Below are 54240 nucleotides of genomic sequence, written 5' to 3'. Positions count from 1 at the left end.
GCACAGCAGCAGGGCGACGCCGACGCCCACGAGCTTGGGCACGAAGGCCAGCGTGAACTCCTGGATCTGGGTCAGCGACTGGAAGAGCGAGATGGCGAAGCCGATCACCAGCGAGGTGACCAGGATCGGCGCGGAGAGCTTGAGCGCGACCAGCATCGTCTGGAGCGCGAGGTGGATGACGGTGGTGTCAGACATGGCGGCCCTAGGTTCCGTAGCTGGCGACGAGGGACTTGATGACGAGGGCCCAGCCGTCGACCATCACGAAGAGCAGGAGCTTGAAGGGGAGCGACACCATCACCGGGGGCATCATCATCATGCCGAGCGCCATCAGCGCACCGCTGACGACCAGGTCGATGACCAGGAACGGGATGAAGATGACGAAGCCGATGATGAAGGCCTGCTTCAGCTCGGTGAGGATGAAGGCGGGGATGAGCGTCGTGGTCGAGACCTCGTCCGGGTTCGCGGGGAGCTCGCGGTCGGCGACGTTGGTGAGCAGCTCCAGCTCGCCGTCGTCGGTGTTGCTGAGCATGAAGTCCCGCAGCGGCTGCATGCCGGCGTCGAAGGCGACCGAGGCGCTCATCTGGCCGTCCATGTAGGGCTGCAGCGCGAGGTCGTTGATCTCGCTCAGCACCGGCCCCATCACGAAGAGGCTGAGGAAGAGCGCGAGACCGGCGAGCACCTGGTTGGGCGGGGTCTGCTGGAGACCCAGCGCGTTGCGGGTCAGCCCGAGGACGATGAAGATCTTGGTGAACGCCGTGCAGCTGAGCAGGATCGCCGGGAGCAGCGAGATCAGCGTCAGACCGATGAGCACCGTCACCGAGGTGCTGGGGCTGTCGGTCAGGCCGTCCAGCCCGATCGTGACGTCGGACCCACCTGCGCCCCCGCGCGGTCCGGCGGGCCCCTCCGGCCCGGTCGGCGCCGCGTTGGCGACGGCCGGCACGAGGACAAGGGTGACCAGCACGCCGAGGAGGATCCCGGCGCGCCGCAGCAGCGCGGTCACGACGTCCGCCGGGTGGCGGCGGCGAGCGCCTGGCGCCAGGTGTCGACGCTGAGGACCGAGCCCGACAGCGCGCCGGCGTCCGGGGTGGGCACCCACGCGGGGCGGTGGGTCGGCTCGGCCGCGTCGGTCGGCTCCGCGGTGTCGGTTGGCTCGGCGGTGTCGGCGGGCGCCGCCGGGTCGTCGGTGGCCGGCACGAGGCTCAGCACCTCGCCGGGAAGGGTGTCCTCGGGGAGGTGGTCGGCGACCTCGAGGGGGTCGAGCTCGGTCAGGACGCGGACCTGGTGCTCCGTGGTGCCGAGGACCAGCACGCGGCCGCCGACAGTGACCACCGTGACGGCGGTGCCGCGCGAGATGTTCTGCCGGTGCACCACCTGCACCAGGGCGTCCTTGCCGCCCTTGAAGCGGCGGGCGCCGAACTTCGCCAGCAGGGCCAGCAGGCCCAGGACGACGGCCAGCGAGAAGACCAGCCGGATGGTGAGCTCGAGCATCGTCGGGATCAGCTCGCCGCCGCGTCGACCGCGATCTCGGTGATGCGGAGACCGAAGTCCTCGTCGATCACGACCACTTCGCCGCGGGCGATCAGGCGGCCGTTGACGAGCAGGTCGGCGGGGCTCCCGGCGGCGCGGTCGAGCTCGAGGACGGCACCGGGGGTGAGGTCCAGGAGGTCGCGTACGGTCATCCGGGTGCGGCCGATCTCGACCGTCACCTCCATGTCGACCCCGTGCAGCATCTCGATGCCGGGGCGAGCGGTCCGGTGCTCGAGCCCACCGATGGAGCTGAGCACGGCGCCGGAGGCGCCGGGCGCGGTGCCGGCGCCGGGGATGGCGGGCTCGGCGCCCGAGGCGGCCGCGGCGATCACGGCGTTCTGGGCGCCGGCGAGGACGTCGTCGGGGAGCAGCAGGACGGCGGCGACGTCGCCGCTCTTCAGGTAGACCGCCGTGAACGGCGTCGAGAGGTCGCGGGTGACCAGCCCGGTCGCCGACTCGCGGGCCGCGCCGACGCGGCCCTGCAGGGCACCGGCCACCGCGTCCAGCGTCGGCTGGAGGGCGGCGGCGAGGTCGAGGCCACCGAGCGGGCTGCTCGCCAGCGCGTCGACCAGCTCCTGGCCGACGAGCAGCGCGACCCGGCCCGGGACGGCACCCTCGAGGTCGGCGACGACGGCGCCGGCGAACGCAGCGGCGACCTGCGCGTCACCCACCGTGACCGCGCCGACGCTCAGCTGCTCGACGGCCGGCATCACGGCGGCGCCGGCGGCGGCGGCGGCCGTGGCGATCTCGGCGTACATGGTCTCGTTGCTCACTGGTTCTCCTTGGGGGTGCCCACGATCAGGGCGGCGAGGCGGAACCCGCTGGTTCCGGCGGTGGCGTGCGCGAAGTTGATGCCGTCCACGACCACCTCGAGGGGGGCGGACGCGGGGTGGTTCAGACGGATGGCGTCGCCCGGCTGGAGGGCGGCGAGGTCGCCGGGGCTGAGCGTGGTCGGGCGCAGCCGGACGGCGACGTCGACGGGCACGAGCTGGAACTGGCTCTGCAGCTCGGCGGCCGAGCGGGCGCGCTTGGCGCGCTCGCGGTCGGAGACCGGCGCGGGGGCCGCGGCGCGGATCATGTGCGGGAGGAGTCCGGAGAACGGCATGCACAGCGTCATCCGAAAGGTGCGCTCGTTGATCTTGAGCTCGAAGCGCGTCGCGACCATGACGTCGGCGGCACCGGCGACCTGGGCGAACTGGGGGCTGTACTCGACGCCGGTGACGACGGGCTCGCACGTCACGATGGACGCCAGGGAGTAGCGGAGCTCGGCGAGCAGCCGCTCGATGAGTCCCCGCGAGACGCTGGACTCGATCTCCGAGAGCGGGCGCTCGGGCTGGTCCTCCCGGCCGGGGCCGCCGAGCATGAAGTCGACGGACGTCATCACGGCGGGGACCGGGATCTCGAGCACGCACTTCCCGAGCAGGGGCTCGGCCGAGAAGATCGTGAGGTACGTCGTCGCGTCCAGCGAGTCGACGTACTCGGCGTACGTGCTCTGCTCGATGCCGGCGAGCGTGACCGAGCACACCGTGCGCAGCGACGACGTCAGCACCGTCGTCGCCTGTCGGCAGAACCCGTCCATCGCGACCTGGAGCATGCGGGAGTGCTCGCGGGACAGCTGGATGGGTCGGCGGAAGTCGTAGAGGACCGGCTCTGCTGGCCGGCGAGCAGGCCCGGCCGCCGCGGGGGCGGTGGGGGCTGCGACTGAAGTGTCCGAGGGCGCCACGAAAGCAGGGATCGGCGCCGGCTCCGACGACCTGAGGAATTGCGTCGAAGTGTTGTGGATCACCCGCCGGGCCCGTGCCCGGCGTGACTCGGTGTTGTCGTGAGGGCTACTGCGTGACGAACTCCGTGAAGTACACGTCCATCACGTCACCGTGGTAGAGGTGCTCGAGCTCCTTGTTGAGCTTCTCCTTGAGCGCCTCGCGCTTGTGCCCCTCGAGCTGCTCGAGGCTCTTCCCGCTGAAGATCTCGATCGCCGCGTCGAGGGCCTTGCTGCCGTCCGCCTCGTGCGCGCTGGTGGTGAGCTGGAGGGCGAGGCCCAGGCGCAGGTAGTGACCGTCGGCGAGGTTGATCTGGGTGGCGTCCATCGGGACGATCTCGCCCGGCTCGGGGGCCGGCTCGGGACCCTTCGGCTTGAGGAAGAACCAGTACGCCGCGCCGGCGATCAGCAGCACGGCGACCGCGATGACGATCAGCTTCTTCTTGCCGCCCTTCTTCCCCTCCTCCGCCTCGGTCAACTCCTGGGCCTTCTCGGCCGTGGCGCTCATCAGTGGTCTCCCTCGGGTCCGTGGTCGGCGCTCGCGGCTTCGTCGCCGTGGTCGCCGTCCGTGGTGTGGGTCTCGGTGGTGGTCTGGGTCGTGGTCTCGGTGGTGGTCTCGGTGCTGGTCCCGGGGTCGGTGCCGGGGTCGGTGCCGGGGCCCCTGCCGACGGAGTCCGCGGCCTCGTCGAGGAGCTCCTTCGAGCTCGCCCCGACCGCGGGCAGGACGACGATGTCGACGCGCTTGTTGACGGCCTGCGAGCCGGGGGCCTCCGGGTCCAGCAGCGGACGCTCGTGCCCGAACGCCTCCAGGGACAGGCGGGCACCGGCGATGCCGGCGACCTCGTTGAGCCGGCGCAGGACCTCGACGGCGCGGGCGGCCGAGAGGTCCCAGTCGGTCGTGTAGTACTTCGGCCGGCCCGGAGCCTGGTTGGTGTGGCCGTCGACGCGCAGGTCGTTGTCCAGGTTCCTGAGCACCGGCGCGATCGTGTCGACGACCCGGCGCCCGCGCGGGCTGAGCGTGGCGATGTTCGGCTGGAACGTGACGTGCCGGGAGACCAGGCTGACGACCAGGCCCCGGTCGTCGATGGTCGTGGACACGTCCTGGGCGAGGCCGCGCTTCCTCAGGGCCGCCATGATCTTGCGCTGGGCGTCGCGGAGCCGGCGCGCCTCGCTCGTGGCTGCGGCGTACGCCCGCTGCCGCTGCTGCTGCTCGACCGCGCGGGTCACCAGGGCCTGGTGGCCCGGCGAGAGCTGCTCGAACATCTGCGTCGCGTCCATCTGCGGATTCGTCGCGTCGTCCGTCAGGTGGCCCTCGAGGATCGAGTCCGAGCCCTTCATGAACGAGCTGGTCGCGCCGAAGCCGTCGCTCAGCCCGTTCTTCAGGGCGTTGTACTTCTTCTCGTCGACCTGGCTCATCGCGAACATGACGATGAAGAGCACCATCAGGAGCGTGAGCATGTCGGCGTAGGTGACCATCCACCGCTCGTGGTTCTCGTGCTCCTCCGGCTCCTCGTGCTTGGTGCGCCGTCCCCTGTTGGCAGCCATCAGGCCGCCTCCGGTTCGCGCTCGTCGTCGGGGAGCAGGGATTGGAGCCGCTGCGCGACGACGCGCGGGTTGGACCCGGCCTGCAGCCCGGCGACGCCCTCGACCACGACCTCCATCCGGATGATCTCGAGCTCGCCGAGGCGGTTGATCCGCGCGCCGACCGGCAGGAAGAACACGTTGGCCGACATGACGCCCCACAGCGTGGCGACGAACGCGCCGGCGATGAGGTGGCCGAGCTTCTCCGGCTCGGCCAGGTTCTCGAGCACGTGCACGAGGCCCATGACCGTGCCGACGATGCCGATGGTCGGGGCGTAGGCGCCCGCGGAGTTGAAGAACTTCGCCGCCTGCTTGGTCCGGGACTTCGTCGCCTGGATCTGGGCTTCGAGGATGTCACGGACCTCGTCGGGGTCGGTGCCGTCGATCGCGAGCGTGAGCCCCTTGGTCAGGAACGGGTCGTCGATGTCGCCGAGGGCGTCCTCGAGAGCGAGCAGGCCCTCGCGGCGCGCCTTGTCGGAGAGCGCGACCAGCGTGGGGACGGCGGCGGCGGCGTCGGGCGCCTTGCCGGTGAACGCCTTGACCATGCCCTGGACCGCGGCCTTGCCGTCGGCGAGCGTGCCGCCGGCGAGCGTGATCATGATGGTGCCGCCGACGACGAGGAGGATGGGCGGGATGAGCAGCAGGCTCATCGGGTTGCCGCCCTCCATCACGTTGGCGACGATGATGAAGACCAGGGCGCCGATGACGCCGATCAGGGTTGCCGGATCCATCAGGACTCCGTCTCGATCGCAGCGAGGCGGGCCGTCGGGTGCTCCGAGACCGTGCCCAGCTTCGACTCTCCGTGGTCGGTGTGCCATGCGGCGACGTCGATCGCGGTGCTCAGCGCGAGCACCTCGCCCCGGTGCACGCGCACTTCCCGCAGGACCTCCTCGAGGGACTCCGTGACGACGTACTTCTTGCCGTCCACGAGCGTGATGACGGTGTCCGGGGTGGCGTCAACGCGCTCGATGAGGTCGCAGTTGAGCGCGAACACCGTTCCCGAGAGTCGCGTGAGCGTGATCATGTGCACCGTCCTTGGGCCTTGCGAGAGCCTGCCGTCCGTGGCGGCTCGTGAAGTGGTGATCGGCGGGCTGCCCGCCGACTTGAGTGCCCCGGGACGCTGACCCGCCAGAAAGTTTCCGACGGGTCAGCGACGCGGTCAGCGCTTGATGTTGACGAGGTCCTCGAGGACCTGGTCGGAGGTGGTGATGACGCGCGAGCTGGCCTGGAAGCCGCGCTGCGCGAGGATCAGGTTGGTGAACTCGGCGGCCAGGTCGACGTTGGACATCTCGAGCGAGCCGGTGACGATCTCCCCCCGGCCGGCCTCGCCGGCGACGCCGAGCTGCACGGCGCCCGAGTTCGAGGTCTCGCGGAAGCTGGTGCCGCCGACCTTCGCGAGGCCCATCGGGTTGTCGAAGTTCGCGACCGCCACCTGGGCGATCACCGTCTTGGTGTCGTCGTCCCAGGTGGCGGTGATCTTGCCGTCGCCGCCGATCTCGTAGGACTTCAACGCTTGCGGGGTGGGGAGGGCGCCGTCGTTCCTGGGCAGGGTGATGGTGCCGGGCGCGGCCGAACGCGTGCCGTCGGCGGCGAAGGTGTAGCCCTGCACCAGACCGCCGCCCGGGGCGGTCAGGTTGCGGTCGGGATCCCAGGAGAACGCACCTGCCCGCGTGTAGACGGTCTGGTTGCCCTCACGGACCACGAACATGCCGTCGCCCTGGAGCATCATGTCGGTGAGGCCGCCGGTGCTCTGGTTGGAGCCCTGGAGGAAGTTCGTGTTGGTCGCGGCGACCTGGACGCCGAGGCCGACCTGGATCGGGTTGCTGCCGCCGCGACCATTGGCGGCGTCGGGCGCCGAGCTCGCGGTGAGCATCTGGGACAGGGTGTCGGAGAAGACCGTGCGGCTGGACTTGAAGCCGATGGTGTTGGCGTTGGCGATGTTGTTGCCGGTGACGTCGAGGTTGACCTGGTTGACGCGCAGGCCGCTGATGCCGGCGAAGAGCGAGCGAAGCATGTGGAATGACTCCTCAGGAGAGCTGGGTGCTGGTCAGCCGGCGGTCGCCGTGCTGGTGGATGGCGCCGGCGCCGGTTCGGCGGCGGCGGAGATGGACGAGATCTGGCCGAGCGTGACGCTCTGGTCGCCGATCTGGAGGAGCGGACCGCTGGCGTCGTACGTCACCGAGCCGACCACGCCGGACGCCGTGTCGCCGTCCTCGGTCAGGTAGGTGACGTTCTTGCCGACCATGCCTGCCGCGCCGAAGGAGACCTGCGCCGAGAGCAGGGCGGCCGTCTGGTCGGCGACGTCCTGCATCTTCTCCAGGGCCGTGAACTGCGCGTTCTGGGCCAGGAACTGGCCCGAGTCCGTCGGGTTCAGCGGGTCCTGGTAGCGCAACTGGGCGACCATCAGGTTGAGGAACATCTCCTTGTCGTCGGAGCTCGAACCTGTCGCGGCCGTCGGCGACTGGTACATCCCAGTCGGTGTCACGGCCTCGGTGGCGGGAATGGACATGGCTTCCTCCTAGATGGACACGTCCAGGCCGCCGGAGCGGCCGGACGTGTCCGTCGTGCTGGAACGCGACAGGATCGTCGCGTCCGGGATGCCATCCGTGGCGTTGTTGCTTCCTGAGGTGCGGAACCGGGTGGTCTCCCGCTCCGCTGCCGGCTCGCCGCCAGGGCGTCCGGCTCCCGACCAGGCGTTGCCGCTCAGGTCGGTCGAGACATCGGTGCGCGCCGCTGATCCGTCCTGGACCACGGTCTGCGCTGGGGTGGTGGCGGTGGGGAGGTCGCGGATCACGATCCGCGAGTCGGCACGGCCGACGGCCTCCAGCAGGCGCCGCAGCTCCGGGGCGCCCTCGGTCAGGGCGCGACGGGCGTCCTCGCCGCCGGCGAGGCTCACCTCGAGCTCGCCCCGGCGGTGGGTGAGGACCACGCGGACCTCGCCGAGCGCCTCGGGGTTCAGCTTCACCGTCACGCGCTGGGTGCTGCCCTCGACGCCGGTGGTGGCGACCCGGACGACCTCGGGGAAGACCTGTCCGGCGACGCGGTGCACGTCACCGGCCGGTGCGTTCGGCGCGACGGTCGAGGTGGTCGGTGCGGCCGGGGTGGCCGCCGCGACCGGGGTGGTCGCACCGGTCGGCGCGGCGGTCGCGGCCTCCGTGCGGGCGGCCTGGTGGGTAGCGGTCGAGCGGGCATCGGTCGGTGAATCGGCCGCCGCCGCGGAACCCTGAGCGGTCTCGAGGAAGGGCACGCCCGGCGTCGCGGACGGGTCGCCGGACGCGCCGTCCTGCGGACCGCCGCCCTGGGAACCCGCGGTCGCGGCCGTCGGCGCGGTGACCACGGATCCGACGGCACCGACACCACCCGCACCGCCCTCGGCCGGTGCGGCGGAGGTCGCGGGCTGTGCGCCGGCCTGGGCGCCGGCCTGGGCGACGACCTGGGCGACGACCTGGGCGACGACCGGGGCGACGACGGCCCCGGCGAGCGCGGCGAGCCCGGTCACGTCGGCCGAGGCCTCCTCGGTGCCCGTGGTCTCCTCGCCGGAGGCGGGGTCGTCGCCGACCGCGGCCGCCTCGCCCTGGGCCGCACCGGCCGCCGCGGGGTTGGCGGCGCCGTCGAGCAGCCCGGCGACCAGGGCCATGAAGAGGTCGCCCGTGCCGGGAGTGGCCGAACGGCCCGCGGCTCCGGCCCCACCGAGCGCGGGCTCGGCGGTGATCGCAGCGCCGAGGCCGCTCAGGAGGGAGGTGGGGTTCATGCTGCCTCCAGCGTCGACATGACGGAGCGGACGTAGTTCTGGGTCTCGGCGTACGGCGGCACGCCGTTGTACTTGAGCACCGCGCCCGGACCGGCGTTGTACGCCGCGAGCGCGAGGTCGGTGCTGCCGAAGCGGGCGAGCAGGCCCTTGAGCAGGCGCGCGGCGCCGTCGACGGCCTGGGCCGGGTCGTAGGAGTTCGTCACGCCGAGACCGTCCGCGGTCCCGGGCATCAGCTGCATCAGGCCCTGGGCGCCGGCCGGACTCGTCGCGCGCGGGTTGTATCCCGACTCCTGCCTGGCGACCGCGGAGAGCAGGTCGGCGCTGACGCCGTACTTGGCGGCGGCGCTCTCGAAGAGGTTCGCGTACGGCGTGCCCGCGGCGACCCGGCCGGCCACCGCGCCGACGGTCCCGACAGTCCCGATGGTCCCGGCGGCGCTCGCCGTGGCGCCGGCGTCGGGGACGACGCGGCGGATCGCCGTCGGTGTCTCGTAGACCGAGGAGACCTCGACGTCCTTGCCCGGGCGGGGGGCGTGGATCATCTGGTTGTCGCCGATGTAGATGCCGACGTGGTGGACCGGGGATCCGAAGGCCAGGATGTCCCCGGGCTGGGCCTGCGCGAGGTTCGCGACCGGGCGACCGGCCGTGGCCTGCTGGTAGGACACGCGCGGCAGGTCGTAGCCGAGCTCGTCGTACACCTTCTGCACCAGTCCCGAGCAGTCCAGGCCGGTGGCCGGGTTGGTGCCGCCCCACACGTAGGGGACACCGAGGTACTTGCGGGCGTGCGCCACGACCTCGCTGCCCTGGCCCGACCCGGTGCCGGCGGCGTACCTCGACGTCGCGGACGCCGTCGCGGTCGCTTGGTCGAGTGCGCCGGTGAACGCGGTCGAGCCGGCGGACGTCGGCTGCGGCGCCAGCGTCGCGAGCTGGGCCTGGATCTGGCCGATCCGGCTGGTGACCTCGGAGATGCTCATTCGGCGCCCCTGCCGCCCGGGCCGGCGTCGACGAGCGCGCCACGGCGCCACATCTCCTCGGCGACCTCGTCGAGCTCGATCCGCTCGCGGCGCTCGCGCTCGGCGCGGATCGCGGCGACCCGACGCTCGGCGAGGGACTCGACCGCCTTCAGGCGGGTGCGGTCGGCCATCCAACGGTCACGCGCGGCCGCACTGACGACGCGGGCGCTCTCGAGGTCCGCGCGAGCGGTGGTCAGCGCGGTGCGGATCAGGTCGAGGGTCTGCTGCCGTCCCTGGAACGCCGTGAGGTCGGAGGTCGTCGGAGCCGGCAGCGTGGAGAGCATCAGCTCGAGGTCGGAGATCGCGGCCTCGGCGTGGCGCTCCTCGGCGAGTGCCGTGGCCAGCCCGGTGCGGCTGTCCCGCTCGCGCACGGTGCGCAGGCGGACCAGGCCGCGGAGGTTCCCCTTGCGGGAGGACGCGGGGGTGGTCATGTGGTCACCAGCTCGTGGAGGGCGGCCCAGGTGTCGGCCGCGGGTGTGACGTCGTCCATGTCCTGGCGCAGGAAGGCCTCGATCTCGGGCATCAGCGCGAGCGCGAGGTCGGCGTCCGGGTCGGTGCCGTGGACGTAGGCGCCGATCTCGACGAGCTCCTTGACGTTGCGGTGCGCGGCCAGCAGGCGGCGCAGGCGCTGCGCGTCCTGCTTGCCGGTCGGGGTCAGGATGGCCGAGACGCGGGAGATCGACTCGAGCACGTCGATGCTGGGGAAGTGTCCCGACGTGGCGAGCTCGCGGGTCAGCACGATGTGGCCGTCGAGGATCGACCGGGCGGAGTCGCCGATCGGGTCCTGGAGGTCGTCGCCCTCGACGAGCACGGTGTAGAGGCCCGTGATGCTGCCGGAGGGCGAGGTGCCCGCGCGCTCGAGCAGTTTGGGGAGCATCGCGAAGACGCTGGGGGGGAAGCCACGGGTCGCCGGGGGCTCGCCCGCCGACAGGCCGATCTCGCGCTGGGCGAGGGCGACCCGTGTGAGGCTGTCCATCATCAGCACGACGTGGCGTCCGGAGTCGCGGAACCACTCCGCGATCCGGGTGGCGACGAACGCGGCGCGCATCCGCACGACCGGCGGCTCGTCCGACGTCGCGACGACGACGATCGAGCGGGCCAACCCCTCGGGACCGAGGTCGTTCTCGAGGAACTCGCGGACCTCGCGGCCGCGCTCGCCGACCAGTGCGATCACGGAGATCTCGGCCTCGGTGCCGCGCGCGACCATCGACAGCAGGCTGGACTTGCCGACGCCGGAGCCGGCCATGATGCCGAGGCGCTGGCCGCGACCGCACGCGGTGAGCGCGTCCATCGCGCGCACGCCGAGACTCAGCTGCTGGTCGATGCGCGGCCGCAGCAGCGCGTGCGGGGTCTCGTTGTCGACGACGACCTGCGGCAGGTGCGTCAGCGACGGGCCGCCGTCGATCGGGCGGCCGAGGCCGTCGAGCACGCGGCCGCGGAGCTCCTCGCCGACGGCGATGCGCAGTCCGAGGCCGCTGGCCTCGACGTGGTCGCCGACCCGCAGGCCGGTGGTGTCGGCCAGCGGCAGGCAGGTGAGGACGCCGTGCTCGCTCGCGACGACCTCGACGGGGACCGGCCCCGCGGCACCGCGGACCTCGAGCAGGTCGCCCATGGCTGCGGGTACGCCGGCGACGGTGACCCGGAGGCCGAGCAGGCCGGCGACCCGACCCAGGCGGGTGGGTACTACGGCCGCGCGGGCGGCGCGCACGTGGTCGAGCGTCAGCGCGCTCACGAGAGCACCTCGCGGAGGCGGTCCATGGCCGCGGAGAGGCGCAGGTCGACGGCGGTGGTGTCGGTCTCGACGACCGCGTCGTGCAGGCCGAGGGTGGGGTCGGCGACGACGTCGACACCGGTCTCCCCGAGGCCCGCGGCGGCCACGGAGCGGGCGCTCTGCGGGTGCAGCCGGACGGTGGCGGCCGCGCTGGTGGGCAGCGCGGAGATCGCCCGCGCCACGGCTCCGGCGCCCGGGTCGGTCGCCAGGGAGAGCTCGTGGCCGAGCAGCGCCGCGGTGACCTCGAAGGCGAGGTCGGTGGCCTGCTCGCCGATGTGCGCCGCGATCTGGGCAGCGGCCTCGTCGAGTGCGGCGGCCGCGGAGCGCAGGCCCTCGACGGCGGCGGCGTGCTCGCGTGCGCGCACCGCCTCGAGGCGCTCGGCCGTGGCGGCCGCCACGGCCGAGTCCTCGGCCTGGCGCCGGAGCGCGGCCTGCTGGCCCGCGGACCAGCCGACGGCGTACCCCTGCGCCTGGGCGGCGCTGCGGGCCCGCTCGGCCAGGCGGCCGAGCACCGACTCGGTGGCGGCGTCGCCGAGGACACGCTCGTCGCCGAGCCGCGTCCAGACCCCTTGACGGAGGTCCGGGCGCTCGTCGCTGTGCCACGGGGCGGCGCGCAGCTCGGACGCGCCGAGGTCTTCGTGGGTGAGTGCCTCAGACAACGAGGGCCTCCTCGCTGCCGCCGCGGTGGACCATGATCTGGCCCTGCTCCTCGAGCTGGCGGATCTTGCGGATCACGCCCTGCTGCGCCTCCTCGACCTGCGTCAGGCGCACCGCGCCGAGCAGCTCGACCTCCTCGATGAGGGTCTCCGCGGCACGCGAGGACAGGTTCGAGGTGATCTTGTCGCGGACCGACTCGCTGACGCCCTTGAGCGCGAGCGCGAGCTCGGCCTCGTTGACCTGGCGCAGCACCAGCTGCACGGAGCGGTCCTCGAGGTGGACGATGTCCTCGAACATGAACATCCGGCTGCGGACCTCGTCGGCGAGCTCGGCGTCGAGCGCCTCGAGGCCCTCGACGATCTGGCGCTCGGTGACGCGGTCGGAGCGGTTGATGATGTTGACCAGCGGGTCGACGCCGCCCACGCGGGACAGCTCCGCCGGCTGGAGCACCGAGGACAGCTTGCGCTCGAGGTTGGCCTCGACCTCGCGGATGATCTCCGGCGAGGTGCGGTCCATCACGGCGATGCGGTGCGCGATCTCCGCCTGCAGGTGCGAGGGGAGGCCGGCCATCACGATCGACGCCTTGTCGGCGGTCATGTGCGCCAGCACGAGCGCGATCACCTGCGGGTGCTCGTCGGCGATGAACGTGCGGAGCTGGGCCGGGTCGGCACGGTGCAGGAACTGGAACGGCATCTTGACCGCCGCGGCCTGGAGCCGCTCCATGATCTCGCCCGCGCGGTCCTCGCCGAGCGACTGCTCGAGCATCATGCGGGCGAACGCGAGGCCGCCGTGCTTGATGTTGGCCTGGGCGGTCGCCATCTCGGAGAACTCGGCCAGCACGGCCGCGCTCTCGGAGGCGTCGACCATCTCGAGCGAGGCGATCTCGGCGGAGATCGCCTCGACCTCCGCGTCACCGAGCAGGCTGAGGACGTCGGCGGCCTTCTCGCGCCCGAGCTGGATGAGGATGATGGCGGCCTTGCGGACGCCGAGGGCAGCGATGTTCATCAGTGGCGCTCCACCAGCCAGCCGCGGAGCAGCGTGGCGATCTCGTCGGGCTCCCGCTCGGCGAGCGCGGCGATCTCACGCTTGAGCTCGTCGTCGGCCTGCTGCTCGGCGGCGTCCAGCGCCGCGACGGCGGGCGCCGGCTCGAGGGCGGCGGCGGCCGCGACGCGGTCGGACGCGTCCTGGCGCAGCTGCTCGACGAGGTACGCCGTACGCTCCTCGCGCTGCTTGCGGCCGCGGCGGCCGCGGAGCCAGGCGAGCAGGAGCATCGCGAGCACGGCGACGGCGATGCCGGCGTTGCGGATCAGCTTCCAGCGCTGGGCCTCCGCCTTGGCCTTGTCGGCCGCGGCGATCTCGGCCGCGGCGGTCTCGTCGACCGTCCGGTCGAAGGCCATGCTCGAGACCTCGACCGTGTCGCCACGATCGGGGTCGATGCCGACGGTCGCGGCGATCAGGTCCTGCACGTCGGCGGGGTCGACGCCGGCTGCCGCGGTGGAGTCGAGGACGACGCCCACGTGCAGCGACCGGATCGCGCCCGGAGCGGTCTCGCGGTGCTCTTTGACGGTCTCGACCGCGTTGTCGCGGGTGACCGACTCCTTCGAGTACGTGCCGTTCTCACCGGTCGTGCCCGTCGCCCCGGCGCCGGAGTCCATCTGGCCGTCGGGGCCGACGACGCCGGTGCTGCCGCCGGCGCCGGAGACGCCGTTGTAGGCCTCCTTGCTCGACGACTCGGAGAGCGGCTGCGCGTTCTTCTTGTTGTTGTAGGTGACGGACTCCTGCACGGTCTTGTCGAAGTCGAGGTCGGCGGAGACCTGGACCGTGGAGTTGCCAGGTCCGAGGACGCGGTCGAGCATCCCCTGGATCTGCTGGGTCTTGCGGGTCTGGAAGTCCGCGACCGCCTGGGACTGCGTCCCGGTCCCGGCGCCCCCGGCGCCGTTCTCCGTCGAGAGGACCTTGCCGGTGGAGTCGGCGACCGTGACGTTGGCCGGGTCGAGCCCGTCGATGCTGGACGCGACCAGGTTGATGATCGCCTGCACCTTCCCGGCGTCGATGGTCGTGCCGGCGGAGGTGTCGACGAGCACCGACGCGGTCGTCGGGTCCTGCTCGTCGGAGAACACCTTCTTCTCCGGCATCGCGAGGTGCACGACGGCGGTGTTCACGCCGTCGATCGCCTCGATCGTCTTGGTGAGCTCCCCCTCCATCGCGCGCTTGAAGTCGGTCTGCTCCTGGAAGTCGGACGTGGAGATGTCCTGGCCGTCGAGGATCGAGTAGCCGCCGTCGGAGCTGTTGGCCGGGAGGCCCTGGCCGGACAGGTCGATGCGGGTCGAGTAGACCTGGTCGCGGGGCACCATGACCGTGCTGCCGCCGTCGCTGAGCTCGTAGGGGACTCCGGTCGCCTCCAGCTCGTCGATGACGGCCGAGGCGTCCTCGGACGCCATGTTGCTGAAGAGGGGGGCGTAGTTGGGCGTCGACACCCAGCGGAACACCATGAACGCCGCGAGCAGCAGCGCGCCCGTGCCGACCACGGCGACGAGCCGCTGGCCGAGCGTGAGGGACAGGAAGGTGGTCCGCAGGCGGGTGAGCGAGCGGGTGACGTTCTGCTTCATCCGATGGGCATCCGCATGATCTCGGTGAACGCCTCGAGCGCACGGTTGCGCACGGCGACGGTCAGCTGGGTCGTCACCGACGCCTCGGTGGCGGCGACGGTGTAGTCGTGGACGTCGTCGAGGTCACCGGTGGCGGCCTGGACGGCGAGCCGGTCCGACTTGTCCTGGACGGCCTCGAGCCGGTCCAGGCCGTCGACGAGCAGGTCGCCGAACGCGGCGCCGGTGCCGGACGTCTTCGACGTGGCGGTCGCGGCGGACGCGGGCAGCGTCGGCGCGACGTACGGCTGGAAGCCGATGGCCTCGATCCCGGAGACGCTCATCGGGACCCCCGCGACGTCGTTCGGGGGAGCGAACCGGAGGAGAAGGGCTTCGTGAGGTCGTTCATCAGCGGCGGCCGATCTCGAGGGCGCTGCGGTAGGTGTCCTGGGCGTCCTTGGTGACCTGGACGGACGCCTGGAAGCCGCGCTGGGCCATCACGAGCTGGGTCATCTGGGTCGCGAGGTCGTCCTCGGGGGCGCGGACGTTGCCGTCGGCGTCGGCCAGCGGGCTGTTCGGGTCGGAGACCACGCGCCCCTCGGCGTCGCTCTGCGCGAAGCCCGCGATCTCGACGCCGCCTCCCGCGGAGGAGCGGACGATGGGCATCTGGGCCTGGAAGGCGTCCTCGCTGGTCCGCTTGACCGTGTTGACGTTCGCGATGTTGTTGGCGAGCGCGTCGAGCCAGGTCTGGTGCACACCCAGCGAGGAGCTGGCGATGCGCAGCGTGTCGAAGGCGCCCATCAGGAGGCCGCCACGGTCTTGATGAGGTCGAAGCGGTCGCTCGTGGCGCGCGTGATCATCTGGTACTGGAACTGCGACTGGACCGCGGCCAGGGTCTCCTTGCGGAGGTCGACGTTGTTGTCGTTGGCGCCGACGGGCGTGTCCGTGGCGGCGAGCGTCGGGGCGAGGGTGAGCTCGCCGGCCGAGGTCGCGCCGGAGCCGATGGCGGAGCGCAGGTTGGTCTCGAAGTCGACGCTGCTGGCGCGGTAGTGCGGGGTGTCGACGTTGGCGATGTTGTCAGCGATCACGCGCTGGCGCAGGGAGATCCCGTCGAGGGCGGATCCGAGGATCGCGCCGACGGGGTCGGACAGGAACGACACGCCTGGCCTCCGGGCTGGACGAGGGGTGATGCCGTTCCTTCGGCAGGGGGTGAGCGATCCTTGCTCGGAGAGGTGATCGGCGGCGGACCGCCGGGCTTGAGGAAATCCGGGCCGAAAAGGTCCGGAGTTTCAGGCCGTCACGTCGAGGTAGACGGCCGGCCGCGTCGGGCGGGTGGCCCGGTCGACGCGGTTGGCGAACTCGTGCTGACGGCCGATCGCCCCGAGCTCGGACGCGATCGCCGCCTGGACGGCGCGCTGGCGCTCGCGGAGCGTGATCGCCCGATCGCGCAGGTCGGCGGGGATCGGGCCGGTCAGGAGCGGCTCGTCCCAGGGCTCCGGCGCCGGACGCGACGGGTCGTCGAGCATCCGCTCGGCGCGGATCACGTCGAGCTCGAGCCGGTCCAGGGCGGTCGCCCAGTGCAGGTGGTGACGCTCCGCGTCAGCGGCCTCCGTGGCGCGCGTGGTGGTCATGGGGTGCTCAGGCGGTCTCGGCGAGGAGCGAACCGGCGGCCTCGCGCCAGGTGTCGCGCAGCACGGTGACGGTGTGCAGGCAGAACTCGGCGACCTTGAGGTCCTTCGCCATGTTGGCCTTCACCAGCTCGCTGTGGAGGTAGTCGTACAGCGAGGCCAGGCCCTTGGCGCCCTCCCAGGCGTCGACGTCGAGGCTCGCGTTGAGCTCGAGGACGATCTCCTGCGCATGCAGCAGCGGCTGGTGGGCCTGGCTGGGCTCGCCCCGACGCAGCGCGTCGACCGCCCGCTCGACGTCGAGGACCAGGCGCTCGTAGAGCATCACGAGCAGCTGCGAGGGCGAGGCCGTCGAGACGGAGGCCGCGAGGTAGGTCTCACGCGGGTTGAGGTTCGTCATCGTCGTCCTTCCGTGGTCACGATGAGGTGGCGGGTGGTGCGGGTCAGGCGTACGTCGGGAGGCTGGAGATCTGGCTGGCCAGCCAGCTGCTCTGGCTCTGGAGGTTGGAGAGGGCGGTCTCGAGGGCGGTGTACTGCCGCTCGAGGGAGGTGCGCCGCAGCTCGAGGCGGTTGTCCCAGTCGTCGATGCTCTTGGTGAGCCGGTCGACGGTGCTGGTGTGCCCGGTGATGGCGTTGGTGATGGTGCCGTCGTAGGAGTCGGTGGCCGACTTGGTGACCGCCTCCACCCGAGCCGCCCAGCCGTTGGTCTCGGGGGTCGCGCCGGTGGCGAACTTCGCGGCCACACCCGCCGGGTCCTCGGCGTACGCCTTGGCGAACTTGTCCTTGTCGAAGACGAGCTTGCCGTAGCGGTCGGTCTGGATGCCGTACTGCGCCATGGACGTCGTCGAGTCGCCGAAGATGGTGTTGAGCAGCTGGCCGCGCAGGCTGCGGGCCGTGGGGTCGCCGGAGAGCACGCCCGCGCTGGTGGTCTCGGTCTTGGGCGCGGTCAGGGAGTCGATGCTGGTCAGCAGCGAGTTGAGCTGGTCGACCAGGTCGGAGACCGACGAGGAGATCGAGGAGGAGTTCTGGGCGACGGTGACGGTGGCGGTGTCGCCGACCTTCGCGTTCGCGCCGAGGGTGAGCGTGATGCCGGGCGCCAGGTCGGTGAAGGTGTTGGTCGCCGAGGTGGCGGTGATGCCGAGGCCGAGGCTGATCTGGGCGTCGCTGCCGGCGCGGGTCGCGGACCCGCCGAGCAGGTCGGTCCCGTCCCCGTCGGTGAGCGTGAAGGCCGAGGCCGCACCGGTCTCGGTGGACTCGACCAGCAGTCGGTAGCTGCCGTCGGCGACCTTGATCGCCGTGGCCGCGACCCCGGTGTCCGCGGTCGAGCCGTTGATGCCGGCGACCAGCTCCTCGAGCGTCCCGCCGCCCACGGCGATGTCGTGCACGACGCCGTCGCTGCCCGTGAGCTTGACGGTGGATCCCGAGACCACGTCGGTGAGGTTCGCCGCGTCGGTGAAGCCGAGCTGGTGGCTGGTGGCCAGGCGGTCGACGGTGACCGAGAAGGAGGCCGCGCTCGCCGTGGCGCCGACCGCGACCGACACCGAGCCGCTGCTCGAGGTGCCCTTGAGGGTCTGCCAGGTCTCGGCCTTGGCGAGCTTGCCGGCGTTGCCGGCCAGCAGCGTCGTGTCGGTGTTGAGCTGCCGCAGCGCCTTGATGACGTCGTTCTCGGTGTCCTTCTGCGAGGAGAGCTTGGTCTGCGGGACCGCCTCCAGCTGCATGAGCTGGTCGATGATGGTCGCGGTGTCGAGGCCGCTGGCGAGACCGCTGATGCTGCTGGTGGCCACGGTGAACCTCCTGCTCGGACGTGGCGGGCGACGGAGCTGTCGCCCAGAAAGCCCCGGGGGAGTGCGAGCACTCCCCCGGGGATCTGTGGTTTCGACGGCAGGTCAGCCTCCGGCCGACCCGCCGACGAGATCAGCGCAGCAGGGAGAGAACGCCCTGCGGGGCCTGGTTGGCCTGGGCCAGCATCGCGGTGCCGGCCTGGGAGAGGATCTGCGAACGGGTGAAGTTCATCATCTCGCTGGCCATGTCCGTGTCGCGGATCCGGCTCTCGGAGGCCGAGAGGTTCTCCTGCGTCACGTTCAGGTTGTTGATGGTGTGCTCGAAGCGGTTCTGCAGCGCACCGAGGTTCGCCCGGGACGTGGAGACCGCCTTGATCGCGGAGTCGATCGACGTGATCGCCGCGTTCGCGCCGGTCTGCGTCTTCAGGTCGACACCGTTGACACCCAGCGCGATCGCGCCGAAGCCGCCGCCGCTGGCGCCGGCGGCGTCGTTGGTGCCCGCCGCGTTGAGGCCGCCACCGGCGGTGATGGCACCGGCGAGACCGGTCTTGGACTCGACGACCAGGCCGCCGTCGTCGCCGACCCGCGCCGTGAACGCCGCCTTGAAGTTGGTGTCGTTGTTCAGCTGGTCGGCGATGTCGTTGGCGTCGGTGCTCGCGGTGAGCGCCGCGGTGGTGACCGTCACGCCGTTCTGGGTGAACGTGGCAGCAGCAGCGGTGGCCGCGGCCGCACCGTTCGCCCACGTCGACTTCGCAGCGGACGCGCCGGCCGACTGGATGTCGATCTCGATCGTGTCGTTGGCGGCGTAGCCGACCTGGAACAGCTTGTCGGTGAAGCTGCCGTCGAGCAGCTTGATGTTGTTGAAGGTGGTCTTGTCCGCGATCCGGTTGAGCTCGTCCTTGAGCGCCGTGGTCTCGGCGTCGATCGCCTTGCGCGAGTCGACGTCGTTGCTGTCGTTCGCCGACTGCACGGCCAGGTCGCGCATCCGCTGCAGGATCGAGTGGGTCTCGGTGAGCGCACCTTCAGCGGTCTGCACGACGCTGACGCCGTCCTGGGCGTTGCGGACGGCGACCTTGATGCCACCGACCTGCGAGCGCAGGCCCTCGGAGATGGCGAGACCGGCGGCGTCGTCGGCGGCCCGGTTGATGCGGTAACCGCTCGACAGCTTCTCGAGCGACTTCGACATCTGGCCCTGGGTGACCGACAGGTTGCGGTACGAGTTGAGGGCGTCGATGTTCTGGTTGATGCGGAGACTCATGATGGTTCCTTCCTGGATCTGTGAGTCGGTTTGGAGCCCGTCCGTGGGCTCCGTCAGGGTGTCATTCGGCCGGCCCCGGGAAGGCCTGAGGGGATCGGCGCAGAAATCTCGGAATTTCTTCTGCGGCGATCCCCTCGGGGCGTTCGTCGGTGTGGAGTTGTGGGCGAGTGGCGGTGGGTGGTGCCGCTCGTCAGCTGGCGTTGACCGCCCCGGACGGGGAGGCGTAGCCGCGGATCCCGTGGGCGTGCCGCGCGGCGACCGCCGCGAAGTACGCCTCCCTCCGCCGCGCCGCGGCCCCGCCCGGACGGGTGGCCTCGGGCACGAGGTCGGGCTCGAGCTCGTGGTTGAGAGCGTCGCGCAGGAGCACCAGGGCCTCGGCGCGTAGCTGGGAGACGCGGGACTCGGTCACGCCGAGGGTCGCGGCGATCTCGGCCATCGGGCGCTCCGCGAGGAAGTACTGCTCCACGACGTGGCGGAGCCGCTCGGGGAGCTCGGCGATGGCCTCGGTCAGGTAGGTCAGCCGCTCCCGGTGCTCGAAGCTGGCCTCGGGGGTGGGGCTGCCGGAGACCAGGCTGTTGCCGAGCCCCTCGTCCTCCGAGGCGTGGAGGGAGAGGACCTGGGCGCGGGCGACGTCGTCGTCGTTCGCCTGGATCTCGTCGGTGCTCAGGCCGGAGGCCTGGGCCACCTCGGCGGTCGTCGCCGGCCGGCCGAGGGCGGTCGCGAGCTGCGACCGGGTGGCGTCGAGCTCGCGGGCCCGACGTCGGACCGAGCGGGAGGCCCAGTCGATGCTCCGCAGCTCATCGAGGATCGCGCCACGGATGCGGGTCGTGGCGTACCGGTTGAACGGCACGCCTCGGTCGGGGTCGTAGGAGTGGGCCGCCTGCACGAGTGCAGCCAGTCCGGCCGAGCTGAGGTCGTCTCGATCGACGTACGACGGGACCCTGGCCATCGTCTCGCGGACGATGTGGCCGACCAGGGGCACGTGTACCAAGATCAACGCCTCGGAGCCCGGCGGGACGTCGTTGTAAGGGGTCACGGACGTAATTAAGCATTTCAGAGACATGGGTGTCCGGTTTTCTTTCAGAATCCTTGAACTCTTTACCTCTGGTGGTCCGGTCGACCTATCCGCCCTGGCCCGAACGGTCTATGCGCCCCGGACGTTCGTCCTCATCCCATCAGGTGACGGGCGTGCGACCTGAGCCACTGTTTCTTGCTCGTTTCCCTCAAGAGGGCCGTCCGGACGGCCGATCAGCACCTCAACGCCGGCCAGGTCCCACTGCCTGTCTGGACCATCGACACCACTGGGGAGTGACGTGGAGAAGCTGACCTGGGTCCTGTGGCAGGAGCGCGAGCTCCTCGAGACCCTGCTCTACCGACTCGAGGTCGAGGAGCTGGTGATGTCCACCGGCCGGACCCGCTGGTTGGGCAACGCCGCCCGCGACGTCGACGAGGCCGCCGCAGCGGTACGCGAGTTCGAGGTGCTGCGGGCCGTGGCGGCGAGCGCCGCCGCCGAGGCAGCCGGGCTCGAGTCGAACGCCGGCCTCGGCGAGTTGATCGCCGTCGCCGCCGAGCCGTGGCGCGGGATCCTCACCGAGCACCGCGACAACTTCCTCTCGCTCACCGACGAGATCGCCCGGGTCGCCCAGACGAACCGCGCGCTGATCGTCTCGGGGCTCCGGGCGACCCAGGACACGCTCCTGGGCGTCGATCGCAGCGCGGCCACCTACACCGCCGCCGGCGCTGTCGACCACGGGGAGACCCGCAGCGCGGTGCTCGATCGGAGCCTGTGAGATGTCCAGCCCCTTCTCGTCCCTCAACACCGCGCTCTCGGCGCTGCGCTACCAGCAGGCGGCGTTGGATATCGCGAGCACGAACGTCGCCAACGCCTCCACGGAGGGCTACGTGCGCCGGCGCGTCGTCGGCGAGACCGTCGGTGCGGCCGCCGCGCCGGCGGTGTGGTCGCGCTCGAACGAGATCGGCAGTGGCGTGCAGCCCAGCGGCGTGCAGCGCCTCGTGGACCCGCTGCTCGACATGCGCGTCCGTCGCGAGCACGGCCGGCAGAGCTACCTCGACCTCAAGGGAACCGCGATGTCGCGGGTCGAGACGGGCATCGCCGAGCCTTCGGACAAGGGCGTCGCCAAGGCGATCGAGACGTTCAAGAACAGCATCGCGGACCTCGAGAACGCGCCGAACACCGACGCCGCGCGTGCCCAGGTGCTCGCCAACGGCGCCGTCGTCGCCGACGCGTTCGCGATCCAGGCCCGCAACGTCCAGGACGAGCTCGGCGACCAGCGGGCGCGCGTCGTGGCGACCGTCCAGGAGGTCAACGACCTCGCCCAGCAGCTCGCCTCGACCAACAAGACCATCGCCGGCTCGACCGGCGGGGGCGACACCGCGACGCTGATGGACACCCGTGACCAGCTGGCCCTGCGGCTCGCCGAGCTCACCGGCGCCACCGCGACCGTGCGCTCGGACGGCGGCATGGACGTCAAGCTCGGAGGCCAGGCGCTGGTCCAGGGTGGAGACGCCTCGACGCTGACCGTCACGCCGGGCAAGATGGCCGACGGCGTCACCGACGACCCGGACAAGGTCGGCTTCGCGCTCACCTCTCCCGCGGGTGTGACCGCGGTCGTCGCTCCCGCCGACGGCGAGCTCGCCGCGAGCGCCGAGCTGATCAACAGCGTGCTGCCCGACTACGTCGCCGAGCTCAACGCCCTGGTGACGGACTTCGCCGACGCGTTCAACGCCGCCCACGACGACGGCTACGACGCCGGCGGCCTGCAAGGGGGCCAGTTCTTCGCGTACGACGCGAGCAACCCGGCCGGCACGCTCGAGGTGCTGATCACCGACACGTCGAAGATCGCGCTCTCCGCGGTGCCGCCCCCGCCGCCGCCCGCGGTCCCGGTCGGCAACACCGACACCGGCAACGCCGCCAACCTGGCCGACTCGATCACGATCCAGGACGGCTACCAGCGCCTCGTCAACGGCTTCGGCACCGACGTCGCCTCGGTCAAGCGACTGGCGGACAACCAGAGCGTGATGTCCAGCCAGGTCGACGCCGCCCGCGAGCAGCTCGCCGGGGTGAGCATCGACGAGGAGTCGGTGAACATGGTGATGGCGCAGCGCTCCTACGAGGCCGCCGCACGCGTCATGACGACGGTCGACTCGATCCTCGACACCCTGATCAACCGCACCGGACTCGTGGGCCGATGACCGACCCCACGAAGCTCCTCCGCCTCACGACATCGAGGGGACCCCGGAAATGACACTCGTACGCGTCACCCAGAACATGCTCAGCCGGCAGTCGTTCAACGGCATGCAGACGGCGATGAGCCGGGTCGCCACGGCCCAGGAGCAGCTGACCACCGGTCGGCTGATCAACCGGCCGTCCGACGACCCCACCGGCGCCACGACCGCGATGCGCCTGCGCTCCTCGCTGGCCAGCCAGCAGCAGTACATCCGCAACGCGGACAGCGCGGTCGGCTGGCTCGACCAGACCGACGGGACGCTGTCGACGATCGGCGACCAGATCACGCGGGCGCGCGACATCGCGCTCCAGGGCGCCAACACCGGCGCGATGGGCCCGGAGGCGCGGCTGGCGCTCGCCACCGAGGTCGACCAGATCCGCGAGGGCCTGATCAGCTCGGCCAACACGCAGTACCTGGACCGGCCGATCTTCGGCGGCATCACCGGCGGCGCCAAGGCCTACGACGCCAACGGCGTGCTCGCCGACCCGACCGCCGTGAACCCGCCGGTGGGCGGTGGCGTGCACCGCACGATCGCCGACGACGTACGGGTGCGGATCGACGTCACCGGGCCCGAGGTCTTCGGGGACTCTCCCGACTCGACCTTCGACCACCTGGCCGCGCTGTCGACCGCGCTGAAGGCAGGCGACGAGGCCGGGATCACCACGGCCATCACCAACCTCAAGGCCGACGCGGACCGGATCACCAACATCCAGTCCGAGATCGGCGCCCGCACCGTGCGGGTCGAGCGGGCGCGCGACGTCGCGACCGACGCGACCCTCACCCTGACCAACGCCCTGTCCGAGGTCGAGAACGTCGACCTCGCCAAGGCGACCGTGGACCTCGGTCTCCAGGAGGTCGCCTACCAGGCGGCCCTCGGTGCGACCGCCCGGGTCCTCCAGCCGAGCCTCCTGGACTTCTTGCGATGACTCTGACCCACGCTCTTGACATGATGGCCGCACCCGAACCCGCCGAGGGAGGTGCCGTGGCCGACCACCCTGCCATCCAGATCCCCGTGATCGAGATGGTGCTCCCCATGCCGGGCTTCCCCGACCACCGGCGCTGGGCCCTGGTCCAGCTCGACGGGGCCAGCGACCTGTGCAGCCTCGGCTCGCTCGACGAGCCCGGCCTGCGCTTCCTGGTGGTCCCGCCGACGCCGTTCTTCCCCGACTACGCACCGGAGGTGGGCGACGACGTCGTCGCCGCCCTCGGGATCGAGTCGGCCGCCGACGTCCTGGTGCTGGTCGTGCTCAATGCCGGCCAGGGACTCCACGACACGACCGCCAACCTCGCCGCGCCGCTGCTCGTCAACCCGTCGGCGCTGCGGGCCGGGCAGATCCTGCTGGACGAGCCCGGGCTGCCGGTCGCGGCGCCGCTGCTCGGCGCCTGAGCCCGGTCGACCACCCGGTCGAGAACCGTCCCGTCGGGCGGTCCGGCGCCGCTGATCGCCATCCGCGGGCTACGGTGGAGTCATGCTGGTTCTGAGTCGCCGGGCGGGGGAGAGCGTCGTCCTGGGCGAGGACATCACCGTCACGATCCTCGAGGTCCGTGGCGACGTCGTCAGGGTCGGCATCGACGCGCCCCGCTCCCTGAAGGTCCACCGGGCCGAGCTGCTCGCGCAGCTCGAGGAGAGCAACCGCCAGTCGGCGTCCCCCAGCGACGACCTCGTCGCCCAGCTCTCGCAGGCCCTCGGCCGCGACCAGGACCGCGACCAGGACCGCGACGCCGACTGAGGCCTCGTGGCGGGATAGTCCCTGACGTGTTCGGGGTCCCGACGCACTCTGGACCCCGAAAGCGTCAGGGAGTATCGCCCACGACCTGTGGCCCAGCGCACCTCGAATTTGGTTGTTGAGAGCAACCAGTCGGGAATATGGTTGCCGTCGGCAACCTTCTACCGATCGTGAATCGAGCTCTCGTGACCCAGGCCCCCGGCGGCCCCTCCGCGCCTCCTGCACCTCCCGCCTCCGCCGAGGAGTCCGGAGAGATGACCCACCGGCAGATCCTCGAGGCCCTCAGCGGCCTGCTGCTGGCGATGTTCGTGGCGATGCTCTCCAGCACCGTCGTCTCCAACGCACTTCCGCGGATCGTAGCCGACCTCCACGGCAGCCAGACCGGCTACACGTGGGTCGTCGTGGCGACGATGCTCGCGATGACGGCGACCACGCCGATCTGGGGCAAGCTCGCCGACCTCTTCAGCAAGAAGCTGCTGGTGCAGCTCGCGCTGGTCATCTACATCGTGGGCTCGGTGGTCGCGGCGATGGCGCCCAACATGGAGGTGCTGATCGGGTCCCGGGTCGTCCAGGGCCTCGGCGTCGGCGGCCTCACCGCGCTGGTGCAGGTCGTGATCGCGACCATGATCTCCCCGCGCGAGCGCGGCCGCTACTCCGGCTACCTCGGTGCGGTCTTCGCGCTCGCGACGGTCAGCGGCCCGCTGATCGGCGGGCTGATCGTCGACTCCGCCCTCGGCTGGCGCGGCTGCTTCTTCGTGAGCCTGCCGTTCGCGGCGCTCGCCTTCTTCCTGCTGCAGAAGACCCTGCACCTGCCGGTCGTGAAGCGTCCGGTCCGCATCGACTACCTCGGTGCCACCCTGATCGTGGGCGGCGTCTCGATCCTGCTGGTCTGGGTCAGCCTGGCCGGCAACCAGTTCGCCTGGGGCTCGACGTACACCGTCGCGCTCGTCGCCGCCGGCGTCCTGCTGCTCGCCGCCGCCGGGTACGTCGAGTCGCGGGTCGCGGCCGAGCCGATCATCCCGCTCCACCTCTTCAAGGACCGCACCATCACGCTGGCCACGATCGCCTCCGTGATGGTCGGCCTCGCGATGTTCGGCTCGACGGTCTACCTGAGCCAGTACTTCCAGACCGCCCGCGGCATGAGCCCGACCGAGGCGGGCCTGATGTCCATCGCCATGGTCGGCGGTCTTTTCGTCTCGAGCATCGTCAGCGGCCGGATCATCACCGCGACCGGGCGCTGGAAGCGCTGGCTGGTCGGCGGCATGGCGCTCGTCGTCCTCGGCCTCGCGCTGCTCGGCACCATCGACGAGACCACGAGCCTGGTCGTCATCGGGCTCTTCATGGCGCTCCTCGGCATCGGCATGGGCGCCACGATGCAGAACCTCGTGCTCGCGGTGCAGAACAACGTGGCGATGTCCGAGATGGGCGCCGCCAGCGCCGTCGTGGCGTTCTTCCGCTCGATGGGCGGCTCGATCGGCGTCTCGGCCCTCGGCGCCCTGCTCAGCCACCAGGTGGCGACCAAGGTGACCGACGGCCTGCACTCCCTCGGCATCTCGACCAGCAGCCACGACAGCCACTCGATCCCCGACCTGGCCGCGCTGCCGGCGCCGGTGCGTGACGTGTTCGAGAGTGCCTTCGGGCAGTCGTTCGGCGAGATCTTCCTGATCGCCGCCCCCTTCGCGGTGGTCGCCCTGGTCTGCGTCTCCCTGATCAAGGAGGTGCCGTTGCGGACCTCGAACCTCGAGGAGTACGCCGAGGCCTCGCCCGAGGTCGCCGCCGAGCTGCACCATGGTGTCGTGGAGGAGAGCAAGCGATGACCAGCGCGGCCGACGTCGCGGTCGAGACCCCGATCGACCGGGCCGAGCTCCTCGGTGAGCTCGAGCGCGAGGTCGGGGTGATGGTCCGCCGGATCCGCCGCCTGCTGGGCGAGCGGGCCCGGTCGGTGCACCCCGAGCTGCAGTCCTCGACGTACCTGATGCTCTCCTGGCTCGAGTCGCGCGGCCCGATGCGGGCGTCGGCGATCTCGGATCACTTCGGCATCGACAAGGGTGCGATCAGCCGCCAGGCCCAGCACCTCATCGACCTCGGCCTGGTCGACCGCACGCCCGATCCCGACGACGGCCGCGCCACGCTGCTCTCGGCGAGCAAGGCGGCGCGGGAGCGGCTCGCGGCCGTCACGGAGGCCAGCCGGGAGTCGCTCGACGAGAAGCTCGGCGACCTGCCGGACGGCGACCTCGCCCAGTTCGTCGGGCTGCTCGGCCGCTACAACGCCGCGCTCGACGCCTGAGCCAGGTTCAGCGCAGCCACGCTGCCGTGTCGGGCGGCAGGGTGTCGCCGACCGGTCCGCTGGCCAGGAACACGCTGCCGGCGGGCAGCGCGACCGGCTCCGTGCCGCAGTTCAGCACCGCGGTCACGGGACCACGCCGGAACGCGACCACGTCGGCACCGAGCTCGAGCAGCTCCACGTCGTCTCCGGCGCTCGTCGCGAACGTACGCCGCGCGGCGAGCGCGGCCCGGTAGAACTCCAGCGTCGAGTCGGCGTCGCCCGTCTCGGCCTCGACCGTGACCGGCGCCCAGTCGTCGGGCTGCGGGATCCACGGCTGCTCGCCGCCCGGGCCGAATCCGTACGGCGCGGCCGCGCCGCTCCACGGGATCGGCACCCGGCAGCCGTCGCGGCCGCCCTCGCCGGTGCGGATGAAGAGCGGGTCCTGCTTGTGCTCGGCGGCGACGTCGACCTCGGGGAGTCCGAGCTCCTCGCCCTGGTAGAGGTAGGCCGAGCCGGGCAGGGCGAGCATCGTCAGCGTGGCCGCCTTCGCGCGGGCCAGGCCGAGCGCGCCGCCGCCGTACCGGGTCACGTGCCGCACCACGTCGTGGTTGCTCAGCACCCAGGTCGGTGAGCCGCCGACCAGGCCGACGGCCTCCATCGTGCCGCGCACGACCTCGGCGAACTCCTCGGCCGACCACGAGGCCAGCAGCCAGGCGAAGTTGAAGGCCTGGCTGAACTCGTCGGGCCGGACGTAGGCGGCCATCGACTCGGGCGTCTGGGTCCAGGCCTCGGCGACGAACATCCGGTCGCCGTCGTACTTCGCGAGCACCTCGTGCCAGCGGCGGTAGACGTCGTGGACCTCGGGCTGGTCCCACATCGGCTCGTCGCGCAGCGTGCGCTCGACCATCGGCACGTCGGCGGCGTCGCGCGCGTCGCTGCTCGCGGTCCGGCCCGCCTCGACGACCTGGTCGCGCAGGCCCTCCTCCTTGAACAGCCCGTGGGCGACGTCGACCCGGAAGCCGTCGACCCCGCGGTCGAGCCAGAAGCGCAGCACCTCGACGAACATGTCGCCGACCTCGGGGTTGCGCCAGTTGAGGTCCGGCTGGCTGCTGTCGAAGAGGTGCAGGTAGTACTGCTCCTTCTCTCCGGGGCCGGCCGGCGCCTGGGTCCATGCGGGTCCGCCGAAGACCGACATCCAGTTGTTGGGCAGCGAGCCGTCGGGCCCGGCGTCGCGGAAGACGTACCGGTCACGCTCGGGACTGCCGGGTCCGGCGGCCAGGGCCGCCCGGAACCACTCGTGCTCGCTCGAGGTGTGGTTGGGCACCAGGTCGACGATCACCTTCAGGCCGAGCTCGTGGGCGCGCTCGATCATGTCGTCGGCGTCGCTCAGCGTGCCGAAGAGGGGGTCGATGTCCCGGTAGTCGGCCACGTCGTACCCGTGGTCGCGCTGCGGGGACGTGTAGAAGGGCGACAGCCAGATCGCGTCGACGCCGAGGTCGCGCAGGTAGGGCAGGCGCGAGGTGATGCCGGGGAGGTCGCCGACGCCGTCGCCGTTCCCGTCGGCGAAGCTGCGGGGGTAGATCTGGTAGGTGACCGCGTGCCGCCACCACTCCTGGCGCCGCGTTTGATCGTTCAAACCCATGCTCGCCATCCTAGGTGGTGGGTGGTTCAGGCGAAGGCGGCCGGGTCGACCGCGATCCAGAGGTGCTCGGCGCTGCCGATCAGCGCGCCGTCGGCGTCGTAGAGCGCCGAGGCGGTGAACGTCTTGCGGCCCTCGGTACGACGACCGAGCCCGACGACCACGTGCTCGGCTCCGATCTCGGGCAGCCGGTCCACGCGTGCGGTCATCCGGGCGAGCACCATCAGCCGCTCCTCGAGGTCACCGGCCCAGCCGCCGACGCAGTCGAGCGCCGCCCAGGTGGTCGCCGGCAGGCCGTCGGCGACCGAGGCGTCGGGGGTCCACGTGGCCGCCACCCGCGCGCACCCCTCCTGGTCGGCGACCCGGCCGGGGAAGATCCGCAGCCCGTCGTCGCGCCCGGTGCCGCAGGAGAAGCAGGTCGGGAACGGGTGCGCCGCGAGCCCGGCGTACGACGTCTCCGCGGCGCGCGCCTCCGCGGGCGGCACCCAGGCGACCACCGGCAGGTCGCCGGTCGCGGGCTCGGCCCGCAGCACCGGCGATCCGTCGACGCTCGCGACCCGCGCGTCGTCGGCGGCCTCGATCCGCAGGGGCGTGTCGAGCGGCGGCGGGGCCAGCAACGAGACCGACACGACCGGTGCGTCGACGTGCTCGGCGAGGGCACCGGCCGACCAGCCGCCGTTGCCCGACGACGGGGGGCCGCAGAAGCGGCGGGGGACGACGAGCTCGGTCACCGGATCTCCTCCCAGCGGTCCAGCGCCTCGCGGCGCTCCGCGGCATGGTCGACGATCGGGGCAGGGTACCCGCACGCCGCCCGGTCCTCCGGGCTCGGGTCGTGCGGGTCGGCGACCACGTCGACGTCGGCGAGCTCCGGCACCCATCGCCGCACGTAGGCGCCGTCGGGGTCGAACTTCCGGCCCTGGGTGGTCGGGTTGAAGACCCGGAAGTACGGCGCGGCGTCGGCGCCGCTGCCGGCCACCCACTGCCAGTTCTGCTGGTTGGACGCCAGGTCGCCGTCCGCGAGCCACCGCATGAAGTGGCGCGCGCCGTGCGGCCACTCGACGTGCAGGTCCTTCGTGAGGAAGCTGGCGACCACCATGCGCACCCGGTTGTGCATCCAGCCGGTCGCCCGCAGCTGGCGCATGCCGGCATCCACGACCGGGAAGCCGGTGCGTCCCTCGCGCCAGGCGTCGAACGGCTCGCCCGGCTCGTCGTACCGCATCCTCGCGAGCTCGGGTCGCAGGTACTCGCGCGCCGTGTCGGGACGCGCCGCCAGCACGCCGGCGAAGAACTCGCGCCAGGCGAGCTCGCGGCGGTATGCCGCGGCGCCGTTGCTGCGCAGGGCCGCGAGGTCGGCGAGCATCGTCCGCGGGTGGATCTCGCCCCAGCGCAGGTGCACCGACATCCGTGAGGTCGTGTCGAGGTCGGGCCGGTCGCGCTCGTCGTCGTAGTCGGCCACCCGCTGCAGGAACTCAGTCCACCGGTCGTGGGCCGCGTCCTCGCCCGCCTCCGGCAGCTCCAGGCCCGAGGGCAGCTCGGGGTCGGGCAGGTCCGCGGTGCCGTCGAGACGGCGCCAGCTCACGTGCGCGGGCGGCGCGACCGGCGCGCGCCAGCCGTGGTCGGCCCAGGCCCGGTGGTAGGGCGTGAACACCTGGTAGGGCCTGCCCGCGCCGGTGGACAGCCGTCCCGGGGCGACGGCGTACGGCGAGCCGGTGCGCGCGAGCTCGATCCCGTGCTCGGCGAGCGCCCGTTCGACCGCGTCGTCCCGGCGGCTGCCGTAGGGGCCGAAGTCGGCGGCGACGTGCACCCGGGTCGCGCCCACCTCCCGGGCCGCGGTCACGACCCGACGCACCGGGTCGCCCCGGACGACCGCGAGCCCGCCGACGGCGCCGTCGAGGGAGCGCAGGGAGGCGGAGAGGTAGCCGCGCCGACCGGGGCCGGCCGGGTCCCAGAGCGCCGGGTCGAGGACGAACAGCGGGAGCACCGGGCCGTCCGCGGCCGCGGCCACGAGGGCGGGGTTGTCGTGGAGCCGCAGGTCGCGGCGGAACCACAGGACGGCAGCCATCGATGTCCAGCCTGCCAGCCGATTGGTCGATGAGACAGAATGTGCGGCGTGAGCGATCTGATCGACACCACCGAGATGTACCTCCGGACCATCTACGAGCTGGTCGAGGAGGGGATCGTCCCGCTGCGTGCCCGGATCGCGGAGCGTCTCCACCAGAGCGGCCCGACCGTCTCCCAGACCGTCGCCCGGATGGAGCGCGACGGCCTGCTGACCGTCGAGGGCGACCGTCACCTCGAGCTCACCGACGAGGGCCTGCGCCTCGCCACCCGGGTGATGCGCAAGCACCGGCTCGCCGAGCGGCTGCTCACCGACGTGATCGGACTGGAGTGGGAGCTCGTCCACGAGGAGGCGTGCCGCTGGGAGCACGTCATGTCCGAGACCGTCGAGCGGCGGCTGCTCAAGCTGCTCGACCACCCCACCGAGTCGCCGTACGGCAACCCGATCCCCGGACTCGACGAGCTGGGGGAGGCGGACTCGGCCGAGAGCTTCATGGAGGGGGTCGAGCCGCTCTCGCGGGCGGCGGGGTCGGACGAGGGCCGGGTGCTGGTCCGCCGCATCTCGGAGGAGATGCAGAAGGACGAGGTCCTGATGAGCGCGATGCGCCGGGTCGGGGCGCTGCCGGACAAGACGGTCACGGTCGTCGCGACCGCGGAGGGAGTGCTCGTGGGCAGCGGCGGGGAGACCGCGGAGATCGTCCCGGAGGCGGCCGATCACATCTTCGTTCGCAAGCTCTGAGACCGCCGATTGCTCGCCGCGGCGGCGAAATCACGGCGGAGTCCGTCCCCAAATGGGCGGATTCTGAACGATTCTTGGGGTGTGAGCAGGTTCTTCTTGCGCTTTCATTGAACTCCGGGGGGTAGTTTGGCGATCGGCGCGGCATCGACGCGGCGACAGGGGGCCTGCCATTCTGTGGCAGTGGGGAAGGTCGTGATGGAGATCATCGAACTCGACGGGGCTGTGCGTGTCCGCGGCGAGCGGACCCTGGTGGTCGGTCACTCGCTGACCGGCCTGGACCGGGGCCTCGAACCACGTGAGTCCGTCGTCCTGCGCACCGGCGACGGCGACTACTACGCGGCGCAGGTGCGCAACATCGAGTTCGACCTCGACGACACGATCTACACCTTCGCCGTCGGCGCCCGACTCCCGGAGAACCTCGCGCTCGAGCGCGTCGCGGGCCTCGACCCCGCCACCGAGGACCTCTCGATGCACGAGCTCGTCGACCTGCTCGGCGAGCTGCGGGCCCGCCCGGTCTGAGGTCGGCTGGACCTGAGGGGCTCAGCCGGCGAGCTCGGTCAGGAACTCGCTGCAGCCCGCCTCGACCCGGTACGTCGCGAGCTCGTCGCCCCGGGTCGTCCCGCGGTTGACGATCACGACCGGAGTGCCCGCGCGCGCCGCCCGCCGCACGAAGCGGAGCCCCGACATCACGGCGAGGCTCGAGCCGGCCACCAGCAGCACGCCGCCGGTCCCGAGGAGCGCATCGACCGCGTCGTAGCAGCGGGCCACCCGGGCGGGCGGGACGTTCTCGCCGAAGAACACGACGTCCGGCTTGAGCACCCCGTCGCACCCCGGGCAGCCGGGCACGACGAAGCCCGACGTCTCCTCGAGGTCCACGTCGCCGTCCGGTCGGACCGCCGCGTCGGCGTACCGGTCGACGAACCCCGGGTTGAGCTCCGCGAGCCGCTCCTGCAGCGCCGCCCGTGACGACGTCTCCCGGCAGCCGAGGCAGACGACGTCGGCGATCCGGCCGTGCAGCGCGACGAGCCGCGGGGTGCCGACCCGCTCGTGGAGGCCGTCGACGTTCTGCGTGATGACCAGGCCGGGCGCGATCCGGGCCAGCGCGTGATGGCCGGCGTTCGGCTCGGCGCGCCCCATCCGCCCCCACCCGAGGTGGCTGCGGGCCCAGTAGCGCTGCCGCGCGGTGCGGCCGGACACGAACTCCTGGTAGGTCATCGGCATCCGGGCCGGGGCTCCCGGCCCGCGGTAGTCCGGGATGCCGGAGTCCGTCGACAGGCCGGCGCCGGTGAGCACGACGAGGGGGCGGTCGCGCAGCAGCGCCAGCGCGTCGGCGTACGACGGCGAGGAAGCGGTCAGGGTCACCGGATCAGGCCGCCCGGTCAGGCGCGGGCGTAGCGCGCCTCGGCGCGGGCCCGCGCCTTCGCCGCCTCGACCTCGCGGTCCTTCGGGGGTGCGGTGGTGACGAGCTCGTCGAGGAGGTGCTGCGTGACGTGCGCGATCTCGGCGACGGCGCGGTCGAACGCCTCCTGGTTGGCCTGCGACGGCTTGGTCGAGCCGCTGACCTTGCGGACGTACTGCAGCGCCGCCGACGTCACCTCGTCGGTGGTGGCCGGCGGCTCGAAGTTGTGGAGCGGGCGGATGTTGCGGCACATGCCCACGAGCGTACGTCGATCCCGGCCCGACCGCGCGCCCGACGGCTCGCCTGACAGAGTGGACGCATGGCTGCCGCACGCGAGCTCGACCTGGTCCTCTTCGGGGCGACCGGCTTCACCGGCGGCCTGACCGCCGACTACCTCGCCCGGCACGCGCCGCGCGGGCTGCGCTGGGCGCTCGCCGGCCGCAACCAGCAGAGGCTCGAGGCGGTGCGCCGCCGGCTCGCCGAGGTCGACCCGGCGCTCGCCGACCTGCCGCTCCTGCACGCCGACGTCGACGATCCCGCCTCGCTCGCGGACGTCGCCGCCCGGGCCGGCGTCGTCATCACGACCGTCGGCCCCTACGTCGCGTACGGCGAGCCGCTGGTCGCCGCCTGCGCCGAGGCCGGCACCGACTACGTCGACCTCACCGGCGAGCCGGAGTTCGTGGACCGCACCTACCTGCGCCACCACGAGACCGCGGTGCGCAGCGGGGCCCGGATCGTGCACGCCTGCGGCTTCGACTCGGTCCCGCACGACCTCGGCCTCCTCTACGCCGTGCAGCAGCTGCGCGCGACGGGCCCGGTCACGGCGCGCGGCGTCGTGCGCGCGCAGGCCATGTTCTCCGGCGGCACGTTCCACTCGGCGATGACCGCGTTCGCGCGGGCGCGGCAGCTCAAGGCACTGGCGCAGGAGCGCCGGCGCGTCGAGCCGCGCCCGGAGGGACGCCGGTCGCGGGCCGTCGCGGGCCGCCCGCGCCGCGACCCGCTGCTCGGCTACTGGCTGCTGCCGCTGCCCACGATCGACCCGACCGTGGTCGCCCGCAGCGGCGCGGCGCTCGCGGCGTACGGCCCGGACTTCCGCTACTCCCACTACGCCGGCACCAGGACGCTGCGCTACGCCGCGGGCGGGGCCGCCGGGGTCGGTGCGATGGTGCTCGCCGCCCAGGTGCCACCGCTGCGCAGGCTCGCGCTCGACCGGATCAAGCCGGGCGAGGGGCCGGACGAGGCCCGGCGCGCGCGTTCGTGGTTCACCGTCGACGTGGTCGCGGAGGGCGACGGCCGGGCCGTGCACACCCGCGTCTCCGGCGGCGACCCTGGCTACGACGAGACCGCGAAGATGCTGGCCGAGTCGGCGCTCTGCCTCGCCCTCGACGACAACCCGTCGACCGCGGGCCAGGTCACGACCGCCCAGGCGATGGGCGACGCGCTGCTCGGTCGCCTGCAGGCGGCGGGCATCCGGTTCGAGGTCGTCGAGTAGCCCGCGCCCAGTCGCGGCCCATCTGGTCCTCGGCCTGACCCGACGGGGCGGGCGCTCATCCCGCTGGTGACGGTTCGCGCCCCGCCACCGGGGATCCGTCCCAGCTTCTGATGTCGACGCAGACCAGCGCCGCCCGCGCCACGGGTTCGTCATGTCCTGCGGTGGAACTGGACCTTGCCGGTGGGGAGGTCAAGCACCGGCCACCGACACTGCGAGGACCCAGAAGCCCTTGTTCCACAGGGGTCTGGGTCACGAACAGATCACGATCCAGCATGCTTCTCCACACCCGGATCGACGTCCTGTGGACGGGTGGTTTCGAGACAGGCGCCAGGGCGCCTTCCTCAACCACCGGGTGTCCCAGCACACCGGGAGCGACCGCAGGTCGGCGTCCCTCCCTGTAGGCGCCGAACGGACGCGCGGGAGGAGCCGTCAAGGACGGCGAAGCCGCCGCAGGGAATCCTTGACGGCGGGGGACGCGCGTCCATCCTGGCGCCGCCGGGAGGACGCCAACACTCGGTACCCTTGGAGCACCGCGCCCAGTTCGGCGTACCCGGTCGGCTGCGGTGGTTTCGAGACAGGCGCTAGCGCGCCTTCCTCAACCACCGAGGCACGGCGCGCACGCGGTCGCCCGAATCGGGGGAGCCCGCGCGGTTCCGGCCGTGGTTCGCTGAACCGCATGGCGGAGACGGACGAGGCCCCGGCGACCCCGCCGGCGCGGGCGGCCCGGAAGCAGCGCGGGGTGCGGCTGATCGGCGTCATCATCGGCGTGCTGGGGCTGGTGTTCCTGGTGGCCGGCGTCGGGACGTACGCCGTGGTGTCGATGACGCTGGCCGACGAGGACATCACGGTCTCGGACGACGCGGACTGGTTCGCGGGGCAGGAGGTGCGCGGCCCCTTCACGGCGTACTCCCAGGCGGACATCATCGCCGAGCACGCCGAGGAGATCGGCGGCGGCAAGACCTATGCGGAGCTGGACCAGGACGATCCCAACCGGGCGACGGTCATGGACGCCTCCTTCCTCCGCGCCAGCCTGTACACCTCCGTCGTCGCCTTCGGCGTCGCCGTCTTCGTCGCCGTGATGGGCATCGTGCTGATGCTGCTCGGCTGGGCACTCGTCCGGCTGGGTCGGCCGGCCGCGACCTGACGGGACCCGACGCGGCCGGGCGGCCGGATCAGGGAGCCACCTGCGAGTACGGCGTCGCCGTCCTCGTCGAGCACCTCGTGCATGACGTAGGCGTGGTGAGCGGCCTCCGCGGCTCAGAGTCGCCTTGCACGGAGCAGGGCGACGAGGCCCTCCCCTTCCATACCGAAGTCAAGGCAATCGCCGTCCGGCTCGTCGGCCGGGCGACCCCGGGTGGGAGAGGATCTGAGCATGTCCGAGGAGACCGTTGCCATCGTCGGAGGCGGCATCGTGGGCCTGGCGGTCGGCCGCGAACTCACGCGCCGCCGACCCGGTGTGCGCGTGCTCGTCTTCGAGAAGGAGGACCGGCTGGCGGCGCACCAGACCGGCCACAACTCCGGCGTCGTGCACGCCGGCATCTACTACAAGCCCGGCAGCCTCAAGGCCGAGCTGTGCACCCGAGGCCGCAAGCTGATCCAGGACTACTGCGCCGAGCACGGGCTGCCGTACGACGAGTGCGGCAAGCTCGTCGTCGCCGTCGACCGTGACGAGATGGGTCGCTTCGACGCACTCGAGCAGACCGCGCGGCGCAACGACGTGCCCGGCCTGCTCCGGGTCGACGGCGCCGGCGTCACCGAGGTGGAGCCCCACGCCGCCGGCGTCGCGGCGCTCCACTCGCCCCACACCGCGATCACCGACTACGTCGCGATCGCCGAGAAGATCGCCGAGGAGATCGAGAACGCCGGTGGGCGGATCCACCTCTCCACGGAGGTGACGGGGATCGAGCGGCGTCCGGGCGGCATCGAGGTCGGGTGCGGCGAGGACCGTCATCGCGTCGACCGGCTCGTCGTCTGCGGTGGCCTGGAGTCAGACCGGCTCGGCGCGCTCGTCGGTGGGCCGAAGGCGCCGCGGATCGTGCCGTTCCGAGGCGAGTACATGGCGGTCGTGCCGGCGAAGCAGGACCTCGTGCGCGGCATGATCTACCCGGTCCCCGACCCGCGCTACCCGTTCCTCGGCGTGCACTTCACCCGCCGGGTCGGCGGCGGGCTCGAGGTCGGACCCAACGCCTTCCTCGCGCTGAGTCGCCGCGCCTACGGCCGCACGTCGTTCGCGGCCCGGGACCTCGGCAACACCCTGGCCTGGCCGGGCTTCTGGCGGTTCGCCGGCGAGCACTGGCGCACCGGCATCACCGAGCTGCGCGGGGTGCTGTCCGTGCGGGCGTACATGAAGGACGCCCAGCGCTACGTGCCAGAGATCGGCGCCGACGACGTACGTCGTGCCGGCCTCGGGCTGCGTGCCCAGGCCCTCGAGCGCGACGGCTCGCTGGTGGACGACTTCGTGATCCACCGGTCCGGCGGGATCACCAGCGTGCGCAACGCCCCGTCGCCGGCGGCGACGTCCAGCCTCGCGATCGCCGAGCACGTCGTCGACCGCATCGAGCGCGACGCCTGACTCGCCGTTCGGCCCCGCGTGGCCCTTCTTGCCGAGCCGAATATCGTATATTCTCTCCGGAACCGGGTGCCCGGACATGGGGCGGGCCCCTCCCCTGGACAGAGGAGACCTCGCGATGACCGCACGCCACCACGCCGGACCCCGCCTCGGCGCACTCGCTGCCGTCGCCCTGCTCGTCACGGCGATGGTGACCGCGCTGACCGGCACCACCGCGCACGCCGCGGCCGCCCGGAGGGCGCCGGCCGCCGGCACGGTGAGCAACTCGTGCACGATCCAGCCCTTCGGCAACGAGTTCGACTACACCGCCAAGGTGAAGGTGACGGGCAAGAAGACCAAGAAGACCAAGGCGGCGCTGACCGCGAAGCTCGGCGCGATGCCCGGTGTCTCGCCGGTCGCCGTCAACGCCGAGCTCTCGGCGACCATGAAGGTCACCGTCGGCGGCAGGTCCGCCACGCTGAAGGGCAAGCGCACCGTCGACGTCGGCGCCAACGAGCCGGTCCCGATGCCGAAGCTCAAGGGCACGGCCAAGGTCGCGAAGTCTGCGAAGAAGCTGCCGGTCGTCGTGAAGAGCATCTCCTTCGAGATCGCCACGTTCGGGGTCACCGGAGACTGCGCGCCGACCGACGGCGCGACGCTCTCGAAGCTGAAGCTCGGCTGACCAGGCACGCGAGGCGGAGTCCGTCTCGCGCCGCGGCGAGTGAGCTCACCCGTCGATCTTTGCCGACCCACCACCCTGGCGGGCGAGCCGCTCCCGTTGCGGGACCACGGTGTACTTCGGGTCCCGCGCCGAGGCGAGGCCCGCCTCGAAGATCCCGAACCGGGTGGTCAGCGAGCCGGCGACGTACGTCGCGCCGGCCACGGCGCTGAGCAGTCGCGATCGACGCCCGGCGAGCGCCGTGATCCCAGACGCCACCGCCGTGCAGTTACGGGCCAGCCGGATCAGCCGGCCCGGTCTGCCGGTCCGGTAGGGCTCGGCCACCAGCCCGTGGCGTCGCAGGATCGTCTCGGCCGCGGCGAGCTCGACGACGGCTCCGGCCAGCGCCATCCGGCGCGCCGGCGCGGTCTGGTCGATCGGCGCCAGCAGCATCGCCAGCCCGCCGGCGGCCTGTGCGCCGGAGCCCCCGAAGACGAACGGGAGCTCGCGGTGCGCCTCGTGCCAGGCCGGCACGGCGGTGTTGGCGAGGAGGGCGGCCGTGTACGTCGCGAGCGGCGGGCCGAGCAGCGCCGCGCCCGATCCGGCGACCCGGCCGAGCCGCGGGAGCAGGCCGGTGACCTGCGCGGCGGCGGCCGCACCGGACAGCGCGCTGAACGGGGCCAGGATGAAGGAGCCCACCGAGAGCGGGGAGGTCGGCTTGAAGACGCGGAGCATCTTGAGGAACCGCTCGGGCCGGCCGAGGTCGTGGATCAGCGCGACCGTCCCGGCGGCGGCACCTCCTGCGGCCGCCAGCCGGGCGACCCGCTCGAGGTCGGGCCGGTCGGTGAGCGCCGCACCCTCCGCGAGCACCGCGGAGCAGCCGGCCAGGCCGCCCAGGAAGAGGTAGAGCGGGACGTCCGGGGTCTTCCAGGTCGGCTCCTTGAGGATGGGCCGGCCGTAATAGGACTCGAACTCGGGCTCCGGCACCAGGCGCTGCTCCTTCACCGCCGGCCCCCGAGGGCCGTGCCGAGGAGCCGAGGGACGAGGCGTCTCGAAGCGAAGGACGCCACGCCGAGGCCGGCCACGGTCGCCGCGGCCGCGCCGACGTGGCGCCACAGCGAGCCGAGGTCGCGGGTAGTGACGATCGGGTCGGGCGGCAGCCCGTAGACCTCCGGCTCGTCGAGCAGCAGGAAGAAGGCGCCGTCGCCGCCGACCCCGTCGTCGGGGTCGCGGCCGTAGAGCCGGGCCACGTCGACGCCCTGGTCGTGCAGCTCCGTCAGCCGCCGGTCGGCCCGCTCGCGCAGCTCGGACAGCTCGCCGTACTGGATCGACTCGGTGGGGCAGGCCTGGGCACACGCCGGCGTCTGCCCCTCCTTGAGCCGGTCGTAGCACAGCGTGCACTTGAACGCCCGGCCGTCGCCCTCGCGCAGGTCGATCACGCCGTACGGACAGGCCGGCACACAGTAGCCGCACCCGTTGCAGATGTCGGGCTGGACGACGACGGTGCCGTACTCGGTCCGGAAGAGCGACCCGGTGGGGCACACGTCGAGGCACGCGGCGTGGGTGCAGTGCTTGCAGACGTCGGAGGACATCAACCAGCGCACGCCACCCTCGCCGCCCGACTCCGCACCCTGCGGGTCGGGCGGACCCATCGACGGCATGCCGAGGTCGGCCGGCGGCGCCTCGACGGGGACGTCGAGCGGCTTCTCCACGAACGCCACGTGCCGCCAGGTGGAGGCACCGAGCTCCTGGGTGTTGTCGTAGGACATGCCGGTGAGCAGGTAGCCGTCGTCGGGGACCTCGTTCCACTCCTTGCAGGCCACCTCGCAGGCCTTGCAGCCGATGCAGACCGAGGTGTCGGTGAAGAAGCCCATCCGGGGCGGGTGCTCGTCCGGCGACCCGTACCCGGCGTCGGTCTGGACGTCGTCGAGTCGGCCCCACAGGCTGCCCATCAGCTGTCCTCCTCCGGATCGACCACGCCCGCCCGCCGGCGGTAGTCGGCGACGTACGCCGTCAGGGCCGGCCCCCGCGGGCGGCGGCCCGGCCGGATGTCACAGGTGCCGACCTTGTCCTGGATGTGCACGTTGGGGTCGAGTGCGAGGCCGACCAGGTCGTTGGGCGCGTCGCCCCGGACGATGCCGTTCGGGCCCCAGTGGTAGGGCAGCCCGACCTGCTCGATCGTCCGGTCACCGAGCCGCAGCGAGCGGAGCCGGTCGGTGACCAGCACGCGCGCCTCGATCGCCGTGCGCGCGGTCACGATCGTCGCCCAGCCGAGGTGCTCCAGCCCGCGCTCGCGCGCCAGCCCCGGGGAGACCTCGCAGAACGGCTCGGGCTGGAGCTCGCTGAGGTAGGGCAGCGTGCGGCTCATCCCGCCGGCGGTGTGGTGCTCGGTCAGCCGGTAGCTGGTGAACACGAAGGGGAAGACCTCCGAGAGCGACGGGTTCATCGGGTTGGACGCCGTCTTGATGTTCTCGATCGCCGGGTTGCCCTGCTGGCCGGGATAGAGCGGGTTCGGCACCGGCGACTCCGCCGGCTCGTAGTGCGTGGGCATCGGCCCGTCGGCCAGCCCGACCGGCACGTAGAGCCAGGCCTTGCCGTCGGTCTGCATGATGAAGGGATCCTGCCCGCCGAGGGCGTCCGGACCGGTGGCGCCGTCCTCCGGCACGTGGTCGGGCGGCCGGTCGGCGATGAAGTCCGGGACGTCCGCACCGGTCCAGGAGCCCGCCTCCGGGTCCCACCAGACGTACTTCTTGCGCTCGCTCCAGGGCGTGCCGTCCGGCGCGGCCGACGCGCGGTTGTAGAGGATCCGCCGGTTGGCCGGCCAGACCCAGCCCCACTCGGCGGCGACCTGGTCCTGCTCCCAGTGCGGCTTGCGCCGCCGCGCCTGGTTGACCTCGTCGGCGTACACGCCGCAGTAGATCCAGCAGCCACAGGCGGTGGACCCGTCGCTCTTCAGCTCGGTGTACGACGACAGCGCGGCGCCGTCGGGGCCGGTGCCGTTGATCTCCCGCAGCACCGCCTGCCCGTCGACGTCGCCGTGCTCGTCGCGCGGGTAGTCCCAGACCAGGTCGAGCAGCGGCCGGTCCATCTCGTCGGCCGACCCGGCCAGCTTGCGCCGGATCCGGACGCCGAGCTCGTGGTAGAAGTCCAGCTCGCTCTGGCAGTCGCCGGGTGGCTCGACCGCCTTGTCGCGCCACTGCAGCATCCGCTGGGTCTGGGTGAACGACCCGGCCTTCTCCACGTGGGAGGCGGCCGGCAGGAAGAACACCTCGGTGCCGATCTCCGCGGTGGCCAGCTCACCGGTCTCGATCTCGGGGCCGTCCTTCCAGAACGTCGCCGACTCGATCAGCTGCATGTCCCGGACGACCAGCCAGTCGAGGTTCGCCATCCCGAGTCGCTGCATCTTGCCGTTGCCCGACCCGACCGTCGGGTTCTCGCCGACGACGAAGTAGCCCTTGCACCGACCCTCGATCTGGCCCTTCACGGTCTCGTAGGTGCCGTGGTTGCCGGTCAGGCGGGGCAGGTAGTCGAAGCAGAAGTCGTTGTCGGCGGTCGCCGCGTCACCCCAGTAGGACTTGAGCAGGCTGACGGCGTAGTCGCGCATGTTGCCCCAGAAGCCGGTCGAACCGGCGTCTCCGGCGACGTAGTCGTCGAGGTTCTCGTGCTCGTGGGCGTGGGGCATCGGCAGGTAGCCGGGCAGGATGTTGAAGAGGGTCGGGATGTCGGTGGAGCCCTGGATGCTCGCGTGCCCGCGCAGCGCCATGATCCCGCCGCCGGGGCGGCCGATGTTGCCGAGCAGGGTCTGGAGGATCGACGCCGTGCGGATCTTCTGCACGCCGACGCTGTGGTGGGTCCACCCCACGGCGTAGCAGAACGCCGAGGTCCGCTCCCGCCCGCTGTTGGAGGTCAGGGCGTCGGCGACCTTCGCGAACTGCTCGGGGGCGACGCCGCAGACCTGCTCGACCATCTCGGGGGTGTAGCGCGCGAAGTGTCGCTTGAGGATCTGGAAGACGCACCGCGGGTGCTGCAGGGTCTCGTCACGCTCGGGCTTCGCGCTGACGGCCGGACCACCGGACCCCGCGGTCTCCGAGCGGGCGGCGCGGTGCCGCTCCTCGTGCGGTCCACCCGGCTGGGCGGGGTCGCGCTGGCCCGCGGCCGGGGCCTGGGGAGCGTTGACGTACTGCCAGCTCTCGGGGTCGTAGCTGCCGGACTCGGCGTCGTACCCGGAGAAGAGCCCGGCCAGGTCCTCGGTGTCGCGGAACTCCTCGCCGATGATCGCGGCGGCGTTGGTGTAGGCGACGACGTACTCGCGGAAGTCCAGGTCGTTGCTGAGCACGTGGTTGACCAGGGCGCCCAGGAAGGCGATGTCGGACCCTGCCCGGATCGGCACGTGCACGTCAGCGAGCGCCGAGGTGCGGGTGAAGCGCGGGTCGACGTGGATGACGGTCGCGCCGCGTCGCGTGGCCTCCACCACCCACTGGAAGCCCACCGGATGTGCCTCCGCCATGTTGGAGCCCTGAATCACGATGCAGTCGGAGTTCTGGAGATCCATCAGGTTGGTGGTCGCCCCACCGCGGCCGAACGAGGTACCCAGACCGGGCACCGTGGAGGAGTGTCAAATGCGTGCCTGGTTCTCGATCTGGATCGCGCCCATCGCCGTGTAGAGCTTCTTCATGAGGTAGTTCTCCTCGTTGTCGAGGGTCGCTCCTCCGAGGCTCGCGATGCCGAGGGTGCGGCGGGTGCGCTTGCCGTCCGCCTCCCACTCCCAGAACTGCTTGCGGGTCTTGATGACGCGATCGGCGATCATGTCGATCGCGGTGTCGAGCTCGAGGTCCTCCCAGTCGGTGCCGAAGGGGCGGCGGTAGCGGACCTTGGTCACCCGGGTCGGCGAGGTGACGAGCTGCTTGCTGGCGCTGCCCTTGGGGCAGAGTCGGCCGCGGGAGATCGGGCTCGCGGGGCTGCCCTCGATCTGGGTGACCGCGCCGTCCTTGACGAAGACCTTCTGGGCGCAGCCGACCGCGCAGTAGGGGCAGATCGAGTCGACGACCTCGTCGGCGTCGGTGGTGCGCGGGGCGAGGCCCCGGCTGCGCTCGGACATGGCCGCGTGCCCGCGTCCCAGCCGGTCCGCGCCCATGACCTGCCGCACGAGCGGCCAGCCGAGGAACGCCTTCACGGGTGCCATGTAACCACTTCCGCGATGCTCGAACGTCGTCTCATGCCGCGGGCAGGTCGTATCCCGAGGCGATGTTGAGCACCGTGCTGAACGTCAGGTACATCAGCCAGAGGCCGGTCACGATGTGCGAGAGCCCCAGCAGCCGCTCGCCGATCGGGATCCGCAGGCCGACGAAGAACTCCGAGACGTAGACACAGGTCAGTCCGAGGAAGAGCAGCCCCACGGGCCAGCCGTCGGGAACGTCGAAGAAGACGACCATGCCGAGCACGCTGATCGTGGTGAACGCGACGGACATCCCCGCGTTGGGCCGGGGGTCGTTGCCCTGGTAGCGGTTCCAGCCCAGCGCGAACCAGTGGATGCCGTACGCCGAGAACGCCAGCGCTGCCATGTAGAGCGCCGGCTCCTTGAACACCTGGAACCAGGTCAGCCCCACGAAGAGCAGCACGCCGGTCACGAACTGGCAGAAGCCGGGCATCCAGATCCCCCACACCCCGGTCGCCCGGTCGACGGCGGGCTCTCGGGGCGGCTGCCCGAACAGCTCCTGCGGACCCCAGATCAGGTAGCCGGTCCCGAGGCCGAAGAGGCCCAGGACGACGGGCACGAAGGTGGATTCCTCGAACTGCACGGCGATCACCTCTCCCCGAGTTACTTGCGCTAGCGCAAGTACCTTGTCGAGACGCGGTAACCGAATCTCGCGCCGGTATGCGTCCGGTGGGTGGTCGATCGAGTGACCGAGGCGACCCGAGGACCGAGACGCCGGGCCCGCCCGGGGGCGCCGGTTGCTCCGGGAGTGCGGGGCGTGAGTCGCTGGTCACCACCCGGCATCGGCCCGGGACCGGGCCTGGTGGTCGCGTCGCGCGCGAATCGGGACGACGTGGTCGTGCGCCGTGCCCACCACCGTGATCAGCGCCAGGAAGACCAGCGCGTGCCCCGGGTCGACCACGACGCCGAACGCGGAGGCCAGGCCGTCGACGACCGCGACCAGCAGTGCGTTGAGCGCCAACCGACCGAGGACGACGCGCCACAGCGACCGCGGCATCCAGCGGTGTCGCGCGGCGACCAGCACGACCGCGACGTTGCCGACGGCCACCAGCAGGCTGCCGAGGAAGAGCTGCGGCTCGGTGGCGTCGGTGCCGGGCACGACCTGCCCGTAGACGACGACCAGCATCGTCACCAGGCAGACCTTCTCGAGCGTCGACCAGGACCACAGCGACACGTGCCGAGCGATCCACTCGCTCTGCTCGGAGGTCTCGTCCACCTCCGCGGGCGGTGCGTCGGCGACGAGCCGCCAGCCGTGATCGGGTGGTGGGACGTGGCGGCGCAGGACCAGCCAGGTCGCGGCGGCGGCGACCGGCAGCGCGGCGAGCGCGGACCAGCCCCAGCCGGGGTGGTCCGACACGAAGGTGGTCGTGTCGAGGCGCGCCACGTGGATCCACCACTCCTGGGGCAGCTTCACCAGCACCCAGAGGACGGCGGCGGTGAGCAGCCACCAGCGACCGCGGACGAGCTCGGGTCGCCAGCGCAGGCGGACCACCTCGTAGGCGACGAAGAAGTACTCGAAGGTGTTCGGGAAGACCAGCAGCAGGATCGCCCGGCCGGCGAGCTCGTAGGCGACGACGCCGGCCAGGCGGTAGAAGAAGAGGAAGCCGGCGATCCGGACCGCCGGCACCGACGTCCAGTTGCGCAGCGCCGCGAGATAGGCGAGCGCGAGGTAGTAGGTGTCCATCGCCTTGTCGTAGGCCTCGTAGTCCGCCGGCACGTCGCCGAAGGCCTGGAACACGGTCTGGTCGAGGGCGTCGGCGACGAACGACGCGAGCAGGGCCGGCAGCGGCCAGCGGAAGACGGCCAGGGGCACCAGGGCACGCACCGCCACCACCGCGACGGCCACCAATGCAGCGCTGTCCACCGGCTCAGTGGATGCGGTCGTCGTGCCGCAGTCCCCACAGCAGCGGCACGCTCAGGAAGAGGATCGCCGAGCAGCACAGCCACATCGCGGCGTACCCCTCGGTGCCGTCCATGACTGGCCGCACCAGCACGATCACGGCACCGGTCAGGACGGGACCGAGCGTGGCCCCGAGCCCGCGACAGAGGCCGAAGAGCCCCGACGCGGCGCCGTGGTTGCCCTCCGGCAGCAGCCTCATCAGCACCGAGAACGGCAGCGTCATCACCGTCGCCGCGCCCATCGCCACGAGCGGGATGGCGGCGATCACCCAGGTCTCCTGCCAGATGCCCGGCAGGGCCATCCCGGCCGCGTATACGACCAGGGCCGTGAGCAGCAGTCGGAGGTGGCCCCACCGGTCCGCGATCCACCCGGCCGTCGGTGCCGCGATCGCGATCCCCACCGCGACCAACGGGAAGATCACGGTGGAGACGAAGCTCGAGGAGCGGTGCATCCCCACCACGAAGAAGAGCACCACGAACGCACGCAGCGAGGAGAGTGCGAAGTTCCACAGACCCTCGGCCAGGCACAGCCGCCGGATGGCCGGGTCGCCCATGAGTCGCCGGGTGCCGGAGAGTCGTCCCCGGTCGGCGTCGATGACGACCGCCCGATCCATCCGCGACCGCAGCCCGACCAGCAGCACCACGGTCGCGCAGACCACGGCCGCGGCGGCGACGAAGAAGGGGAGCCCGGCCGCGACGTCGAGCAGCAGCCCGCCGCCGACGAGCGCGAGCCCGACGCCGGTGACGCGCCAGGTGCTCTCGGCGCTGCGCGACCGTCCGCTCCGGTCGCGAGGCACGAGGTCCGGGTACAACGCCCAGTACGGCGCCAGGTAGCCGTAGTAGGCCGCGTAGACGAAGACGAGCGCGACGACGTACCAGACCAGGACGTGGGGGCTCAGCTCGGCGACGACGCCGACCGCGAGGAGCGCCAGCGCGAGGACGACCGCGCACCCGACGAGCAGCACCACCCGGTCGCGGACCCGGCGGGCCGTCCGGTCCGAGAACGCACCCAGCAGCGTCGGCATGAAGATCCCGAAGAAGCCCTCGCCCCCGACCAGCGCCCCGATGACCACGGCGTTCGTCGTCTGCTCGACGAGCACCGGCAGGTAGGTCGAGATGACCGTGACCCCGAGGGCCAGCCCGGCGGCGGGGGCGCCGAGCGCGACGAGGAACCCGAGGGGCGCACTGTCGGCCGATCCGCCCGCGTCTGGCCCGTGACCTGCCCGCGACCTCGAGGTCACCGGGGCCCGGAGGCCCGGCTCCGGCGGCTCGGCGCCGACATCAGGCGCGGTCCTGGACCGCGGCGTCCCCGTGGGCGTGGCGAGCGCACTGCGCGCAGCAGTAGAAGTGGCCGTCCACCTCCACGCCGTGGCCGATCACCTTGCACGCGCAGTGCTCGCACGCGGGCGCCAGTCGGTGGATCGCGCACTCGAAGCTGTCGAAGGTGTGGCGCTCGCCGGCGGCCACGACCTCGAACGCCTTGTCGTAGTCGTTGCCGCAGACCTCGCAGGTCCCCATCGCCATCTCCTTCACGTCCGCGGGTGCAGGCTGGCCGGTACCCGCGCTCGGTGCGCGCATTCGGCGCCCGCGTCGGACGAGGAGAGTTGGTCGTGAGCTGTGCTCGTGCGGTGGTGCCCCAGGCCAGAGTCGAACTGGCGACCTTTCGCTTAGGAGGCGGCTGCTCTATCCACTGAGCTACTGGGGCGTGCGCGGGCATCGTAGTCGGAGCGTCGCGGCAGCACGACACGGGCGGCGTCGCACGGCGTACGCGCGGGCCCGGTGGACGGGTGCTTGTTACGCCGTGGTAGGCCGCCGGTTTGGCCGACGCGGGTCGTCACAGGGACAATTCAGGTTCGCCCTCTACGCTCGACCGAGCCGCCGAGCGGCTCCCCGAGTCCCCGACCGAAGGGTCATCGATGTCCGACGCTGAGCTCGACGGTACCCCGTCCGAGTCCGGCGCTGCCACTCCCGAGACCGGTCCGGACGTCGCTCAGCGAGCCACGAACGGCCCGAAGCGGCGGGGTCGGGTCAAGCGGCGGCACACGGTCGGCAAGGTGCTCCTCTCGACGGTCGTCGCGCTCGCGCTCGCGACCGGGCTCGGCGTGGCGTTCCTCTATCGCCACCTCAACGGCAACCTCGAGGTGCTCGACCCGAGCGCGCAGCTCTCCGACCGCCCGGACAAGGTCGAGGTCGAGGGCCCGCGCGAGCCGCTGAACGTGCTCGTGATGGGCTCCGACACGCGTGACGGCGAGGGCAACAACATCGACGGCCTCACCGGCGCAGGCGAACGCTCCGACACCACGATCCTCTTCCACCTCTCGGCCGACCGGGAGCGTGCCTACGGCGTCAGCATCCCGCGCGACCTGCTCGTCAACCGGCCGGAGTGCAAGACCGAGGGCGGCGACAAGATCCCCGGCGGCTCCGGGGTGATGTGGAACGAGGCGTTCAACCTCGGCGGCCCGGCCTGCACGATCCAGCAGTTCGAGCAGATCACCGGCATCCGCCTCGACCACTTCGTCAAGGTCGACTTCGAGGGCTTCCGGGGCATGGTCGACGCCATCGGCGGCGTCGAGATGTGCATCCCCGAGGACATCGACGACCCGGCCCACGCCATCCACATCCCTGCGGGCACCCGCAAGCTGAAGGGCACCGAGGCGCTCAACTACGTGCGGGAGCGGTACGTCGTCGGCGACGGCTCGGACATCGGCCGGATGAAGCGGCAGCAGGCCTTCATCGCCTCGATGGCCCACGCCGTCGTGACCGCCGGGACGCTCGCGCGTCCCGACCGGCTGGTGCGCTTCCTCGACTCGGCGACCAAGTCGCTCACCGTGGACCCCGGCCTCGAGAACGTCATCAAGATCGCGGACCTGGGCAGCCAGTTCCAGGGCATCGGCCTGAACAACATCCAGTTCATCACCATCCCGGTCATCCAGGCCCCGAGCGACCCCAACCGGCTGGCGTGGAAGCAGCCCGACGCCGACAAGGTGTGGGACAAGCTCCGCAAGGACGAGGCGCTGACCAAGCGCCTGGCCGAAGGCGTCATCAGCGCCGGCAACGTCCCGGGCGGGGCCGAGGAGCCGTCGGCGACGACCTCAGACGATCCTTCCGGCGACCCCTCCGACGACCCCTCCGACGATCCGTCGGACAGCTCGTCGGCGTCCCCCTCCGGCAGCCCGTCGACCGGCAGCCCGTCCCCCACACCGGAGGACGAGGCCGCCCGCCGCGAGGCACTGGAGAACGCCGGCCTGTGCGTGTGAGGCTGGACGGGTGAGCGACAAGCCCACCGGGCAGGACGTCGAGTGGCAGCGCCGCCGGCGCCGGGCCGAGATCTTCGGCGACGCGCTGCCGGAGACCACCAGCGACGAGCGAGAGCCCGCTGCGCCCGAGCGCGAGTCCGCGGCGGACCGGTGGCTGCGGGAGCAGGTGCCCCCGCACCATGGTTCCTGAGGGTCAGAGCCCGGTCGGCCGTCCCTGCTGGGCGGCGAGCAGGTCGCGGATCTCCTCGAGGAGCTGCACGTCCTCCGGCGTCCCCGGCTCCTCGCTCGGGAAGAACTTGTCCTTCGCCGTCGTGTAGGGCAGGACAATGAGGAAGTAGACGACGGCCGCGATGATCACGAAGCTCACGACCGCCGTCACCCAGGCGCCGAACGGGAGTCCGCCGGGCTCCCAACCGGAGAAGTCCGGCTGCCCGCCGACCTTCCCGATCAGTCCCATGATGAGGTCGACGGTCGCGGTCACGATGGCGGTGAAGGCCAGCGCCATGATCAGGGCGACGGCGAGCTCGACGAGGTTGCCCCGCAGGATGAAGTTCTTGAATCCGCTCATGCCCGGACGCTAGTCCGAGAAGGCGATCGTGAGGAAGGTGCGCACCGACGCGTCCGCGATGCGCTCGACGTCGCCGGGCTCGGCGCCGACCACCACGAGCCGCCCGGTGAGCCCGGTCGCGCTGACCTCGGCGGGCGCGTCCGGGAGCGCCAGCACGGGCACCGCGTCGGCGACCACCCCGGCGGAGCCGCCCTGGGGGTCGGCCGAGACGAGGTCGACCCGGTCGCCGACCCGCAGCAGTCCGGCCATCCCCGCGTCGGGGAGCCGGACGGGCACCGCGACGAGACCGGGATAGCCGTCGGTGAGGGCCGGGCCGACCAGGCGGACGTCGGTCACCGGCTCGCCGGCCCGCAGCGGCGCGGCGAGCGTGCGGCCGGCGGGATCGCGGGCGAGACCCTCGGGCACCGACCCGGGCGCGAACTCCGCGTGGCGTACGTCGCCGGCGTCCAGCATCGTCCCGGCCGGCAGGTCGTGGGCGGCCACGGTCACCACGACCCGGGCGGGCGGGTCCGTGGTCGTCGCGCGCAGACCCGCGGCGACGGCGACTGCGGTCAGCAGCGCCGCGAGCAGGCGTCGGCGCGCGAGCAGCGTACGGCGGAGGGTGCGGCGCAGGGCGGCGAGACGGTCACGGGCGGACATGCCGTGACGCTAGGAGAGGAGGCCGGGGTCGTGCGCCGGCTCTCCACAGGGCCCGCGCGCTCAGTCGGAGGAGGACGCCGCCGCCGCCGTTGCGGCCGGCTTCGACTCGGACTTCTTCTCGGACTTCTTCTCGGACTTGGCCTCGGAGGCGCTCTCGGCCTTCGTGCCCGAGGACTCGGTCGACGAGCCGCCGTCGCCGGACGAGCCCGAGCGGCTGTCGGTGCGATAGAAGCCCGAGCCCTTGAAGACCACGCCCACGGCGTTGAAGAGCTTGCGCAGCCGGCCGCGGCACTCCGGGCACTCGGTGAGCGCGTCGTCGGAGAAGCTCTGGAACTGCTCGAACGCGTGGCCGCACTCGGTGCAGGCGTACTGATAGGTCGGCACGGTTCTCCTTCGCTGGCACTCGACCCTGACGAGTGCCAATGGTACCCGACGGCGCGACGACCTCAGGCGCGCAGCCGCACGACGCCCGACGGGCTCGCGACGTGGGTCACCGCGCGGTCGTGGGGCTCGACCGGGACCTCGACGCCGACCTCGTCGTCGTAGAGCAGCACGCAGGTGACGGTCCCGACCGGCACTCGTCCCAGCGCCCGGTCGTAGGAGCCGCCACCGCGGCCCAGCCGGTTGCCCCGCGCGTCGACGGCCAGCCCCGGCACCAGCACCACGTCGGCGGTGGCGACGGCCCCGAGGCCCAGCCGCTCGCCCACCGGCTCCAGGAGCCCGAACCGGGCGGCGAGCAGGTCCTCCGGGCCGCGGTACACGGCCCAGTCGAGGTCGGCATCGGGCAGCAGCACGGGCAGGATCACCCGCTTCCCGGCCGCCCGGAGGTGGTCCAGCAGGAGGCCGGTCCCGGGCTCGTCGGCCGTCGAGACGTAGGCCGCCAGCGTGGCGGCGCGGCGTACGTCGGGCAGGTCCATCAGATGGCCCGCGATGGCGCGCGCCGCGGCGTTGGTCTCGACGGCGGAGCGGCGCCTCCGGGTCATCAGCAGTCGGTCGCGGACGGCCGTTTTGGCCGGTGATTGCCTGCGGGTCACGCGGGAAGCCTACGATCGTGATCATGGGTTCTGCTGGCCTGCAGAAGGCACGCGACAAGATGGCCGCCGCGGGCGTCGACGAGATCGCGATCGAGACCTTCGCGCACTACTTTCGACTGCTCGAGCACGGCGAGACCGGGATGATCCCGGAGGCCTCGATCGACCCGGTCGACATGGAGTCGATCGACGGGGTGCGGGTGCGCGACGAGGACGGCGCGGCGGCCGTGCGCGCGACCGCGGTCGTCAAGCTCAACGGTGGGCTCGGGACCTCGATGGGGATGGACCGGGCGAAGTCGCTGCTGTGCGTGCGCCGTGGGCTGTCGTTCCTCGACATCATCGCCCGCCAGACCCTGCACCTGCGGCGTGAGCACGACGCGACGCTGCCACTGATCTTCATGAACAGCTTCCGCACGTCGGCCGACACGATGGCGGCCCTGGCGCGCTACGAGGACCTCCCGGTCGAGGGCCTGCCGCTGGAGTTCCTCCAGAACAAGGAGCCCAAGCTCAACGCCAAGGACCTGAGCCCGGCCAGCTGGCCCCGCGACCCCGACCTCGAGTGGTGTCCGCCCGGCCACGGCGACCTCTACACCGCGCTGCGTGGCACCGGCCTGCTCGACCGGCTCATCGAGGCGGGCTACCGCTACGCGTTCGTCTCCAACTCCGACAACCTCGGCGCCGTGCCCGACCCGCGCGTCGCAGGCTGGTTCGCGACCAGCGGCGCGCCGTTCGCGATCGAGGCGGTGCGTCGTACGCCGTCGGACCGCAAGGGCGGCCACTTCGCCCGCCGCAGGTCCGACGGCCGCCTCGTCCTGCGCGAGACCGCGCAGACCCCCGCCGCGGACCTGGAGGCGCTCGCCGACCTCGACCGGCACCGCTTCTGCTCCACCAACAACCTGTGGTTCGACCTGGTCGCGATGCAGAACGAGCTCGACCGCCGCGACGGCATCCTCGGGCTGCCGTTGATCCGCAACGTCAAGACCCTCGACCCGAGCGACAAGTCCACGCCCGAGGTGATCCAGATCGAGACCGCGATGGGTGCGGCCATCGAGGTCTTCGAGGACTCCGCCCTGATCGAGGTCGGCCGCGACCGGTTCATCCCGGTGAAGACCACCAACGACCTGCTGGTGCTGCGCTCCGACGTCTACGACATCGGGCAGGACTTCGTGCTCGACCAGGTCGCGGCCGACGTCCCATTCGTCGATCTCGACTCGAGCTACTACAAGGTGGTCGGCGAGTTCGACAAGCGCTTCCCCGAGGGCGCGCCGTCGATGAAGAAGGCGCAGGCGCTGCGGGTGGACGGTGACTGGACCTTCGGTCACGGCGTGCAGGTCGTCGGCGAGGTCGCGCTCGAGGCGAGCTCCGCCCAGCGCATCGCGGCCGACACGGTCCTGTCGACTGGCGCGGATGTCTGAGCTCCCCGACCTGCGCAGCGTCGACGACCATCGCGCGCGCGTCCTCGAGGCGATCGAGCCGCTGGCGGTCTACCCCCAGCCGCTCATGGAGGCGCTCGGGCTCGCCGCGGCGGAGGACGTCGTCGCGGAGGTCGCGCTGCCCTCCTTCGACAACTCCGCGATGGACGGCTACGCCGTACGCCGCGAGGACGTCGTCACGGCCTCCGCGGAGTCGCCGGTGCACCTGCCGGTGGTCGGCGAGATCGGTGCCGGCCAGGACGGGCTGCTCGCGCTGCCGCCCGGCACGGCGGCCAAGATCATGACCGGCGCGCCGGTGCCTGCCGGAGCCGACAGCGTCGTGCCCTACGAGTGGACCGACCGCGGCGTCGCGCAGGTGCGCATCGAGCAGGCGCCCGGCGCGGCACAGCACATCCGGTCGGCGGGCGAGGACGTCGCGGTCGGCGACGTGATCGTCTCCGCGGGCACCGTGCTCGGCCCGCGCCACGTCGGCCTGCTCGCCGCGGTCGGCCGCGCGACCGTCGGCTGCCGCGCGCGGCCGCGGGTCGTCGTGCTGTCCACCGGCTCCGAGCTGCGCGACCCGGGCACGCAGCTCGCCCGCGACTCCATCTACGACGGCAACTCCTTCCTGCTGGCCGCGGCGGCGCGGCGGGCGGGCGCGATCGCCTACCGGGTCGGGATCGTGCCCGACGAGCCGCGCGCCTTCCTCGACGCGCTCCACGACCAGCTCGTGCGGGCCGACATCGTCGTCACCAGCGGTGGCGTCTCGCAGGGCGACTACGACGTCGTCAAGGAGGCGCTGACGCCGTTGGGGACCGTCTGGTTCGGCGGGATCCGGATGCAGCCCGGCAAGCCGCAGGGCTTCGGACACGTCGGCGAGGACCGCACGCCGATCTTCACGCTGCCGGGCAACCCGGTCTCGTCGTACGTCTCCTTCGAGCAGTTCGTGCTGCCGGCGATCCGCAAGCTCATGGGCCGCACGCCGTACGAGCGGCCGACCGCGCCCGCCCGGCTCACGCACGCGATCGCATCGCCGGCCGGCCGGCGCCAGCTGGTGCGGGGGGAGTACGACGTCGACGCGGGCGGCCCCTACGTCACGCCGGTGGGCGGACACGGTTCCCACCTGATCGGCGATCTGGCATCGTCCAACGCGCTGGTCGTGGTGCCCGAGGACGTCACCTCGCTCGACGCCGGCGCCCCGGTGCAGGTGCTGAGGCTCGACGAGGAGTTCTGATGTCGGAACCGCGCTTGACCCACGTGGACGACTCGGGTGCGGCCCGGATGGTCGACGTCTCCGGCAAGCACGTGACCGCCCGCACGGCCTCGGCCTCGGGGCGGGTGCTGGTCTCCCCGGAGGTGGTCGCGCTGCTGCGCGGCGAGGGCGTGCCGAAGGGCGACGCGCTCGCCGTCGCCCGGATCGCGGGCATCATGGGCGCCAAGCAGACGCCGGCGCTGGTGCCGCTGTGCCACCCGCTCTCGATCTCGGGAGTCACCGTCGACCTCGCCGTGGCGGACGACCCGGCACCGTGCGTCGAGATCGTCGCGACCGTGCGGACCAACGACCGCACCGGCGTCGAGATGGAGGCCCTGACCGCGGTCTCCGTCGCCGCGCTGACCGTCGTCGACATGGTGAAGGCCGTCGACAAGGGCGCGGTGATCACCGATGTGCGGGTCGAGACGAAGACCGGCGGCAAGTCGGGCGACTGGTCGCGCCCATGAACCTGCGGGCCGAGGTCGTCGTGGCGTCCAACCGCGCCGCGGCCGGCGTCTACGAGGACACGACGGGGCCGCTGATCGTGGCGCTCCTCCAGGAGCTGGGGTTCGTGGTCGACGCACCGGTCGTCGTACCCGACGGCGCGCCGGTCGGCGCCGCGATCGCCGCAGCGGCCGAGGGCGGCGCGCGGGTGGTGCTGACCACCGGCGGCACCGGCCTGACCCCCACCGACCGCACCCCGGAGGTCACCCGGGCACTGCTCGACTTCGAGGTGCCGGGGATCGCCGAGGCGATCCGGGCCCACGGCGTCGCGAACGGCGTCCCGTCGGCCGTCCTCTCGCGCGGACTGGCGGGTGTCGTCGGCCAGTGCCTCGTGGTGAACCTGCCGGGCTCGCGAGGCGGCGTGAAGGACGGGCTCGCCGTGCTGCGTCCGGTGCTCGTGCACGCGGTCGAGCAGGTCGTGGGGAGCGACCATTGACCACCGGCTGGCCGGCCCGGCTGGAGTCGCACGGAGTCGTCGTCCGGCCGCTGACCGCGTCCGACGCGGGCGCGTGGCGGGACGCCCGGCGCCGCAACGCCGCGTGGCTGACGCCGTGGGACGCGACGGTGCCGCCGGGCGCGGACGCCCGACCGGCGACGTTCCGCAGCCTGGTGCGCCGGCTGCACCGGCAGGCACGCGCCGGCGCGACGTACCCCTTCGCCGTCGACGTCGACGGCCGGTTCGCCGGGCAGATCACCGTCAACAACATCGTGCGCGGCTCCGCGCAGTTCGCGTCGGTCGGCTACTGGCTCGATCAGCAGTACGCCGGGCGCGGGGTGATGCCGCGGGCGCTGGCGCTGGTCGTCGACCACTGCTTCGCTACCGCCGGGCTGCACCGGATCGAGGTGGCGATCCGGCCCGAGAACTCCAACTCGCTGCGGGTGGTGGAGAAGCTCGGCATCCGCGAGGTCGGCTTCGCGCCGAGGTATCTCCACATCGACGGTGCCTGGCGCGACCACCGGATCTACGCCGTGACGGTGGAGGAGTGCCCGGACGGGATGCTCCGCCGGCTCGACTCCCACGAGTCACACGAGTGAATTCGCGACACACCTGTGGACATCCGCGGTGGCATGAGGTAGCGCTCATAACCTCTGACTCGTGGACATGAGCGCACTGATCTTCGTCGCCCTCGCCGTGGCGTGGGCGGTCTACCTCGTCCCGAAGGCGCTCAAGCACCACGACGAGGACGCCCGCAGCCGCACGGTCGACCGCTTCTCGCACACCTTGCGAGTGCTCGCGCGTCGCGAACCCGTCGACAAGAAGACCGCCCGGCTGGTGACGCCGGAGGGCCGCTCCGTCGAGGTCGAGTCGCAGGTCGAGGTCACGATCGACCGGCACGCCGTACGCGCGGAGAAGCGGGCCGCGAAGGCCGAGCGCAGGGCGGCC

63 protein-coding genes and 1 tRNA gene (2 of these 64 cut by a window edge) are annotated in these 54240 nt (G+C 72.0%); 21 read left to right on the top strand and 43 right to left on the bottom strand.

Annotated features, from left to right (window positions below; genetic code table 11):
• From fliQ to PZ894_RS20450, 26 genes are all read right to left on the bottom strand, one after another.
• On the bottom strand, window positions 1-195 hold the 5' portion of the coding sequence (gene fliQ / locus PZ894_RS20575; RefSeq protein ID WP_275747681.1) for a flagellar biosynthesis protein FliQ. The gene continues 75 nt to the left of window position 1, outside the view; the window shows 195 of its 270 coding nt (coding positions 1-195); it begins with the start codon at window positions 193-195; its stop codon lies off the left edge, out of view.
• A gap of 7 nt (window positions 196-202) precedes the next feature.
• On the bottom strand, window positions 203-1000 hold the full coding sequence (gene fliP, locus PZ894_RS20570; RefSeq protein ID WP_275747679.1) for a flagellar type III secretion system pore protein FliP: 798 nt from the start codon (window positions 998-1000) through the stop codon (window positions 203-205).
• Window positions 997-1488, bottom strand: coding sequence for a flagellar biosynthetic protein FliO (locus PZ894_RS20565; protein WP_275747678.1), 492 nt, complete (start codon window positions 1486-1488; stop codon window positions 997-999). Before PZ894_RS20565 ends, fliP begins: the two co-directional genes overlap by 4 nt.
• An 8-nt stretch (window positions 1489-1496) precedes the next feature.
• Entirely contained in the window at window positions 1497-2300 is an 804-nt protein-coding gene (gene fliN, locus PZ894_RS20560) for a flagellar motor switch protein FliN (RefSeq protein WP_275747676.1), read from the bottom strand.
• Entirely contained in the window at window positions 2297-3121 is an 825-nt protein-coding gene (locus tag PZ894_RS20555; RefSeq protein WP_275747674.1) for a flagellar motor switch protein FliM, read from the bottom strand. The genes fliN and PZ894_RS20555 overlap by 4 nt, the downstream gene beginning before the upstream one ends.
• 235 nt (window positions 3122-3356) lie before the next feature.
• Window positions 3357-3794, bottom strand: a complete 438-nt coding sequence (locus PZ894_RS20550) for a flagellar basal body-associated FliL family protein (RefSeq protein WP_275747672.1) — start codon at window positions 3792-3794, stop codon at window positions 3357-3359.
• Window positions 3794-4831 (bottom strand): flagellar motor protein MotB, encoded by a 1038-nt coding sequence (locus tag PZ894_RS20545; RefSeq protein ID WP_275747670.1) that lies wholly within the window; start codon window positions 4829-4831, stop codon window positions 3794-3796. Before PZ894_RS20545 ends, PZ894_RS20550 begins: the two co-directional genes overlap by 1 nt.
• Complete coding sequence (locus PZ894_RS20540) at window positions 4831-5598, bottom strand: MotA/TolQ/ExbB proton channel family protein (RefSeq protein ID WP_275747668.1); 768 nt, start codon at window positions 5596-5598, stop codon at window positions 4831-4833. The genes PZ894_RS20545 and PZ894_RS20540 overlap by 1 nt, the downstream gene beginning before the upstream one ends.
• Window positions 5598-5891, bottom strand: coding sequence for a flagellar FlbD family protein (locus PZ894_RS20535; protein WP_275747667.1), 294 nt, complete (start codon window positions 5889-5891; stop codon window positions 5598-5600). The genes PZ894_RS20540 and PZ894_RS20535 overlap by 1 nt, the downstream gene beginning before the upstream one ends.
• Before the next feature lie 135 nt (window positions 5892-6026).
• Window positions 6027-6881: a flagellar hook-basal body complex protein gene (locus PZ894_RS20530; RefSeq protein ID WP_275747665.1), complete on the bottom strand. Its 855-nt coding sequence runs from the start codon at window positions 6879-6881 to the stop codon at window positions 6027-6029.
• 33 nt (window positions 6882-6914) lie between these two features.
• Window positions 6915-7376: a flagellar hook capping FlgD N-terminal domain-containing protein gene (locus PZ894_RS20525; protein WP_275747663.1), complete on the bottom strand. Its 462-nt coding sequence runs from the start codon at window positions 7374-7376 to the stop codon at window positions 6915-6917.
• 9 nt (window positions 7377-7385) lie between these two features.
• Window positions 7386-8618, bottom strand: coding sequence for a flagellar hook-length control protein FliK (locus PZ894_RS20520; protein WP_275747660.1), 1233 nt, complete (start codon window positions 8616-8618; stop codon window positions 7386-7388).
• A complete protein-coding gene (locus PZ894_RS20515) occupies window positions 8615-9589 on the bottom strand; it encodes a transglycosylase SLT domain-containing protein (protein WP_275747659.1) in 975 nt (324 codons plus the stop codon). Before PZ894_RS20515 ends, PZ894_RS20520 begins: the two co-directional genes overlap by 4 nt.
• Window positions 9586-10059: a flagellar export protein FliJ gene (locus PZ894_RS20510; RefSeq protein WP_275747658.1), complete on the bottom strand. Its 474-nt coding sequence runs from the start codon at window positions 10057-10059 to the stop codon at window positions 9586-9588. Before PZ894_RS20510 ends, PZ894_RS20515 begins: the two co-directional genes overlap by 4 nt.
• Entirely contained in the window at window positions 10056-11360 is a 1305-nt protein-coding gene (locus tag PZ894_RS20505) for a FliI/YscN family ATPase (protein ID WP_275747656.1), read from the bottom strand. The genes PZ894_RS20510 and PZ894_RS20505 overlap by 4 nt, the downstream gene beginning before the upstream one ends.
• Entirely contained in the window at window positions 11357-12058 is a 702-nt protein-coding gene (locus PZ894_RS20500; protein WP_275747655.1) for a FliH/SctL family protein, read from the bottom strand. The genes PZ894_RS20505 and PZ894_RS20500 overlap by 4 nt, the downstream gene beginning before the upstream one ends.
• Window positions 12051-13061: a flagellar motor switch protein FliG gene (gene fliG / locus PZ894_RS20495; RefSeq protein WP_275747654.1), complete on the bottom strand. Its 1011-nt coding sequence runs from the start codon at window positions 13059-13061 to the stop codon at window positions 12051-12053. Before fliG ends, PZ894_RS20500 begins: the two co-directional genes overlap by 8 nt.
• Window positions 13061-14665, bottom strand: coding sequence for a flagellar basal-body MS-ring/collar protein FliF (fliF, locus tag PZ894_RS20490; protein ID WP_275747653.1), 1605 nt, complete (start codon window positions 14663-14665; stop codon window positions 13061-13063). Before fliF ends, fliG begins: the two co-directional genes overlap by 1 nt.
• Complete coding sequence (fliE, locus tag PZ894_RS20485) at window positions 14662-14985, bottom strand: flagellar hook-basal body complex protein FliE (RefSeq protein WP_275747652.1); 324 nt, start codon at window positions 14983-14985, stop codon at window positions 14662-14664. Before fliE ends, fliF begins: the two co-directional genes overlap by 4 nt.
• 64 nt (window positions 14986-15049) lie before the next feature.
• Entirely contained in the window at window positions 15050-15442 is a 393-nt protein-coding gene (locus PZ894_RS20480) for a flagellar basal body protein (RefSeq protein WP_275747651.1), read from the bottom strand.
• Window positions 15442-15801 carry a flagellar basal body rod protein FlgB gene (gene flgB, locus PZ894_RS20475; RefSeq protein ID WP_275747649.1) on the bottom strand — a complete coding sequence of 120 codons (360 nt, stop codon included), beginning with the start codon at window positions 15799-15801 and terminating at the stop codon, window positions 15442-15444. The genes PZ894_RS20480 and flgB overlap by 1 nt, the downstream gene beginning before the upstream one ends.
• 129 nt (window positions 15802-15930) lie before the next feature.
• Window positions 15931-16272, bottom strand: coding sequence for a hypothetical protein (locus PZ894_RS20470; RefSeq protein ID WP_275747648.1), 342 nt, complete (start codon window positions 16270-16272; stop codon window positions 15931-15933).
• Window positions 16273-16279: 7 nt separating this feature from the next.
• The gene (gene fliS, locus PZ894_RS20465; protein ID WP_275747646.1) at window positions 16280-16666 is read right to left on the bottom strand and encodes a flagellar export chaperone FliS; all 387 of its coding nucleotides are present in this window, start codon (window positions 16664-16666) and stop codon (window positions 16280-16282) included.
• Window positions 16667-16709: 43 nt separating this feature from the next.
• A complete protein-coding gene (gene fliD, locus PZ894_RS20460; protein ID WP_275747644.1) occupies window positions 16710-18050 on the bottom strand; it encodes a flagellar filament capping protein FliD in 1341 nt (446 codons plus the stop codon).
• A gap of 130 nt (window positions 18051-18180) precedes the next feature.
• Window positions 18181-19305, bottom strand: a complete 1125-nt coding sequence (locus tag PZ894_RS20455) for a flagellin (RefSeq protein ID WP_275747643.1) — start codon at window positions 19303-19305, stop codon at window positions 18181-18183.
• 190 nt (window positions 19306-19495) lie between these two features.
• Window positions 19496-20341 (bottom strand): FliA/WhiG family RNA polymerase sigma factor, encoded by an 846-nt coding sequence (locus tag PZ894_RS20450; protein WP_275747641.1) that lies wholly within the window; start codon window positions 20339-20341, stop codon window positions 19496-19498.
• A gap of 277 nt (window positions 20342-20618) precedes the next feature.
• Between PZ894_RS20450 and flgN the strand changes: the two genes are divergently transcribed.
• From flgN to PZ894_RS20415, 7 genes are all read left to right on the top strand, one after another.
• On the top strand, window positions 20619-21095 hold the full coding sequence (gene flgN, locus PZ894_RS20445) for a flagellar export chaperone FlgN (protein ID WP_275747640.1): 477 nt from the start codon (window positions 20619-20621) through the stop codon (window positions 21093-21095).
• Between the two features lies 1 nt (window position 21096).
• Window positions 21097-22518 carry a flagellar hook-associated protein FlgK gene (gene flgK, locus PZ894_RS20440; protein ID WP_275747638.1) on the top strand — a complete coding sequence of 474 codons (1422 nt, stop codon included), beginning with the start codon at window positions 21097-21099 and terminating at the stop codon, window positions 22516-22518.
• Between the two features lie 49 nt (window positions 22519-22567).
• Window positions 22568-23479 carry a flagellar hook-associated protein FlgL gene (gene flgL, locus PZ894_RS20435; RefSeq protein WP_275747636.1) on the top strand — a complete coding sequence of 304 codons (912 nt, stop codon included), beginning with the start codon at window positions 22568-22570 and terminating at the stop codon, window positions 23477-23479.
• 56 nt (window positions 23480-23535) lie between these two features.
• The gene (locus tag PZ894_RS20430; RefSeq protein WP_275747634.1) at window positions 23536-23940 is read left to right on the top strand and encodes a flagellar assembly protein FliW; all 405 of its coding nucleotides are present in this window, start codon (window positions 23536-23538) and stop codon (window positions 23938-23940) included.
• A gap of 82 nt (window positions 23941-24022) precedes the next feature.
• Entirely contained in the window at window positions 24023-24283 is a 261-nt protein-coding gene (csrA, locus tag PZ894_RS20425) for a carbon storage regulator CsrA (RefSeq protein ID WP_275747633.1), read from the top strand.
• A gap of 182 nt (window positions 24284-24465) precedes the next feature.
• Entirely contained in the window at window positions 24466-26097 is a 1632-nt protein-coding gene (locus tag PZ894_RS20420) for an MDR family MFS transporter (protein ID WP_345799164.1), read from the top strand.
• On the top strand, window positions 26094-26567 hold the full coding sequence (locus PZ894_RS20415; RefSeq protein WP_275747632.1) for a MarR family transcriptional regulator: 474 nt from the start codon (window positions 26094-26096) through the stop codon (window positions 26565-26567). The genes PZ894_RS20420 and PZ894_RS20415 overlap by 4 nt, the downstream gene beginning before the upstream one ends.
• Window positions 26568-26574: 7 nt before the next feature.
• Here the strand turns inward: PZ894_RS20415 and PZ894_RS20410 are convergent, their stop codons facing one another.
• From PZ894_RS20410 to PZ894_RS20400, 3 genes are read right to left on the bottom strand one after another with little or no spacing between them, the layout of a single operon-like run.
• Complete coding sequence (locus PZ894_RS20410) at window positions 26575-28188, bottom strand: glycoside hydrolase family 13 protein (RefSeq protein ID WP_275747631.1); 1614 nt, start codon at window positions 28186-28188, stop codon at window positions 26575-26577.
• A 26-nt stretch (window positions 28189-28214) separates the two neighbouring features.
• Window positions 28215-28916, bottom strand: a complete 702-nt coding sequence (locus tag PZ894_RS20405; protein WP_275747629.1) for a hypothetical protein — start codon at window positions 28914-28916, stop codon at window positions 28215-28217.
• Window positions 28913-30247 (bottom strand): deoxyribodipyrimidine photo-lyase, encoded by a 1335-nt coding sequence (locus PZ894_RS20400; protein ID WP_275747628.1) that lies wholly within the window; start codon window positions 30245-30247, stop codon window positions 28913-28915. The genes PZ894_RS20405 and PZ894_RS20400 overlap by 4 nt, the downstream gene beginning before the upstream one ends.
• Before the next feature lie 48 nt (window positions 30248-30295).
• Here PZ894_RS20400 and PZ894_RS20395 point away from each other — a divergent pair, with 48 nt between their 5' ends.
• Together PZ894_RS20395 and PZ894_RS20390 are read left to right on the top strand one after the other, a co-directional pair.
• Window positions 30296-30982, top strand: a complete 687-nt coding sequence (locus tag PZ894_RS20395; RefSeq protein ID WP_275747627.1) for a metal-dependent transcriptional regulator — start codon at window positions 30296-30298, stop codon at window positions 30980-30982.
• 195 nt (window positions 30983-31177) lie between these two features.
• Window positions 31178-31501, top strand: coding sequence for a hypothetical protein (locus tag PZ894_RS20390; protein ID WP_275747626.1), 324 nt, complete (start codon window positions 31178-31180; stop codon window positions 31499-31501).
• Window positions 31502-31522: 21 nt separating this feature from the next.
• Here PZ894_RS20390 and PZ894_RS20385 read toward each other — a convergent pair whose 3' ends face one another.
• Window positions 31523-32344 carry a Sir2 family NAD-dependent protein deacetylase gene (locus PZ894_RS20385; protein WP_275747625.1) on the bottom strand — a complete coding sequence of 274 codons (822 nt, stop codon included), beginning with the start codon at window positions 32342-32344 and terminating at the stop codon, window positions 31523-31525.
• Between the two features lie 17 nt (window positions 32345-32361).
• Window positions 32362-32634 (bottom strand): DUF2277 domain-containing protein, encoded by a 273-nt coding sequence (locus PZ894_RS20380; protein WP_275747624.1) that lies wholly within the window; start codon window positions 32632-32634, stop codon window positions 32362-32364.
• A gap of 66 nt (window positions 32635-32700) precedes the next feature.
• Here PZ894_RS20380 and PZ894_RS20375 point away from each other — a divergent pair, with 66 nt between their 5' ends.
• The 4 genes from PZ894_RS20375 (at window position 32701) to PZ894_RS20360 (ending at window position 37103) form a co-directional block, all read left to right on the top strand.
• The gene (locus tag PZ894_RS20375) at window positions 32701-33873 is read left to right on the top strand and encodes a saccharopine dehydrogenase NADP-binding domain-containing protein (RefSeq protein ID WP_275747623.1); all 1173 of its coding nucleotides are present in this window, start codon (window positions 32701-32703) and stop codon (window positions 33871-33873) included.
• Between the two features lie 676 nt (window positions 33874-34549).
• Window positions 34550-35017, top strand: coding sequence for an aromatic ring-opening dioxygenase LigA (locus PZ894_RS20370; RefSeq protein ID WP_275747621.1), 468 nt, complete (start codon window positions 34550-34552; stop codon window positions 35015-35017).
• Window positions 35018-35245: 228 nt separating this feature from the next.
• Complete coding sequence (gene lhgO / locus PZ894_RS20365) at window positions 35246-36445, top strand: L-2-hydroxyglutarate oxidase (protein ID WP_275747619.1); 1200 nt, start codon at window positions 35246-35248, stop codon at window positions 36443-36445.
• A 115-nt stretch (window positions 36446-36560) separates the two neighbouring features.
• Window positions 36561-37103: a hypothetical protein gene (locus PZ894_RS20360; RefSeq protein WP_275747618.1), complete on the top strand. Its 543-nt coding sequence runs from the start codon at window positions 36561-36563 to the stop codon at window positions 37101-37103.
• Between the two features lie 45 nt (window positions 37104-37148).
• On the opposite strand, the gene nrfD is transcribed toward PZ894_RS20360, so the two are convergent.
• The 8 genes from nrfD to PZ894_RS20320 all read right to left on the bottom strand — a co-directional run bounded on the left by nrfD (window position 37149) and on the right by PZ894_RS20320 (window position 45898).
• Window positions 37149-38084 (bottom strand): NrfD/PsrC family molybdoenzyme membrane anchor subunit, encoded by a 936-nt coding sequence (gene nrfD, locus PZ894_RS20355; protein WP_275747617.1) that lies wholly within the window; start codon window positions 38082-38084, stop codon window positions 37149-37151.
• Window positions 38081-39031, bottom strand: a complete 951-nt coding sequence (locus PZ894_RS20350) for a 4Fe-4S dicluster domain-containing protein (protein ID WP_275747616.1) — start codon at window positions 39029-39031, stop codon at window positions 38081-38083. The genes nrfD and PZ894_RS20350 overlap by 4 nt, the downstream gene beginning before the upstream one ends.
• The gene (fdh, locus tag PZ894_RS20345) at window positions 39031-42261 is read right to left on the bottom strand and encodes a formate dehydrogenase (RefSeq protein WP_275747614.1); all 3231 of its coding nucleotides are present in this window, start codon (window positions 42259-42261) and stop codon (window positions 39031-39033) included. The genes PZ894_RS20350 and fdh overlap by 1 nt, the downstream gene beginning before the upstream one ends.
• 31 nt (window positions 42262-42292) lie before the next feature.
• Window positions 42293-42877 carry a hypothetical protein gene (locus PZ894_RS20340; RefSeq protein ID WP_275747612.1) on the bottom strand — a complete coding sequence of 195 codons (585 nt, stop codon included), beginning with the start codon at window positions 42875-42877 and terminating at the stop codon, window positions 42293-42295.
• A gap of 186 nt (window positions 42878-43063) precedes the next feature.
• The gene (locus PZ894_RS20335) at window positions 43064-44158 is read right to left on the bottom strand and encodes a hypothetical protein (RefSeq protein WP_275747611.1); all 1095 of its coding nucleotides are present in this window, start codon (window positions 44156-44158) and stop codon (window positions 43064-43066) included.
• 4 nt (window positions 44159-44162) lie between these two features.
• On the bottom strand, window positions 44163-45434 hold the full coding sequence (locus PZ894_RS20330) for an MFS transporter (protein ID WP_275747610.1): 1272 nt from the start codon (window positions 45432-45434) through the stop codon (window positions 44163-44165).
• Window positions 45435-45474: 40 nt separating this feature from the next.
• Window positions 45475-45711: a Prokaryotic metallothionein gene (locus tag PZ894_RS20325; RefSeq protein ID WP_275747608.1), complete on the bottom strand. Its 237-nt coding sequence runs from the start codon at window positions 45709-45711 to the stop codon at window positions 45475-45477.
• Window positions 45712-45822: 111 nt separating this feature from the next.
• Window positions 45823-45898 (bottom strand) — tRNA-Arg (locus PZ894_RS20320).
• 211 nt (window positions 45899-46109) lie between these two features.
• On the opposite strand from PZ894_RS20320, the gene PZ894_RS20315 reads away from it, so the two are divergent.
• Window positions 46110-47450, top strand: coding sequence for an LCP family protein (locus PZ894_RS20315; RefSeq protein WP_275747606.1), 1341 nt, complete (start codon window positions 46110-46112; stop codon window positions 47448-47450).
• Between the two features lie 10 nt (window positions 47451-47460).
• The gene (locus PZ894_RS20310; RefSeq protein ID WP_275747604.1) at window positions 47461-47640 is read left to right on the top strand and encodes a hypothetical protein; all 180 of its coding nucleotides are present in this window, start codon (window positions 47461-47463) and stop codon (window positions 47638-47640) included.
• Between the two features lie 3 nt (window positions 47641-47643).
• Here the strand turns inward: PZ894_RS20310 and PZ894_RS20305 are convergent, their stop codons facing one another.
• From PZ894_RS20305 to PZ894_RS20290, 4 genes are all read right to left on the bottom strand, one after another.
• Window positions 47644-48018 carry an MscL family protein gene (locus PZ894_RS20305; RefSeq protein WP_275747602.1) on the bottom strand — a complete coding sequence of 125 codons (375 nt, stop codon included), beginning with the start codon at window positions 48016-48018 and terminating at the stop codon, window positions 47644-47646.
• Between the two features lie 9 nt (window positions 48019-48027).
• Window positions 48028-48657 (bottom strand): SAF domain-containing protein, encoded by a 630-nt coding sequence (locus PZ894_RS20300; protein WP_275747601.1) that lies wholly within the window; start codon window positions 48655-48657, stop codon window positions 48028-48030.
• Between the two features lie 60 nt (window positions 48658-48717).
• Complete coding sequence (locus PZ894_RS20295) at window positions 48718-49041, bottom strand: FmdB family zinc ribbon protein (RefSeq protein WP_275747600.1); 324 nt, start codon at window positions 49039-49041, stop codon at window positions 48718-48720.
• 62 nt (window positions 49042-49103) lie between these two features.
• Window positions 49104-49691: a 5-formyltetrahydrofolate cyclo-ligase gene (locus PZ894_RS20290; RefSeq protein ID WP_275747598.1), complete on the bottom strand. Its 588-nt coding sequence runs from the start codon at window positions 49689-49691 to the stop codon at window positions 49104-49106.
• 23 nt (window positions 49692-49714) lie between these two features.
• On the opposite strand from PZ894_RS20290, the gene PZ894_RS20285 reads away from it, so the two are divergent.
• The 6 genes from PZ894_RS20285 to PZ894_RS20260 form a co-directional block, all read left to right on the top strand.
• Complete coding sequence (locus PZ894_RS20285) at window positions 49715-51103, top strand: UTP--glucose-1-phosphate uridylyltransferase (RefSeq protein WP_275747597.1); 1389 nt, start codon at window positions 49715-49717, stop codon at window positions 51101-51103.
• Window positions 51096-52334: a gephyrin-like molybdotransferase Glp gene (glp, locus tag PZ894_RS20280; RefSeq protein WP_275747596.1), complete on the top strand. Its 1239-nt coding sequence runs from the start codon at window positions 51096-51098 to the stop codon at window positions 52332-52334. Before PZ894_RS20285 ends, glp begins: the two co-directional genes overlap by 8 nt.
• Window positions 52334-52819, top strand: coding sequence for a cyclic pyranopterin monophosphate synthase MoaC (moaC, locus tag PZ894_RS20275; protein WP_275747594.1), 486 nt, complete (start codon window positions 52334-52336; stop codon window positions 52817-52819). The genes glp and moaC overlap by 1 nt, the downstream gene beginning before the upstream one ends.
• Window positions 52816-53292, top strand: coding sequence for a molybdenum cofactor synthesis domain-containing protein (locus PZ894_RS20270; protein ID WP_275747592.1), 477 nt, complete (start codon window positions 52816-52818; stop codon window positions 53290-53292). The genes moaC and PZ894_RS20270 overlap by 4 nt, the downstream gene beginning before the upstream one ends.
• Complete coding sequence (locus PZ894_RS20265; RefSeq protein WP_275747590.1) at window positions 53289-53891, top strand: GNAT family protein; 603 nt, start codon at window positions 53289-53291, stop codon at window positions 53889-53891. The genes PZ894_RS20270 and PZ894_RS20265 overlap by 4 nt, the downstream gene beginning before the upstream one ends.
• Window positions 53892-53958: 67 nt before the next feature.
• A protein-coding gene (locus PZ894_RS20260; protein ID WP_275747588.1) for a hypothetical protein crosses the window boundary here: on the top strand, window positions 53959-54240 show its beginning. Its footprint extends 642 nt past the window's final position; only the first 282 of its 924 coding nucleotides appear in the window; its start codon is at window positions 53959-53961; its stop codon lies off the right edge, out of view.

The sequence above is a fragment of the Nocardioides sp. YIM 152315 genome (assembly GCF_029210375.1).
In the GTDB taxonomy this organism is placed as follows: Bacteria; Actinomycetota; Actinomycetes; order Propionibacteriales; family Nocardioidaceae; genus Nocardioides.
Note: the sequence above shows the minus strand (reverse complement) of the source record. Positions and strands in the feature narration are given on the sequence as shown.

What these genes read in the sequence shown, in the direction of transcription:
- fliG (WP_275747654.1), bottom strand. Translation starts at nt 13,061, where the DNA reads ATGAACATCGCTGCCCTCGGCGTCCGCAAGGCCGCCATCATCCTCATC.
- PZ894_RS20300 (WP_275747601.1), bottom strand. Translation starts at nt 48,657, where the DNA reads ATGTCCGCCCGTGACCGTCTCGCCGCCCTGCGCCGCACCCTCCGCCGT.
- fliF (WP_275747653.1), bottom strand. Translation starts at nt 14,665, where the DNA reads ATGAAGCAGAACGTCACCCGCTCGCTCACCCGCCTGCGGACCACCTTC.
- flgK (WP_275747638.1), top strand. Translation starts at nt 21,097, where the DNA reads ATGTCCAGCCCCTTCTCGTCCCTCAACACCGCGCTCTCGGCGCTGCGC.
- PZ894_RS20285 (WP_275747597.1), top strand. Translation starts at nt 49,715, where the DNA reads ATGGGTTCTGCTGGCCTGCAGAAGGCACGCGACAAGATGGCCGCCGCG.
- csrA (WP_275747633.1), top strand. Translation starts at nt 24,023, where the DNA reads ATGCTGGTTCTGAGTCGCCGGGCGGGGGAGAGCGTCGTCCTGGGCGAG.
- lhgO (WP_275747619.1), top strand. Translation starts at nt 35,246, where the DNA reads ATGTCCGAGGAGACCGTTGCCATCGTCGGAGGCGGCATCGTGGGCCTG.
- PZ894_RS20510 (WP_275747658.1), bottom strand. Translation starts at nt 10,059, where the DNA reads ATGACCACCCCCGCGTCCTCCCGCAAGGGGAACCTCCGCGGCCTGGTC.
- PZ894_RS20370 (WP_275747621.1), top strand. Translation starts at nt 34,550, where the DNA reads ATGGCGGAGACGGACGAGGCCCCGGCGACCCCGCCGGCGCGGGCGGCC.
- flgL (WP_275747636.1), top strand. Translation starts at nt 22,568, where the DNA reads ATGACACTCGTACGCGTCACCCAGAACATGCTCAGCCGGCAGTCGTTC.
- PZ894_RS20315 (WP_275747606.1), top strand. Translation starts at nt 46,110, where the DNA reads ATGTCCGACGCTGAGCTCGACGGTACCCCGTCCGAGTCCGGCGCTGCC.
- PZ894_RS20565 (WP_275747678.1), bottom strand. Translation starts at nt 1,488, where the DNA reads ATGCTCGAGCTCACCATCCGGCTGGTCTTCTCGCTGGCCGTCGTCCTG.
- PZ894_RS20390 (WP_275747626.1), top strand. Translation starts at nt 31,178, where the DNA reads ATGGAGATCATCGAACTCGACGGGGCTGTGCGTGTCCGCGGCGAGCGG.
- PZ894_RS20530 (WP_275747665.1), bottom strand. Translation starts at nt 6,881, where the DNA reads ATGCTTCGCTCGCTCTTCGCCGGCATCAGCGGCCTGCGCGTCAACCAG.
- glp (WP_275747596.1), top strand. Translation starts at nt 51,096, where the DNA reads ATGTCTGAGCTCCCCGACCTGCGCAGCGTCGACGACCATCGCGCGCGC.
- PZ894_RS20400 (WP_275747628.1), bottom strand. Translation starts at nt 30,247, where the DNA reads ATGGCTGCCGTCCTGTGGTTCCGCCGCGACCTGCGGCTCCACGACAAC.
- PZ894_RS20270 (WP_275747592.1), top strand. Translation starts at nt 52,816, where the DNA reads ATGAACCTGCGGGCCGAGGTCGTCGTGGCGTCCAACCGCGCCGCGGCC.
- PZ894_RS20480 (WP_275747651.1), bottom strand. Translation starts at nt 15,442, where the DNA reads ATGGGCGCCTTCGACACGCTGCGCATCGCCAGCTCCTCGCTGGGTGTG.
- PZ894_RS20470 (WP_275747648.1), bottom strand. Translation starts at nt 16,272, where the DNA reads ATGACCACCACGCGCGCCACGGAGGCCGCTGACGCGGAGCGTCACCAC.
- PZ894_RS20305 (WP_275747602.1), bottom strand. Translation starts at nt 48,018, where the DNA reads ATGAGCGGATTCAAGAACTTCATCCTGCGGGGCAACCTCGTCGAGCTC.
- PZ894_RS20455 (WP_275747643.1), bottom strand. Translation starts at nt 19,305, where the DNA reads ATGAGTCTCCGCATCAACCAGAACATCGACGCCCTCAACTCGTACCGC.
- PZ894_RS20380 (WP_275747624.1), bottom strand. Translation starts at nt 32,634, where the DNA reads ATGTGCCGCAACATCCGCCCGCTCCACAACTTCGAGCCGCCGGCCACC.
- PZ894_RS20350 (WP_275747616.1), bottom strand. Translation starts at nt 39,031, where the DNA reads ATGGGCAGCCTGTGGGGCCGACTCGACGACGTCCAGACCGACGCCGGG.
- PZ894_RS20415 (WP_275747632.1), top strand. Translation starts at nt 26,094, where the DNA reads ATGACCAGCGCGGCCGACGTCGCGGTCGAGACCCCGATCGACCGGGCC.
- PZ894_RS20325 (WP_275747608.1), bottom strand. Translation starts at nt 45,711, where the DNA reads ATGGGGACCTGCGAGGTCTGCGGCAACGACTACGACAAGGCGTTCGAG.
- PZ894_RS20520 (WP_275747660.1), bottom strand. Translation starts at nt 8,618, where the DNA reads ATGAACCCCACCTCCCTCCTGAGCGGCCTCGGCGCTGCGATCACCGCC.
- fliS (WP_275747646.1), bottom strand. Translation starts at nt 16,666, where the DNA reads ATGACGAACCTCAACCCGCGTGAGACCTACCTCGCGGCCTCCGTCTCG.
- moaC (WP_275747594.1), top strand. Translation starts at nt 52,334, where the DNA reads ATGTCGGAACCGCGCTTGACCCACGTGGACGACTCGGGTGCGGCCCGG.
- PZ894_RS20375 (WP_275747623.1), top strand. Translation starts at nt 32,701, where the DNA reads ATGGCTGCCGCACGCGAGCTCGACCTGGTCCTCTTCGGGGCGACCGGC.
- PZ894_RS20360 (WP_275747618.1), top strand. Translation starts at nt 36,561, where the DNA reads ATGACCGCACGCCACCACGCCGGACCCCGCCTCGGCGCACTCGCTGCC.
- PZ894_RS20535 (WP_275747667.1), bottom strand. Translation starts at nt 5,891, where the DNA reads ATGATCACGCTCACGCGACTCTCGGGAACGGTGTTCGCGCTCAACTGC.
- PZ894_RS20550 (WP_275747672.1), bottom strand. Translation starts at nt 3,794, where the DNA reads ATGAGCGCCACGGCCGAGAAGGCCCAGGAGTTGACCGAGGCGGAGGAG.
- PZ894_RS20410 (WP_275747631.1), bottom strand. Translation starts at nt 28,188, where the DNA reads ATGGGTTTGAACGATCAAACGCGGCGCCAGGAGTGGTGGCGGCACGCG.
- PZ894_RS20515 (WP_275747659.1), bottom strand. Translation starts at nt 9,589, where the DNA reads ATGAGCATCTCCGAGGTCACCAGCCGGATCGGCCAGATCCAGGCCCAG.
- PZ894_RS20525 (WP_275747663.1), bottom strand. Translation starts at nt 7,376, where the DNA reads ATGTCCATTCCCGCCACCGAGGCCGTGACACCGACTGGGATGTACCAG.
- PZ894_RS20555 (WP_275747674.1), bottom strand. Translation starts at nt 3,121, where the DNA reads ATGCTCCAGGTCGCGATGGACGGGTTCTGCCGACAGGCGACGACGGTG.
- PZ894_RS20545 (WP_275747670.1), bottom strand. Translation starts at nt 4,831, where the DNA reads ATGGCTGCCAACAGGGGACGGCGCACCAAGCACGAGGAGCCGGAGGAG.
- PZ894_RS20540 (WP_275747668.1), bottom strand. Translation starts at nt 5,598, where the DNA reads ATGGATCCGGCAACCCTGATCGGCGTCATCGGCGCCCTGGTCTTCATC.
- fliE (WP_275747652.1), bottom strand. Translation starts at nt 14,985, where the DNA reads ATGAGCGTCTCCGGGATCGAGGCCATCGGCTTCCAGCCGTACGTCGCG.